This is a genomic window from Sphingobacterium sp. PCS056 (assembly GCF_023273895.1).
Classification (GTDB): domain Bacteria; phylum Bacteroidota; class Bacteroidia; order Sphingobacteriales; family Sphingobacteriaceae; genus Sphingobacterium.
On sequence record NZ_CP096883.1, the window covers coordinates 922,742 to 980,412 of the forward strand.

Sequence of the window (57,671 nt, forward strand, 5' to 3'; positions counted from 1 at the left end):
TATAGACAATGTTCGTCAATGGTTGTTGGTACTTTTCTTCTGCTTGTCTAGCGATTAAAACAACTTGATCATAGATTTCGTCTGCATTGAGATTACGTTTACGATCCATGTATCCCGTGGCACAAAACTTACAAGTCAAGCTACAGCCTACTTGTGAACTCACACATGCTGTCATACGTTCTGGCGCAGGAATCAAAACTCCCTCAATAACGTTGCCATCATACAGTGCAAAACTGCTTTTGATAGTACGATCAGAACTAATCTGCGATTGTTTGACTGTAACAGCACGAATAACAAAATTTTCTTTCAGCTTTTCTCGCAAAGGTTTGCTGAGGTTGCTCATCAAATCAAAATCCACACAAGATTTTGCCCAAATCCATTCGTAAATTTGTTTTGCACGGAAACCCTGCTCACCCATTTCAGTAAGCTTCTCTTTAATCTGATCTATCGACAGACTACGAATATCAATTATTTTACTTTTATCAGTCACACGACAAAGGTAAGGTTATTTCTATAAAAATCTTATTTTTATAATGTCATAAAAAGCCGAACTATCTGAATCATAAATTATTACTCTTGTCGATGTTGCTGCAATTTAGTTTACGCATCGGTCGTTCATTTCTTTTGTCCTTGAGATAGATACCAAAGAAGATACCTTAACTAAATGAAAAACAAGTTTATAATTCTTTAAAATACAAGATTAGTTTAAAATGCATCCAAACTTTTCCTAGTTTTGAAATGTGAATCGAGCAACATGTATTCCATGATAAACAAAAAACGATCATAACGCTCCAGATGGAAATTAAACATTTAGAACAACAGCATTATAATGATGTTGCACGCATCTATCAACAGGCAATCGATGCAGGAAACATTACTTTAGCTACAAAAACAAGCCCTTGGGAATCGTGGGATTATGACCATTTAAAAAACATGCGATTTGTTGCTCTGGAAGACAACACTGTTATTGGTTGGGTTGCTTTATCTCCTGTTTTACAACGAACGGGCTACCATGGAGTCACTGAACTCAGCATCTACATTGATGAAAATCATCATGGAAAAGGAATCGGTAAGATTTTGATGCAACATATCATCGCTAGTTCCGAACAGGCCGGTATATGGACAATCATGTCATTTATTTTTCCAGAAAATGAGAAAAGTATTGCATTGCACAAGAAGTTCGGTTTTAGTGTCTTGGGTACCCAACATAAATCGGCACAACTGAAAGGCGTCTGGATGGACAATTGTATTTTAGAACGTAGATCAACGATCATATTATAGTAAAAGCCCCATTTTCAATAAATTGAAAATGGGGCTTTTACGTTATCGTAATATTTATCCGTGGATCGCTTCCTTGGTACCGTATGATTGTATGAGTTTGCCTTCAAAATCCAGCCATTCTTTCCAACGTTTGTCCACATCTACATCGGTAGAAAATTGACGCGCAAAATTCAGAAAGGTAGTATAGTGATTGGCTTCTGAAACCATTAGATCATGATAAAATTTGGCTAACTCTTCATCTTTTATATGTTGAGACAAGACTCGAAAACGTTCGCAACTTCTAGCCTCAATCATAGCAGCAAATAGTAAGCGATCGATAAAGGCCATATTACGAGAACCATCTTTTTTATTGAATTTCATCAACTGGCCTACATAATCATCTTTACGTTCTTTGCCCAGGGTATAACCTCTTGCTTTAATGATATCAATGACCATTTGGAAATGTTGCATTTCCTCAATAGCAATTGCCGTCAATTCGTGCACCAATTCTTCATGTTCCGAATTGTACATAATTAGAGAAATAGCATTTGAAGCAGCCTTCTGTTCACACCAAGCGTGATCGGTCAGAATTTCTTCTAAATTTCCTTCCGCAATATTAGCCCATCTTGGATCCGTTAACAATTTCAATCCTAACATATTGTCCCCTCTATTTAAAAAAAACAAAGTTAATCATATCTCAGCGATATAAAAATGTTCCTGTAAAGTTTTGCACTCTCCCTATTCTCCTTTTTTAAGTGCTGCTCTTACCTGTGGAGCAATCTTAGTTCCAAATACCTCAATCGCTTTCATCATTTGAAGATGACTTGGTGCCCCTACATCCATATGTGCAGAAAAACGGGTCAGTCCTAGAGACTCCTGAATTTTCAAGATTTTATCTGTGGCATAATCTGCATCACCGATGATCAGATGCCCGTGTGAAGACCGACCAAAGTCATATTGCGTACGTTGATATGGAGGCCATCCGCGATCACCACCGATGCGATTCATCTGTGCAGAGTAAATTGGATAATAAGCATCTGCTACCTGCTGTGAATCGTCTCCAAAAAGAGCGTGCATATGCACACCTACCTGAAAATTATCCATATCATGGCCATTGTCCGCATATGCTTGTTGATACATCTCTACCAAAGGCTTGAAAGCCTCGTATGTACCGCCAATAATAGCAAACATGACAGGCAAACCTAATTTACCAGCACGAATCACAGACGATGTAGTACCTCCTATGGCAATCCAGATCGGTAATTTTGGTTGCACCGGACGCGGATATATCTGTTGATTCACTAAGGTAGGTCGAAATTTACCTGTCCAGTTGATGGTTTCATGACTATTCAATTTAATCAGTAAATCTAGTTTTTCCTCAAACAAAGCACCATAATCATTCAAATTATAGCCAAATAATGGAAAGGACTCAATGAATGATCCTCTGCCTGCCATAAGCTCAGCACGACCATTGGACAACACATCTACTGTAGCAAAATCTTGGTAGAGCTTTACTGGATCTGCCGAACTTAATACAGAAACAGCACTTCCCAATTTTATATTTTTAGTAACAGATGCAGCAGCGGCTAAGATAATTTCAGGAGCAGAAACAGCATAATCCGGACGGTGATGTTCCCCCATTCCAAAAAAATCAAGCCCGACTTCATCCATCAGTTTTATTTGTTCAATAATTTGATGTAATTTTTCTTGTGAAGATTGTATTTGTCCAGTTTTGGGATCAATATGCAAATCGCCAAACATTCCTATTCCTAATTCCATATTTTTCTATTTTTTTAAGATTAAACAAACATATCAATTATACTTCTTTAAAAAATTGACCTACAACAAGAAAATTAGATTTATTTTTTCTTGACTTGACATCTCCCTCCTATATCACACGTTCCATAGCATAGACAAGACCATCACTTCAACAACACACAGGAATGAGACTAAATTGAGCCGAGGGCCATACAACACATCGTAAACCAATGAACTATATTGTGTAGCTGTAGACATGGATGATCTTTTCACAGGGAGTAGCATGAAGCTCAATCAGGTGATTATTAAATCTGCCCCCATAATATCATTATTTCGATGCAAAATATTTCACTGTTGCCTTCACGAGCTCCAGTGCATTTCCATTAAAATGATGATTCCCTTTTAAAAAGATGGCTTGAAGATTTGCCAAACGGATATTTTTAATCGGGAAGTCACTTTCATCTTCACCTAATACGATCGCTGTTTTTATACCAATCATCTTATTGATTTCGGCAACCACATCCATGCTTCGTTTGATATTACTCCGACCGAGTAAATCTGATACGTGAATTTCCAGATCAGTAGAAGTTGATGGTTCAATAAGCGCAACAGCCTGTAATCTTTTTTTCCAATCTGCTGTCAATTTGTTAACAACAAATGGGATCACATCTGCACCAAAAGAATATCCAACAAAATATACATGTTGATTTTTTCTTCCATCCAACAATTGCTCAACACTCTTTGTCAGTTGCTTTGCGATCTGATCGGCAGATTTTTTATCCCAGAAAAAGCTTTTAGAATTTACTGCCCCGACAGTATATCCCTCTTTTCCCAAAAGTTCACAATAGCTCGAAGAAAAACTGTTAAAACCTCCGTCTCCGCTTAGAAAAAGTATCACTGGGTTATTGGGATTATTATTCCAAATTTTGAGCGACGATTCTTTCTGCTGGCCCATTACTGTTATTTTTATCAAAAACAAGAGTATCAATAATCCTAATTTTGTGCGTATCATCTGCATTCTATTCATGATCAGGCCTCATTACTTTAGACAAAGCTTGCGGCAGTTGTAACAAGTCAAAATCATTGCCAAAAATTAAGTACTTGTTTTCCCAGATCGTCGCATACTTCTCTTTAAAATCTCTCAAGCTCTGATAATGTTTAAAAGACCCCACTTTATCCGCAGCAAACTTCATGATCTGCTCTGCTGGATTATCTGGAGATTCAATGCCACTCATGGGTACCATACCCAAATTGATATATTTACTCCTTTTTTTTCGGGCATAGCTGACCAATTCAACAATCATAGCATCCATACATCCGCCTGGTGCTGTTTCCACTTTCCTAATGAGGTCATACGTACATTCCCCTTCGGTAAAATCAGGAATAATATTTAAAAATGAGACGACTTTAGCCTGATCGTCCTGTACGACGATCACATCTTGTTCAGCAATTGCTACAGCATCAAACTGCCCTTGTGAAAAAATCATCTCTTTCTTATCAAATACGGTCAACCACTCATCAGATACTGTTTTTAATTCCGCAATAAACTGATCATCATGAGGCGCTAAAACTAAACGAGTTTTATATCCTTTTTTTTCTAAACTATTTAAGGCATTTCGAAGTGATTTGCGGCTTTTACCTTCCAAGGAAAACAGTGATACATCCATCAATGCCTCCTGTCCGATAACTATTTTTCTTTTCCGAAGCATATTAAAATAGGACAGGCTATTTTCATCTACGCGGTAATAAACAGATTTTAATCCCAAGGAAGCACAATACCGTTCAAATTCGGCAATGACATCATCTTTATCATCATAAGCACAGACGGGTTCATCTAAAACAATTGCAAAAGCTTGACTGATCCGATAGGCAACAAAGCCATCGGTTATTTTAGAAAAATAGAGTTGCTTATCTGCCGCAATTTTAAAATAATCCATAGGTGAACCGCCAAACTGCTTGAGTAATCCCTTTGCTCTATCCAAGTCCTGTTGTTCATTATCCTCTTCTTTAATTATTCGAGGACATAAAAACGTATAAATTAACAGCATCCAAGAAAAGAGTCCTAAAAAATGGGTGATATTCAAAAACTCTCGTCCAAATGTGGTTCGTGGGATCAACTCATCATTAAATAACAAAAAGCTTTGCATCGTATAATAAAGCGATTGCTGCCAAGTAAAATCAACACCAAAATGTTTTTTATCAATCACATAAAAACAAACAAAACCAAATAAACAGACACCGGCTAATGCAATGAAAAACGTTGCAAAACCAATTTGCATCCAATTTTTATTAATCTTGATCCGATATTGCTTTCGATTGGAAATCAATAAAATGATAATAAATAAAGATACCAGTGCTTCTTCATAATCTAGTGCTTTACCAATATGACCCAACAACGATAAAAATGAAAAGATAAGAGCAATCCAGTAAGCGGACCGATATCCCTTAATGAGGTATGCCGCACTCACCATAAGACCTAATCCTAAAACCAAAACCATCAACTTCGATGCATGCATCGCTTCGATGGGTAAATAATACTTTTCCAGTCGCATGCGCTCAACCAAAGGTGGTGTAGCTACTGAAATCAAATTGATAATACCCAAGAAGAAAATAGCGATGGCTGGTAAAATACGGGCTATAATTTGTCGCCCTCTCCAGATAAAGGAGATAACACCAAAAAGCAAAGGCAACCAAAATTCAAAGGAACGATATATGATCGTAATACTCAAGCCTTGCTCTTTGCTATAACCATACGACGTTAGGATGTACAGCATGGTAAACTCTACGGCACCAAGTCCCCTCAAAAAAGGAGATACCATCATCAATACGACTGTGATGGTATAGGCTACGGCGGCCGCTTCAAAAGATACATGAGTTTGTAATGCGTGCATACTGATAAATGCGTGAGCAATACCACATAACTCAATAGCAATGGAGATCCCAATAGTCATCCACAAATATCCCTTATGAATATGAGCAGAAAACAGCTCATGCATGTTAACAATCAGTTTCGGAAATTTTATTTCCAACCAGCGGTATAGGCCATTTTTAACTCTGATCGACCAAAAGAATATAAAAGAAAAGCCGAGCAAAATACCCAGTACAACTAATGAAATCCAAGCATTATCAAAACTTTTATGATCAAAAATAGTATACAGAATAATGGGTACACCTATGATAAAAACGGTCAGTAAACCCACATAGCCATATATTGCTCCTGCTTGATGAATTTTTGTTGCATTGAGCTGTTTCTTTCTTAATTGTGAGGTGGTATACGCCAAAGAGCTCACACCGCCAGCGGGAAGAAAAACGCTCAAAAGATTTCTTTTTAAAAACAACTCAATGGCATCCCATAGATTCAATTTTAAACCAATTGATCGAAAGCTAAAGATGTACATGACACCTTGTAGTAATATGTACATGATGGTTATCACCAACCCGACCAACAACCAATTGAAGTCTGCTGCTGCCAACTGCGGACCGATAGATGCAATTTCTTTACGTTCGCTTCTGAAAAATACAAAAGCCAACAAGACAATAAAAACAGCCAATAACTCTTTCCAATAGGTCTTAGGAGATAGTTTTTGGATTCCGCTTAGCAATAATTTCTTCATATCTGTACTGACAAAGTTAGCTCCACTAAATATAAAAAGTATTTACTCACATTAAATAAACAAATTGTAATCCTTGTTTTAAAACAAGATACATTTATTTATGGACCGCAAATAATGCCTTGATATAAATGGAAATGAATTGATATATGATCGATCTATCACTCTGCAATCCCAATTTGGTCATACTTATTTTTTTAATCATTCTTGATTCTTAGCATGTACGATTTGATCATCAGACCTACGCGATGAATCCCTAGCACAATTATCTTCATTTGAAAAACAAGCATTTGAAAAAATAATGAATATGGTCTAACGCTTTTTGTGTAAATTTCCGTCGATGGAAAAACAAGAAATACTTTTTATCGGTCTAGTATGGCCAGAACCCAGCTCATCTGCTGCAGGATTTCGCATCATACAATTGCTAAAAAGCTTTCAGAATAATGATAATACAATCACCTTTGCTAGTGCTGCGTCTAAATCACCATACAGCGCAGATTTAAGTGCAATGGGTATCCATGAAGTTGAAATAAAGCTCAATGATGCGAGTTTCAATGAATTTGTTCAAGCGCTCAATCCTAATATTGTTGTTTTCGACCGCTTTATGACCGAGGAGCAATATAGTTGGCGAGTCGCTCAAGTGTGTCCCGATGCTGTACGCATATTGGATACAGAAGATTTACACTTCTTAAGGCACGCTCGCCAAACCAATACCAAGAGTGGAGAGCAATTTGACCAAGCCTTACTCTATTCAGATATTGCCAAACGCGAGATCGCAGCAATCCTACGTTCAGATATATCCATCATTATTTCTGAACTTGAGATGCAGTTATTGACCAATCAATTTGCCATCAACCCATCGATTCTTTATTATTTGCCATTTTTAGAGGAAGAGATTGATGAAGCGTGCGTAGCAAGCTGGAAGACATTTGAAAAGCGCGCAGACTTTATGTTTATCGGCAATTTTATTCATGAACCGAATTGGAACACCGTACAGTATTTAAAAACCAAAATTTGGCCGTTACTGAGCAGGCAGCTACCAAAAGTTAACTTAAATATCTATGGTGCTTATCCGAGTCAAAAAGTATTGCAGCTCCATAATCCCAAGGAAAGATTCTTCGTTCATGGAAGAGCTGACCATGCACAGGATACCCTGTCCAATCACCGTGTACTCTTAGCTCCTATTCAATTTGGCGCAGGTGTAAAAGGGAAATTTATAGATGCTATGCAAACGGGTACGCCATCGGTGACTACAAGTATCGGAGCGGAAGCTATGTGTGGTGATTTTCCATGGAATGGTTTTATAGCCAATGAACCTGAGCTATTTGTCGCGAAGGCTATTGAATTATATACCGACAAATCTGCATGGTTAGATGCTCAGCGCCACGGGATAGCAATCATCAACCAGCGCTATGCAAGAGACAAATTTGAAGACGATTTTTTAATGACGATTCGATTTATTAAAGCACAGCTTCAGGCACACCGTCAACAAAATTTTATCGGACAGCTCTTATTACATCATTCAGTATTAAGTACCAAATATCTATCCCTTTGGATTGAAGAAAAAAACAAAAAATAGTCTTATTTTATTTTAGATCTTCCCACCATTTACCATACTGCTTATTCATATTTTTCAGATAGACAATTTCGCCCATTGTAGGCGTTAATACAGGAATCCGTTGCTGCTCTGCATATTGACTGATAAGCTCAAGTGGTTCTTTCCAATCGTGCAACGCTAATGCAAATTTGCCCGAATGCACAGGTAAAAAATGTTTTGCACCTAAATCTTTGACTTCCTTTAAGAGTTCATCGGGCATCGTGTGAATGTAATGCCAAGCTTCATTATATTGACCATTTTCCAATATCGCCAAGTCAAATGGTCCGTATTTATCCCCAATTGTTTTAAAATGCCGACCATAACCACTATCTCCGCCCAAAAACAAATTATAGGCAGCCGTCTGCAATACAAAGGAGGTCCATAGCGTGGTATTGCGTTTGAATTTTCTTCCAGAGAAGTGACGTGCTGGCGTAGAAACAATTTTAAATTCATTACCAAGACGAGTCTCCTCATACCAGTCCAGCTCTGTGATTTTGCTTTCGGAATACCCCCATCGCTCAAAATGCGCTCCAACACCAAGCCCACAAATCACCCGTTCAGTCTGAGGTTCCAGTTCAAGAATGGTTTCATAATCCAAGTGATCGTAATGATCATGACTGATGAGCAGGAGATCTATCGGAGGAAAGTCACCTGCCTGATAAGTGTATGACATATGGAAAGGCTTGTTACTACCTGGTACCGGCGAAGCATTATGCGAAAATACTGGATCTACCAAAATAATCTTACCGTCTATCTGCAACAGATAAGACGAGTGGCCAAACCAGATCATCAGATCATCTGCGGGTAAGTTTTTAAGATCCTGCTTTATGACCGGAAGCGGTACCTGAGGACTTCTGATAGCACGATCTTTAAACAAAAAATCATACATCACTCCCACAAAACTCTGCCCTTCTTTTAATGAAGGAGTATTTTCAAGATTTTGAAATTGTCCATCCCTAAAATTAGACGACTTCTTTACACGCTCCAAACGAGCACCACTGATGTGACCGCCAAACAGAGGCCGCGTTAAATAAACATTACCCATTACAATTAGTATAATTACACTAGTAAGAACTATCTTTAAACCTTTACCGATCTTCATTTCAACCAAACTTAGATAAATTTGTATTATTTACGATTATAATTACTTGATACTTTACAAATTCTTCTTCATTTGGAATTGATGATTATTATCCAATTATTGATCCATTTGCTACTATCCAAAATTATTTCATAACGAATAAAATAACGCAATCTTCGACGGCAGTTTATTCGTTTCTCTCATTCCTATGACAAACCAGCACTGGTGTCTGCTACTGGATGTATTCTGCCTGCAGACAATATTAGACTTACTACAATCAAGAAACCTCACAGCATAGTAGACGGATGACCATACGTTATACTTTAAATTAAATGAGTGGTTTATTTTTTTACAAAAAGCTGACAGTTAAAAAGTGTTAATATGGTGTAAGATATCATTCTTGATACTACTTTTACCGCCAATATGAGAGCGATATATTTACTGGTGCTAATTTTCAATCTTCTCCTTGTACAAGGGGATGGCCAGATATCGACTTCAAGTAACCTACACCGCAATTTAATTACATCAAATTCGTCTGTAAGTGGGTTAAACGCAACAAAAATAAAAGTATCGCATGTTAACAGTATCTTCAGTAAAGCGATCAATGAACGCACTTACGACCTGACAGAAGATGATGTTGAAGATGAAATCGTATTCGAATCCCATTCCATTACAATTTTTAAAAATATTGCCTTACTTAGCTATGCCCTAGCATTAATTTTTATTCTTAAAAATTTAGAAAGTCGCATATCGATTTTTAGAAAGCAACCTTTTACCCCTACAGACAAATACATTGCACAGCGCGTGCTTCGCCTGTGAATCCCTACTCACTTCAGTATCTTAGATCAATCCTAAAATAAACCGCATCAGCGTGTTATATTTTTTGTGCTGTATATCTTATTTTTTGATATTGTGCAACTGAAGTGTCTCCCCCATTCTAGAAATATCAACCAACTTATTTAAATATTATTATTAAAATTTCATTCATGAAAAGAATTAGCACAGGCATGTTCGTGTGTTTGTATGTCTTATTGATCCAAACCAGCTGCTCTCCTAAAAAAGAAGAAAAGATCGAGAACATTGAGTACCAAGTGACGACTCCAATATTATTGGATACCACGATTTCCAAAAACTATGTCTCACAGATCCAGTCGATCCGTAACATCGAAATTCGAGGTTTAGAAAAAGGATATTTGCAACAAATCTATGTAGATGAAGGGCAGACCGTACAGGCAGGTCAGCTTCTGTTCAAGATAATGCCCAAGTTCTATGAAGCCGAATATTTAAAAACACAGGCACAGGTAAAAGCCGAAGAAATAGAGCTAGAAAACACAAAGGCATTGTCCGATAAAAATATTGTATCGAAAAACGAATTGGCGCTAGCACAAGCAAAAGTTGATCAAGCTAAAGCTGAGATGTCACTAGCAAAACTACATGTGACAGCTACGGAGATCCGAGCACCTTTTGCTGGTACAATCAATCGCATTCCTTTAAAATTAGGGAGCCTTGTGGATGAAGGACAACTGCTGACCACCTTATCTGACAATAGTCAAGTATATGCCTATTTCAATGTATCCGAATCGGAGTACTTAGACTATCAAACTCATATTCAAAATAGAGCCAACAACGAAGTAAATTTACTTCTTGCCAATAATGAAGTGCTAAAGTACAAAGGAAAGGTTGAAACAATAGAGAGTGAATTTAACAACGAAACAGGAAGTATTGCCTTTAGAGCACGATTTCCAAATCCAGACAAACTACTTAGAAATGGCGAGACTGGCCGTGTTCAAATGCTTGTCCCATTAAAAAAAGCATTGATCATACCTCAAAAAGCTACTTACGAGATCCAAGATAAAATCTATGTATTTGTCGTAGATAAAAATGGTGTTGTAAAATCTAGAAATATCACCCTCGGGCATGAACTGCCAGATCTATACCTCGTCTCTTCAGGATTGGCAGAGACAGATCGGATCCTCATCGATGGCGTTCAAAAAGTCAAAGACGATGATAAAATCAAAGTCGAATTTGTAGCACCACAGGAGGTGATGTCCCATTTGCAAATACACGCTCAATAGTTCCATCTAAAAAAATCAACGATGTTTAATAAATTTATTCATAGACCAGTCCTGTCCATCGTCATCTCCTTGATCATTGTATTTCTTGGTGTATTATCGATGCTCAAACTGCCCATTACGCAGTTTCCTTCCATTTCACCTCCTAAAGTAAATATTACTGCAGAGTACCCTGGGGCAAATGGTGAGTTGATGGTCAAATCAGTACTTATCCCCCTTGAGCGCGCGATCAATGGCGTACCAGGTATGAAGTACATTACATCAGATGCAGGTAATGATGGCGAAGCTTCTATCCAAGTTATTTTCAACTTAGGAACGGACCCCAATCTCGCTGCGGTCAATGTACAAAATAGAGTTTCTTCTGTGATCAATAAATTACCGCCTTTAGTCGTTCGCGAAGGTGTAAAGATAACGCGTGAAGAGTCCAACATGCTCGTCTACGTCAACTTATTCAGTAAAGACCCGAAAGCCGATCAAAACTTTCTCTTCAACTACGGTGATATCAATATCTTATCCGAGCTGAAACGTATTGACGGTGTTGGTGTTGCCGATATTCTAGGTAACAGAGAATATGCCATGCGTATTTGGTTAAAACCAGATCGTATGCTGGCTTACAAAATATCTGCTGATGAAGTGTTAAAAGCTCTTGATGAACAAAGTTTAGAAGCCTCTCCTGGTAAAACGGGCGAAAGTTCGGGCAAAAGATCACAAGCATTTGAATATGTCCTTAAATATCCAGGTCGATTCAATACCAAAGAGGGTTATGAAAACATCATACTGAAATCAAATCCTAGTGGTGAAGTACTGCGCGTAAAAGATGTAGCAGATGTCGAATTTGGAAGCTCCATGTATGATATCTACTCGACCCTTAACGGCAGACCATCTGCGGCCATCGTGATCAAGCAATCGTACGGCAGTAATGCCAGTGATGTCATTAAAAATATCAAAAGCAAATTGGCGGAGATCAAAGCGACCAGCTTTCCTAAAGGAATGGATTATGAGATCAGTTATGACGTGTCTAAGTTTCTAGATGCGTCGATCGAAAAAGTAATCCATACACTGCTCGAGGCCTTTGTACTGGTGGGTATTGTAGTATTTCTATTTTTAGGCGATTGGCGATCTACCCTGATTCCCGCTATGGCAGTGCCCGTATCATTGATCGGTACGTTTGCTTTTATGTCCGTGTTCGGGATTACACTCAACCTCATCACCCTCTTTGCATTAGTGATGGCCATCGGGGTCGTGGTGGATGACGCCATCGTGGTCATCGAAGCGGTCCATGCCAAGATGGAGGAAAAAAATCTTTCACCTTTAAAAGCGACCGAAGAGGCCATGCATGAGATTAGTGGCGCGATCATCGCCATTACACTGGTCATGGCAGCTGTGTTTATCCCAGTAGCATTTATGTCGGGGCCTGTCGGTATCTTTTACAAGCAGTTTTCCATCACTATGGCAACAGCCATTATTCTATCTGGTGTAGTCGCACTGACCCTTACTCCAGCATTATGCGCCATGATCCTGAAAAATGAGCATGGAAAACCGAAGAAAAAAACATTGCTCAATAAGTTCTTGACAAGCTTTAACAACCTCTTTACTACAGGAGCCAATCGCTATCAAAACTTATTGAGTAAAATCGTCAATAAAAGATTGGTCACCTTTGTGCTTTTAGCAGCCTTCTGTTCCGCCATCTTCTTTTTAAACAACAGCCTGCCATCGGGATTTATTCCCAATGAAGATCAAGGGATGTTTTATGCAATCATCCAAACGCCTCCTGGGTCAACACTAGAGCGGACAAATCAAATTGCAGAGAAACTCCAGTCCATCGCCATGAATATCGATGGTGTAAAGTCTGTATCGTCATTAGCCGGTTATGAAATTCTAACTGAAGGTACCGGAGCTAACACTGGAACCTGCTTGATCAACTTAAAAAGTTGGGAAGATCGCAAAAGCTCCGTTCAGGATGTGATGCACGAGCTAGAAGAAAAGTCAAAAGATATTACTGGTGCCACCATTGAATTTTTTGGGCCTCCGGCAGTTCCCGGATACGGTGCAGCAGGGGGATTTGAATTACGTCTTTTAGATAAAGCAGGATCAGGTGATTTCAAAAAAATGGAGACCGTAAGTAAAGATCTCGTCAAAGAGCTGAGCAAACGCCCAGAGCTAGCATCTGTATTTACCTTTTACAGCGCTAGTTTCCCACAATTTATGTTGCATATCGATAACGAAAAAGCCGAACAAAAAGGAGTTACGATTGACAATGCGATGAGTACTTTATCCACATTGGTAGGAAGTAACTACGAAACCAGTTTTATTAAATATGATCGGCAGTATAAAGTCATGGTACAGGCATTACCGCAATATCGTGCGCAACCAGACGATATACTCAAACTATACGTGAAAAATAATAGGGATGAGATGGTACCATATGCGGCATTTATGACACTGGAAAAAGTATATGGTCTTTCCGAAATCACACGACACAATATGTATAACTCTTCGGAGATAAGTGGCTCTTCGGCTCCAGGATATAGCAGTGGCGAAGCGATTAAAGCGGTTACAGAGGTAGCCAAAGCAACATTGCCGAGAGGGTATGGTATTGAATGGGCAGGTATTTCTAAAGATGAAGTTTCCCGAGGTAATGAAGCCATCTACATCTTTTTGATCTGTTTGACCTTCGTATACATGATATTAGCCGCCCAATATGAAAGCTTTGTATTGCCACTAGCCGTAGTACTTTCGTTGCCTGCAGGTATTTTTGGAGCATTCCTACTGCTCAAAGTATTGGGTCTAGAAAATAATATTTATGCTCAGGTCGCCATGGTTATGCTTATCGGACTGCTCGGGAAGAATGCGGTATTGATTATCGAATTTGCTGTACAAAAACACCATGCCGGCAGTTCTGTACTTGATGCTGCCATTGAAGGTGCAGGTGTACGATTCCGTCCTATCTTGATGACTTCTTTTGCCTTTATTGCGGGTCTAGTACCATTGGCATTTGCAACCGGCCCAGGTGCTATCGGCAACAGGACCATCGGAAGTGCGGCAGCTGGTGGTATGCTAATCGGTACCGTATTTGGATTACTGATTATACCGGGACTGTATTATATTTTTGGAAAGATAGCATCCAGAAGCAAATTGGCAAGTTACGAAAACGAGAATCCTTTATCAGAAGAAATCGATCATCATGAATAATATCAAGATAAAAAAATGGATTGGAATAGGCTTGATCTGCGTTTCAGTAGCAAGCTGCAAGGTGCCTTCCGTTCCCATCATTAAAGAAAACAACATCGTGCCTGTCGCATATAATGACAGCACAACGACAGCTTTAAAAGACAGTACGAATATGGTCGTCACGCCCTGGCGTGATTTCTTCTCCGATCATTATCTCAGCAACTTGATCGATACCGCTTTGAAAAACAATCAAGAGCTCATGATCACCTTGCAGGAGATCGAGATTGCGAAAAGTGAAGTCCGTTTTAAACAAGGTCAGTTATTGCCGACAGTAGGAGCCAAAATTGGCGCCGGAGTTGAAAAAGTAGGACGCTATACCAGTCAAGGTGCTGGCGACGCAAGTACAGATATCGTTCCGGGCAAGAAATTTCCAGATCCACTGATGAATTACGAGGCTGCACTGACAGGTAACTGGGAGATTGATATTTGGGGCAAACTCCATGATCAAAAGAAAGCAGCCATAGCCCGCTATCTCTCCACGATGGAAGGCAAGAATTTTGTCTTGACCAATCTGGTTGCCGAGGTTGCTAACAGTTATTACGAACTATTAGCCTTAGATAACCAACTCGATGTGGTACAAGAAACCATCAAATTGCAACAGAATGCGCTTGAGGTGATCAAAGCACAAAAAGAGGCAGCTCGATCTACGGAATTAGCAGTGCAAAAATTCAAGGCTGAAATGCTCAATTCGCAAAGCTTGGCTTGTGAAATTAAACAGGATATACAAGAAACGGAGAATCGGATCAATCTTTTATTGGGTAGATACGCTCAAACGATTCCACGGGACAAAAGTAGCTTTTTGACCATGGTATCACCTGCAGTTCATAGTGGTATCCCTTCACAGTTATTGGCAAATAGAGCGGATATCAGAAAGGCTGAGCTGGATTTAGCTGCGGCAAAATTAGATGTCAAAGTAGCACGTGCCGAATTTTATCCGTCTTTCAACATATCGGCAACTTTGGGTTTAGAGGCTTTCAAGCCTTCCTATTTTGTGAAGATGCCTGAGTCGATGTTATACTCACTAGCAGGAGAACTTGCTACACCATTAATAAATAAAAATGGTATAAAAGCTGAATTTAGTAAAGCAAGCGCACTCCAGTTGCAAGCGATGTACAACTATCAGCAAACCATATTGAGCGCATATGCCGAGGTGTCAAACAACCTATCGAAGATCAGCAATCTGCAAAAAAGTTATGATCTCAAATCGCAGCAGGTAGAAGCTTTGACCAAGTCAAATGATATCTCCAATGATCTATTCAAGTCTGCTCGAGTTGATTACTTTGAGGTACTCATGACACAGCGGGATGCTTTGGAAGCAAAATTAGAACTGATCAAAACGAAGAGAGATCAGTTGAATACCGTAGCCGTTACCTACCGTGACCTCGGAGGTGGTTGGAAGTAAAGGGGCTTGATTGATTAAAAGGCGCTTACCAGAGGATAAGCGCCTTTTATGGTTATTTGCTACTGTCAACATAATTAAATCTGTAAAAATGTTTGTTGAGTATTCATCGTTTGATGGATGTTGTTATTTATGTTTTCAGAATTCCGGAGGTATGAAGTTATCACTGAATACTTTTACTCATAGATATCTTTTTGATGACACCATCTGAATTTTTTAATGTCAAAATAGCCATGGTTTTTCCTTCAAAAATTTGTGGCTTTATAAGTAGATCACAAGGGTCGATATCCCTATAATTTACATCATTGACCGCAATCAATTCATATCCAGGGCTGACTTCTCTATTTAGATTGCTATCCCAAACAATTGCAACAATAGTTTTATTATTTTTAATAGTAAATGATATTGGAAAATGCATTCTCAACAGATCTATTGTATTATTGAATGGTTCGAAATAGAATTTTTTATTTTTGTAATCCAAGGTTACAGTCCCATACTTTAATAATTCCACTCCTATTCTAGAGTTGGAATTAGACGTGGTCTGAATAGATACATTTCTAAATATAGTACCATTTATATTTAATTCTGGTACACGAAGTAGATACTGGGCTGTGCTGTTTCCACTTCCGAAAAGACCAAATGGCCCTAAGCCACTTGAAACAGCCAATTCATCAAAAATTTTTTCCTTTTCAAGAACGGCATAGTGTTTTAAAGATAAATCAAACATGCCCTCCATCCCGGTATCAAAAAGTAACTCAATACTTCCAGTATCTTTACCCTTAACTTTCAATTTAAAGAAGGGAGAACTTTGTGATGGTGTTAAAAACAAATTAGATGCATATTTTTTATTTAATGACAATTTAATTCCGTCATCCGTTATAATGAGTTTTTGATCTTTTGCTAAAAACTTTATGATCGTATTTCTTAGCATATTGCTACCAATAAAGCCATCAACTTGATGACAATCAAAAATAAATGCATCTTCCGCTATTAAAGCAGGTACATCATTGAAAATAATATCACCTAATACAACTTTATTTAAGTTCACTATACTTAAACTATCCTTTTTATCATTTGCATCATTAATTGATATTTTTTTTAATATAGCAAGATTTAATTCATTGAACACTTTTCTTGTAATCATAGTAGGCGCTCCAGTATCTAAAATAAAGCGATAATTCTTACCATTGATAGATGCCTTAATAATTATTTTATCTCTAACAGAGATATAATGGATTTCAGAAAAATAAGATTTCTGTGTAGTAAAACCCTCACTTAATGTAAATTGATCTTGTGAATGACTATATGAAAAAATTAAGCTAAATAAAAAAAAAGTATATTTTAATCATAATGGCTAGGTTTAATTGAATAATAAAGATATCAAATATATCATTAAGAAATATTAATAAACAATAAAATCAAAGCAAACAAATACTTAAAAAAACTCTTAATCAGAATCATAATAATACTCATTACGCCATCTTGATTAGGAGTACGCAACTTAGGGTAATAAGCAACACCAACTTTGTCCATCAAACATCACAAACAATTTTTCAAACATTAAAAGTAAAAAACAGTTTATATTAAAAACTACCGATAGATTTTAAACAATAGGTGTTATGTGGAAAAAGTACAATATTAATGTGATCTTGTTTGTCTGTATACTAGCCGGTTGCAAAAATGTAAAAAATGATGCAGACACCCTCTATTATGGAGGTCCCATATTAACGATGGAAGACACTATTCCTCAAGTGGAAGCATTAGCAGTAAAAGATGGAAAAATACTTTTTGCGGGAACGAAAAAAGAAGCTATGAAATACGTTGGCTCCAATACGAATGAGGTCAATTTGGAAAATAAAACGCTCATGCCTGGTTTTATTGATGTACATAGTCATATCACTTCGCGTGCCGGTATGTCACAAGCGGTAGATCTTTCTCCCAGCCCATATGGCAAGGTAAATAGTATTGCAGACTTACAAACGACATTGCGAGACTATATCAGTAAGCATCAATTAGATGCAACGACTCCTGTGCTGGGTAATGGTTATGATGATGCCATCATGACCGAGCATCGCCATCCTACGCGTGAAGAACTCGACGCTGTCAGCAGTTCAAATCCAATTATCGTTATCCATGCTTCCGGTCACGCGAGTGTGATCAACACGGCGATGTTCAAACTATTACAGATCCCGGAAGATGTAAAAGATCCTCAAGGAGGCCATTATGGACGCAATCCAAAAACGAATCGATTAAATGGAAAACTGGAAGAAAATGCAAGTTTTACCGCATTGATGAAACTAACGGCATTACTTCCCAAACCTCCTGAAACAGATAGCCTCCCGCAATCAATGAAAGATTTTTTGGCTGCTCAAGATGAATGGTTTAGCTATGGGCAGACTACGGTTTGCGATGGAAGAACCATGGGGGTAGGACTTACTTTGCTCCGTGAAGCGGCTGCGAAAAAACTACTCAAAGCTGATGTTGTCTATTTCCCCGATTTTGAAGCAAATAAAAAGGAATGGCAATCGTTTTTACCGCATTATATGAAGTATGAAAACGGACTCAAATTTGGTGGATTCAAATTCTCGGATGACGGTTCGCCACAAGGAAAGACGGCTTGGTTGACACAACCATATCTCGTTCCTCCAGAGGGACAAAGCAAAGATTATAAAGGCTTTCCAATATTTACAGATGAAGTGCTCTACGCAGATCTAAAAACAATCTTTTCAAAAAATATCACGGCCCAACTCCATGTCAATGGAGATGCTGCGATTGATCAAGCATTGCGTGTCATCGGAAAATTGAAACAGGAAGGAATCTATAAACCTGAACTTCGAGCAACCCTCATTCATGTGCAAAATAGTAGACCAGACCATATTGCTAAAATTAAAGAAATTGGCGTAATACCATCTTATTTTTCGGCACATACCTACCTATGGGGTGATTGGCACTACAATAGTGTTTTTGGTCCAGAGCGAGCAGCATTTATCAGTCCTGCAAAAGCGGCTAAAGATGCTGGAATAACATTTACCATCCATCACGATGCTCCTGTGACGCCGCCAGATTTGATCACCGGTGTATATGCTGCAGTGAATAGAATAACTCGTTCGGGTATGGTACTCGGTGCTGATCAACGCATACCCGTGATCGATGCGCTAAAGGCGATCACCATCAATGCGGCATATCAATACCAAGAGGAAGATACCAAAGGTTCTTTAAAAGTTGGCAAGATCGCTGACTTGGTGATACTCAATAAAGACCCATTAACCATAGATCCAAAAGAGTTGAGGTCGATACAGGTACAAGAAACAATAAAGAATGGTAAAACAGTATTTAAAAGATAGGTATAATTATGAAAAAAATAATTAATGTCATACTCTTACTGTTGATCAGCCTCAGCAGCTTTGCTCAGGGTCATTACAATGGTTCATCCTTTAATCCAAACGATTATTTTGCTCCTCATGCGGGTTTTATTATTCCGGTATGGTATGGTTATGCCAATATGAACTACTATAATAAACAGGGGAATAAATCAGATCAATTGATCAATCCGACACCTCATAATCCAACGACCCTTAATATCGAGCAAAATGTCAAAACCCACTCCTTCATATTAATGGCTATTTATGGTGGCAAAGGTAAAATCTTGAATGCGGACTGGGGTATGATGATTATTCCTACCCTTAACAGTCCTACAGCAAGTATTGCATTAGATTATTATTCGCAACAAACAGGGGCTGGCCGCTATAATTTCACCAACAAAAGTCTCGGTTTTGGTGATATGTACATCCAACCGATTTGGCTATCCTGGAAAGACGGAAATTTTAAATATGCTTTAAATTATGGTGTTTGGGCTCCAACGGGAAAATATGAACACAATAGCCTAGATAATGGAGGGCATGGTTACTGGTCGCATAATATTCGTGGAGCTTTACAATACAAACCGCAACCCAAAATCAATCTGAGTATTGCACCAACATTAGAGATTAATCAGTGGCAAAAAGATACTGACTTCAAAGAGGGGAGCCATTTAACGTTTGATATGGGAGGTTCTTATGTACTCAACAGCCGTGGTGACGAAGTTGGCGTCTTTGGGCACTACACTAAGCAAGTATCGGACGACAAAGGTACAGAGGGGAGTTTTTTATCTGATCAAACAGCAGGTATAGGCGGTTTTGTTTCTTATTGGATTGTACCTAAAAAGATTGGTGCAATGGCACGTATCACACAGAATTTTGCAACAGAAAGTCGCTTTGGCGGAATGGCTGTACAGGCTGGTGTTAATATTTTAATACCTTCAAAAAGTGCTGACCATTAATAATCGCCCTTAAAACTTTATTATCGCGCCGTTCCTTTCATATAGCTTGACCCTCTAACCTTTTATGTCCTATACCCATATGAACCATCATGTTAAATATTTATGTAGAACTATATTTAAATTTCCATCTTAAGACCATCAAAATAAATTTATGGAGAAATAATCGCCAAATAATCATTATATTGAGTTCTTTGTTTTTCTCATAGCGAACAATATATAAACCAATTCATGATGGCGAACTTCAATCTAAACCGCAGAAAATTCATTCAAAGCACGAGCGCAGTTTTAACATTATCTGCATTGCATGCTAACGGACTAGCTTTTGCTCGTCAAAATAAAAACATGCGCGTAGGACTAATTGGCACGGGTTGGTATGGCAAAAGTGATCTTTTTAGACTTATGCAAGTCCATAATATTGATGTAGTTGCTCTGTGTGATGTCGACAGCAGACATCTACAAGAAGCAGGAAGATTGATCAGTGAGCGCCAAATATCACGAAAGGTTCCAAAGCTTTATAATGATTATAAGAAAATGCTTGCAGAAAATCAGTTGGATCTTGTGCTGATCGGCACGCCAGATCACTGGCATGCCCGACAAGCGATTGATGCCATTCAGTCGGGTGCCCACCTCTATCTCCAAAAACCAGTCAGCATCGATGTCCTAGAAGGTGAAGCCATCCTCCGTACAGCAAGAAAATATAATAAAAAGGTGCAGGTAGGTACACAGCGACGAAGCACTGCCCATCTCATTGATGCAAAAAATCGTATTATCGATCAGGGATTACTCGGTAAAATATCACATGTCGAGATGTGCTGCTATTACCATATGAGAAAAAATGGCAATCCACCATTGGAAGCTATTCCAGATTTCCTTGACTATGAGATGTGGACTGGTCCTGCTCCTTTACGTCCATATGACGGTTTGCCGCACGGTGGATGGTGGCGAACATTCATGGAGTATGGAAATGGTATCACCGGTGATATGGGTATGCATATGTTTGATACTGTCCGCTGGCTATTGCAGCTCAAATGGCCTAAAAAGATCAGTGCAACAGGAGGAATTTACGTTCAGAAAGAAGGGAAATCCAATATCGCGGATACACAGACGGCAATTTTTGAATATGATGATCTAAACTGTATATGGCAACATCGAACATGGGGAACACCTGCAGATCCAGAATATCCATGGGCATTTATTATCTATGGAGATAAAGGGACACTAAAAGGAAGTGTCATGAAATATGAATTTATTCCAGTTGGTAAAGGAGAGCGCATTGGTATGGATGTCGTTTTTGAGAAAGAAAAATTTCCAGCAGATCTGAATGAGCCCGGAATCGAATTGCACACCGCTCCTGCGACTCGGCAGCATATGCTCAATCTACTATCGGCGATTAAAAATGACCATCTCCCAGTGGCAGATATTGAAGAAGGACATATCTCAACGGCAAGCTGCATACTAGCAAACCTATCCATGCAATTGAAGCGACCAATAGTCTATGACCCCATTAAAAAAATATGTGTGGACGATCCAGAAGCGACCAAATTATTAAGAAGACCTTATCGGGCACCTTGGCAACATCCGTTTTTGGGATAACTAATTAAATCCTTGATAAGGATAAAATATAAGTTCGGCAATTTATATTAATTTTTGCCGAACTTATATTTAAAATTTATGAAAGAGATTGAAACAACTGAGAATTTGTTCGGCACAATCCCGCTCACAAGACTATTCCATTAAATAATTCCAACTTCTATGAATATCCTGTATCTCCCAAGATTCCACTTTAGTTTTGTAATTATTAAAATGAGTGGTATCCCATTTGGTGATGTGATATCCCCTGCAGAGCTTACAATAATAAGCTCTCTTGCAAGCATATTTTCCCATCCGATGTCTGATACGCTTACCGTCCGTCTTGTTTCTAATCCGTGATTTGAATTTAAATTGGAGCATTGCCCCCTGTGCTTCGATCATTGATGGAAATCCAACTTTTCCAGTTGCACGGCATTTCCATCTTCTCCCCTTTGCTGTCTCCATGATCTGTTCATTTAAAATGTTTATATTTCAGTAAATTATTCCTTTTCAATAGGCACCTGAAGCATAACCCAGCCCTTGATACGTTTAGCAATTTTTGCTGATACCTCAAAATCGACCTTCCCTTCAAAAGGAACTTTCAGTACAATCCGAAGCCTTCCCCCTTTCAAGAGATTGCAAGCGTGTATCATATCGGCAGCTACTGCATGATAGCGGCCTATCTTCTGTACAAATCCATTTGTGTCACGTACCACTTCATTTAAGCTCCGTTGCTCACAGGCTATAGGCTCACCCATGTCCGTCTTTAGGTAAAGCTGTACGATCGGCGTATTATTATTGTTCTCAAATGCAAATAGACCTAGTTCGGAATACATAATTTTTTGAGTGAGAAATCTGTTGTTGAGTAAAAATTCCTCCTGCTCTGGATCGATTGATTTTACACGAATAAGATCTATTTCTTCCGTTAGATCCGTTTCCGTTTCAGCCCCCTCTGCCACAGTAATTTCTTCGGCCTCATTTTCAATCGATGACATGCTTTGTAACTGTTCATTAAGAATTGAAATCTTGAGATCCCGATGCAGGACCATCCGCTCTAATTCAAGAATAGAGCACCTCCTTTTATGATCGAGAGCAACAAAAAAACAGCTTGTATACAAGATATTAAAGAACAGGACACCACCAAAAATGACCAATAGCGGAAGCCAGAGCCACTCATCCTTCGGTATAGCCACAGGTCTAATCACCCCAAATAAAAATAGTGTAGGCAGTAAACAGCAAGTGAAAAGTTGGGTAGCAAAACGTTTTTGTGGATTCAGTAACCAGTTCTGCTTTCTATCAAGTACGATGATCAATGCCCGGATATAAAAGAAAGCTAGGAATACGATCAATACATAAAACAGATAGCTGACAACGATCGAGGTGTTTTCAAGCCAGGCAGCAGCAGCCCCAAGGTAACCCAGATACCAGCATACACCGCCAAAGGCAAAAGAAGCAATACATAACCAAATAAAATCTGGATAATGCACGTCTACTTCCGTACCCTTGGGATACATGATCAATTGGCTACTTTTCATAATTAATAGTTTTAATCGCACACTGCCCCGTAGCTGCTAAATTATTAAACAGCTATGATATCAGTGTATTATGAAATTTCTTGTTAGTAAGAATTTTTCGTTATCTAAATTTAGCCAATATTTCGATAAGCAGTATACTTAATTAGGAAAACGTAGCAAACCTATTCATCAGAAAGTGGCAATAAGTATCTTAAATCAAAAAAACAAATCCCTTCGCTGTTGCAATTCCGGTTCTTATTGGGAAAAGAAGTCTCTTAATGTAAAAAATATGCTCTTATTGAAATATATATAACATTTAGACATAATAGCTGTGTTTATGGGTAATTTTAATTCACAATAAACAAATGATATAAATCACTGCTTATGAGAATAATAAACAAAAATTTCAGCTTGTTCAGTCGCAATTATATACTTATCATACTAGCAGTCTTAGTCACATGGTATGGACTTTTTTTAGCATCAACATTCTATTTACAGGTTTACAGTATTGGCATCCTTGTTTTGCTGATTCCTTGTTTGGAGATTCGTAGTCATCAGGTCGTGATGCAGCTTTTCTTTATTTTTTTTATCTGCATGATGATCAGCAGTATTTCAGTTTTTGATCGTCTGCACTATAAGTTGCTACTGGTTTCACAGCCGTTTTGGATCGCTTTAAAATATGGAATAGCTTTAGCTTTAGGTCTATGCAGCCTTGCATATTTCTTATGTTATAAAAATAAAAACCTGATCAAGCTTTGCTGTATTCAATTTCCGATCATGATTATTACCTGCACCTGGTATATACGTATGATCCTGATCTTGAATAACTGTCAACATATACCAAATGCAAAATCGGTACATATTCCAGCAGTCGTGATCCAAAAATGCCCAGCCTGTTGTGATATCCATGAACTATGGTTTTCATTTCATCTTGAAGGTAAAGATCACCATGTTTCTATGGATGTCAATCCCAGGTTGCATGAGCGTAGCAAAGAAGGTGATACACTTATACTGCAGGTGCACCCAGGTACATACGGCTGGCCCTGGTACCATAAAGATATCAAAAGGAGGTATAAATGATCGTAAGTCTACAGTCCCTTACACTACAGGTAGAAACCCTCGAACGTCTAGACGCAAAGGAAATACCATCTCGGTTATATTCCATTTCAGTAGCTTGTTCCGATAATTTTTCTGAGTCCTTGCACGCCTACAGTCAGGTGGGTAGTATTGATACCGCCCGTCAGGCGGTACGCTTATACCACACGCAATTACTTCGTCTGCACCAGAAACTCAATAGCTTCTGTTTGGATAGAAATATAGAAGATCGCAGTGCTTTATCAGCCCTAGAAGAACTGCTCGAACGGATTGAATTTTTGTTTAAAAATGATATCGATCCCAGTACAGCCCTTCCGAGTCATTATCAGCACAAGATTAGGACATATGTCGAGAACCATATCCACAGCATATTTGACAAATTAGCGAGCAAGCACATCCCTCAGGTATACCTGGACGAAATCCTTTCCGCAATTAACAGTCTTTTTGAAGAGGGTAAGATCCCTTATATCCAATATCGTCATCAAGATTATATCATCCAGTTTGTGGATGCACTGCACCAACTAGCCAAAGACGACCGCAGCAATAAAAACTGGCAATTTCGCTTTTTGGTATTGATGATCAACTTCAATTTTAACCATATGGGCTTTTTCAATCGCTGGAAAGAAATGTATGTGGACGATCCATACTTTATGGATGGCCTGTTGCGCTTTCCCAAACATTTCTCCTGTATCCGGGGCTTTGCTTACAATAACAATAGCACCAGTTTACTCAAACTGATGTGCGAATATGTCCAAACTACAACCAAAGGATCACACCACGCAGCCATTGATCAAGTCGAACAATACCTCCATAGTAACTTAAATGGCAAAGAGCTTACGCTCTGGATGGATCTATGCGTCAAAGCCGGTGTCACGCAATCTTCAGAAAAAAAGAAGTGGCCTATGAATTCTCTAAATTGATCAAAACCAAGGATGGAAAATTACTTTCAACACATAGCCTAACTAAAAGTGATAAAACTGCAGAATATGAAGCTGCCGCAAACATTGATCAAATATTAATGGTCATGCGGAGCGCATTACATAAAAAATTTCCTGATTTACGCAGTTAAATATGAAAAAAGTAGGGGGATACCCCCATTACCCCTACGATTCTTGCGAAATAGTATTGAAAAAAGTAGCCTAATTGATCTTGATACCCGAAATCATCAAGTAGGCAAAATCCCCTAAATTCCTTTCCATTACCCCCCAACCCATTCAAAAGCCCTTTAAAGCGTATATCACCTGGTAAAAACAAGCTTTCACTACCCCTACGGTCAGCATTTTTCCATATTATTTTTGTTTTGAAGCGTACGAATAAGCAGAAGCTGACGCTTAAACAGGTCGCCCCGTCACAACGGGGAGTAAAGGATAGTGGCGCCCTGTTTTTAAAAATAAATAGTAAAACGCCTGCTATAAATAGTAACGGTTAGGAAATAAATAGTAAAACAGCATAAATAAATAATTGACGCTATGGACACTAATAAAAACATCAATATAATATATGGGCTACTACGGATAGTTATGCTCCTTTTTTGGATCTATGTCGGTATAGACAAAGTATGGCAGCTCCATGCTTTTAAGATCGCACTTACCCAGCAGCCCATTATCAGCGATCTTGCACCTGTACTTTTCTGGTTACTGCCGGTATTAGAAGTAAGTTTAGGCTTATTGTTAGCATTTCCATCACAGAAAGTACAATCTTGGGGCTGGAAAGCTTCAATACTACTTATTTCAGTCTTCACTGTCTATATCGCGTTAGGTGTATTAGATGTGTATGAGCAGAAACCATGCATGTGCAGCAGCTTTTTGAGCAACGTCACTTGGAACACCCATCTCGTGATCAACAGCGTTATCCTAGCCTTATCGATACTTGGATGGGTATTAAATAAATCATTTTATAGAAGTGCTGACAAGACACCTTCAAATATTAAAACTAGCATTACCCTGCTTTTGATCAGCTTTCTTGTCATTAGTTCCTATACCTACAATAGTACAGCCCATATCCGGGCAATAAATCATTGGCATACACCGGACAGCCTATATGATCAAGAGCATAATACCGTCATGAGCCCCTTAAAAGGCTTACTGGCTTCCACATATGATCGGTACTTAGAACCGTACCGACAATTTTTTACCAAAGGTTTGCAGGCCGGTACAATTACTAACCAGTTATTGGTCTGCAATACAGAAAGGAGGATAGCAGTATGCTAACCAAATTTTTAAACAATTATGGCTACATGATATTAGGAGGAGCCATGATTTTCGGTTTTTCAGCATTTAAAAGTGCTGAGGTTTATTCAGGGAAAAAATTAAGCCCTGTCACTATTTACTTCCATGGAAATTCCCAAAGTCCAACGGAAGTGCAGGACGAATCTCGTTGGACAACCACCACAAATGGTCAAGACTGTAACACAGAAAACGTTATGGCTTGTGCTCAAGTTGTTGATGAGTCAGATCTAAATGCTTCAAATCAGTTAGATCCCTCCAAAATACAACTTGGAGCGACAAACACAACGGGTAGCAACTATATTCCTTCCCGGACAGGAGGATCTAGTAGCAGTCCTTTTAATCCAATCAATAAGGATTAAAAAAAGGTGAGAAGGGCGTCCCTACTTTTGTAAGTGACAAAGGTAGGGGCTCCTTCTTTATTATCAAATATTTCTATTGTGGATTTTGCTCTATCCCAGCCAAACGTATAATATCGTCTGGCAATGGAAGTGCGTAGGCGTTCGAGTTTGGCAACAACGTTTGTATTTCTCCGTTAACATTCCTCTGTATAACAATTTCTGCACCTTCTGCATTAAGCCTTTTTAGATCCATCCACCGCAAGCCCCTAAAAATCAATTCTCTTCTACGCTCTTTTAATATAATTGTTAGCACTTCCCTTTCATCAATTGAACTGTAAGGTTTAAAAATTCCGGTTTTGTAGCGTTTTTTCATCAGATAGTTCAAAGCATCCAAAGCCTTTTCCCTATTGCCTAATCTCAAATTACACTCTGCACGTATCAAATACATCTCATTAATAGCTATACCGGTAAACATCTTTGCTGAACCGGAATAACTCCCTTTAAATGTTGCTGTACCGTCAGGTGCAACTTTAAAAAACGCCTTCTTTCGAAGATCGTTACTATCAAATGATCGGTATAGTAACGTATCGATCAAAGCACGAGAGCTCGTCAAGTTGCTACTGGACATCAGTTCTCCATACCATACAGTTTCCTTGTTAAATATCGTAAATGGAAAGGAGGCATCTACATTTACCTCAGACAGGTTATTGTAATCCATCAGTTCTGGATATTTCTTTAGTACTTTGTCAGCATAAAGCAAAGCTTGATCGTAGTTGTGCATTGACAAATACGTACGTGCAAGCATCCCCATTGCTGCATATCGATTGGGGCGTAGGGTATGTGCAGACTTCTCTGGCAAAAGATCTATACATGCATTTAAATCTTCGATAATTTTTAAATAACATGCTACGACAGTAGAACGACTGGAGATCTCGTTAAAATCAGAAGAATTACGTAAAACAATACCCAAATCATCCTTAGATTTTCCTTCTATAAATGCTGGCGCATAAGTCCACAACAAGTACAGATACTGACTTGCCCTATAAAAGAGCGCCGAACCTTTAACTTCGTTGTAAAATGATTCATCTACACTATTTACCGAAATAGACTTGAGCCGATCCAGCACAAGATTACAATTATAGACTGCATTGTAACCCGAAGACCAGTCATTAGGATAGTTTCTGTAATAATTTTTCCAGATGTAGGTATTTTGTGCATAGTCGATCAAATTATCGAAAATCGACTGCTTCAAATAATAATCATCGGAAGATGCCTCTCCAAATGAGGAATAGGAAAGATTCATTATACCCGTATCATCCATCAACTTTTGCAGATCTTCAAGTTTAGTTGGTACCACTAGTCCATGGTTGGACTGGATATCCAAATATTTACTACAAGAAACGAGCAATAGGATCAGAAATCCTACCATCACTTTGATTATATTATTTTTTATAAGTATCATATATATTCACTTTTTCATTTATAACTACAACTAATTTGAGTTTGCAAAACGCACAAAATGGCGAAAATGTCATTTTCATCGATTTTAATAAGAGATATTGAGTCCAAGGGAATATGTTTTAGGTTGTGACAATCTATAAGGAAATTCAGGATCAAAGCCAATCTTATTTGATTTCCATATAACTCCAAGGTTTGAAGCATTGAAAGATAATCCTATATCTACTTTTCGTCCGCCAATAATACATGACTTACGCCACGATGCATTTATATACTCCAAACGCAAATGGTCTCCTTTATAAACATTAATATCTGAATTTTGATAAAACTCATCAGAACCTGATACTAATGGATACCTCATACCCGGTACATGAGTGCTGGACTCATCACCGGCTTGTTGCCAACGGTCTTCAAAATCAGGATACGCAGTACCTTGAGCAAAAAGAGAGTAATAAGATGTGACCGGTTTACGAATATAATAATCAGCTTTGTAACTCATATTTAAGGAAAGCGACAAGGATTTCCAACCAAACGTATTGATGATGTTTCCAAATACCTGCGGTTTGCTCGATCCAATGTACAACACACTTTCACTATCCGCATTACCGGCATTCGCGGCATTGCGGATCGCATTATAATCTGTACTCAGCTCACCATTCAAAACTCCTTGCCCCTCTCCCTGATTATTTAATCCCATCCATTTATATGCTGCCAAAGCGTTCAATGGTTTTCCAACAATTGGTGTAATTGTATTTCCTGCACTTAGAAATGAACTGATGCTACCCTTATTTTTATCAAAATAGGAAGTAGTCTTATTTCTGTTTATGCTGACTAACAACCTGCTATCCCAAGAAAATTTTCCAGTTAGATTTTTCGAATTGATCTCGATATCCATCCCCTTTCCTACCATAGAAGCAACATTCTTTACTATAGTTCCCTGTTTTCCCCAAGTCGTATAATCATATTCTGTTTGCCCATAAAGATCTTTACCGTTTTTGATATAATAGTCGATCCGTGCTGAAATCCTTGATTTTAGAACACCGAGATCGACACCTATATTTGTGGTTCCAACTTTTTCCCATCGTAAACTAGGATCGTTTAGATTACTGATCTGAAGCATGGGGTAATTACTATAATTAGCAACCCCAACATAAGCAATGGGATCTGGCGACCTTCTTAGGTCCACATTACCGCTCAATCCATAAGTGGCTCGCATTTTCATAAAGTCTATCACTTTTATCTTAAAAAAACTTTCCTTAGATACATCCCAAGAAGTACCTACAGACCATAATGGAGACCATTTATCATTAGCATTTGCACCAAAGATATTTGCACCATCTCTTCTGATGCTTAGAGACAGTGCGTACTTATCTAAAAATTTATCAGTCAAATTGCTGTACATCGAGACAAAGCGATTCAAGTTTTTATAAAATTGCGGAGCTCCAGGTATACTTCTGCTCGATAGGTCCGGTACCAATGTAAACCTACGGGTAAAATCTACAGGACTGCTGGAAAGAGGCAAATCATGATAGCCATAGGCAGTATATGAACTACCGGTCGCCTTATGCTCCCTGATTTCGGCACCAAGAATACCTATCAAATGATGCGAACCTATTTTTTTATTAAGATCAGCTTGTGCCCGTAGAGTATAGCTTTTAGTATCCCCTAAATTATTTCGTTTGATTCCTCCCACAGGAATATTATATACAGAAGCCATATTTTCAGTCCCGATCGTCGTATATTGATTGATCAGCCTGCGCGCATCATAGCTTTGTACAGTACTCAGATCATCCGTTAATATTTGTTGATTCTGAAATTGACCGCCTACATTTAAGTTTAAAAATGTAAATAACTTATATTTGAGATTGAGACTAGAGAACCAGTCATTTGCCAAAGAATTCTTTTGGGCATACTTGTTTTCGGAGAGCGGATAATAGTTCCAGTCCAAATAACCTTTACTAAACTTGTCAGCTAAATAAATTTTTCTATAATCTTTTTCAAAAGGAATCTCATTTCCTATTTCGTCAAAAAAAAGATCATACGGGACCTTTTTACCATTGTAAGTTAATGCGCCATAGTCCGGTCTCCCGATATTGCTATGTTGATTGGTATAGAGTACATTCAGATCAATCTGTATCTTGTCAGTTGGCCTAAAACTATTGGAAAGCTGGATATTCAGCTTTCTATTAAAATCGTCAAGCTCAGATTTATTTTCTGTGTAGCCTGCTCCAAAAGAATACGTATAACGGTTGCTCCCACCCCTGATGTTCAAGCTATGCTGATTGACAAATGGAACCTGGTAGAATGCGTCCATAAAATTACCTCTGCCATCCTGCATTAACAGCATATCCATAGCCTGTGTCGAATCTAAAGGGGTAATCAAGTTACGCTTTCTTCTATCTAATATATCAATCACAGGTGTGACAGCTAGATGTGGCATATATTGTAAATTAGAAGTATAGTAACCTTTGTCAAATAAAAATTTTTCAACTTCCATAAAATTCCTATTGTCCAATTGATACAACTCATGCAGATTAGGTTTTTGTTTCCAGATCAGATTAGAAGACACTGATATGTCTGTTTTTGACTCTGTGTTATATACTCCCTTTTTAGAGGTAATCACGATAACCCCATTTCCAGCACGTGCCCCCCAGATTGCACTTGCAGCGGCATCTTTTAATATGGAAACACTTGCAATGCCGTTCGGGTCAATATTATCCATATTACCTTCATAGATAAAACCATCCAATACGATTAAAGGATCGAGATTTCCATTAATGGTACTTAGTCCTCTAACTGAAATATTAAGTTTCTGTAAATCTGTATTCTGGATTGCCTGATTATCAAAGCGAATGGCAGTGGTTATATTATTCAGACGTTGGAGGATACTGGTCCCGACCTGTTGATTCAACATCTTCTCATCCAGCACATCAACAGCCCCTGTAACCTCATTGGATTTTAAAGTCTGATAACCGGTATTAACCACAGCTTCATCCAGATAATTTATCTTTGGTTCCATTTCTAATATACTTTCATTTTGAAAATAAAAAGCCGTGATCGTTCTGTCTAGATATCCTATACATGAGATCGTCAAGGAATCATTCCACGAACTGATCTCTGTTGAAAACTTCCCTTCAAGTGTACTGACAGCATAATTATTCAGGGTATGATTTTTAATAGATGCACCCACTAATCCTTTATCTGAACTTTTTGAAAAAATTATACCCTGTACCCAATTTTTTTTCTGCGCCATGCTTTGAAAGCTTACCAGGCTCAGAATCAGTATAAAAATATTTTTATTCATAATCTGGATTTACTATTTGGCTGATAGATAAAAGTAAGGAAACTCCATTTTTCGCTTTTCGTAGTTGAGAATAATGCCCTTTGATTTCAGTAGAGCAATCCTTTCAGAAACAGTTAGATCAATAAAATTGCCAGGCAAAATAAGGTCCACATGCTGACCGTAAGGATCTTCGATTATGATCGGTTGGTCCAGATACGGTCTTAAGAAATTTGCAATACCATTGAGGTTTGTATTCTGTATAACCAGATTCCTATTACCTTCATATACCCAAAATATAGGCATACCTCCTTTCGTTAACAGCGCATTATCATGGCGATCTATTTTAAGATTATACACTCCTATTTCTTCATTTTTTCTTACTACATCAAAATGGAAATTGTCAATAAGTGATTTTCGAAAATGCTCGTGCACAACTTGCTCGTCTACCGAATCCTTTGAAAAATACTGGTACCAGTATTTTTGATTCTGTAAGTCAAATAATTTCTTGATAGACATTTCATCCACACTTGGATCAAACACGTAGTTTTTTGATTCAGAATCTTTTATTTCATCCAAAAAAGCATGCTGGTACATCAATCTCAAGGCATAATTACCAACTTGATAAAGGGTCTGCCCATTAATATAATGTACATTTGGATAGATAGGATTGTAATTTACCCTAAAACCTGAGAGTACCGACATATAGTCAAACCCTGCAGTATCAGCCAATAATGGGATATTTTCGAATTTATTATTTATAATATTACCCATGCTCTGAAATGGTAATGTACCATCTTTGATCATTTTGCTGATATTTCTGTCTGAAAGATTATCACTATAAGATGTTCCTATAAATTCACCCCTTTTATTTATAATAGCTGAACGCGGAATGGAGTTATGCTCAAACAGTGCTGTAAAAATAGTATCATCCAATAGTGTTGGTAATGATGGAGAATAATTATGGTCAGCTTTATATTTTTTGAACCTTGCTTTTATCTTCTCAGGTGTATCTTTATTGCGCTTACTGTTTACAAAAATTACAATTGCATCCTGATCAAAACGGTTTTGTATCAATTCAAACTTTGGCATTCCTGCAATACAGGCCGCGCATCCCGTAGACCAAAAATCCAATATGATCAGCTTTCCTTTCAGATCTGAAAACTTGATGGTCTTCTTTTTGCCATCAAAATAGTTGAGTTCCAATGTTTGGTTCCAAACAGCATCAGGGATCTTGTCACCAGGTTTTAGAGCAATAAGATGAGATAACCCATCAGCCCCGCTGTCCTTGCGGGGCGTCTGAGCTGATAAACTAAACATAGAAAACATCAGAACTAATAGCGAGTAAGTCCTGATACTCTTCAATTCCGTTAAAACACAATCAAGAAGATTGAAAAATAGAAGCACCCTTAAAGAAAAAGCCCTTCCTGTTTTCATTATCGTAGACTGAGTACGTTGAACAACAGCATCACTACTACTGGCAAGCGATCGATTTAAGATTGATTTAAAGAGGTTTGGCGCATTATTAATGAAAAACCATCCATATGCCTGACTAAATACATTAAACCGCTTAAAAGCGCTTATTTGAATTAAAACATTCTTCAGGCATCGATCAAGTATAGATGAAGCATAGATAGAGCGTGGATAGTGCGTGGATAGTGTATCAACAGGTACCGTTTTACGCACTATCCATGCTTGACCATTACTTAGCATATGCACTACGCATGCTTGGGAGATACATGAACAACGGTGTTCCCATGCTGGTCTACGCTCCGACTGTAGATCCACAGCCAAGCTACTGGCTTTAGTAGCTCTTTGGTACCTTCTCAGTAGCTTCTCCGTACCCTCTCGGTACAGGATTGGTACACTCCCCGTGAATACCCCGTACACTAACGGTACACTCTTGGCCAATCTGAAAGTCCTATTTTGCTTCAAATTCAACAAAAAATACAGTAAAGCTATTTGGATCTGATTCGTACTTTGTTTTAACCTTGTTCGTACCTTGTTTTGAACTTCCCCGTCCCTGCACCGCAGTTGCAAAGTCCCTGCACCGTCCATTTCCCGGGTCAGGGACGGGAAAAAGGCGGTGCAGAAGCGGTGTATAGACGGCTTTCGGTAAAACAGCGTCCGAATCTGGTTAAAAGCAGATATGGATCTGGTAGCTGCCAAAAACTGCTCCAAAACATCCATTTGTCCCTTCCTGAAAAAGGTTTACAAAAACCGAATATTAAAACCTTAAATTTAGTATTATGAAACAGCGTATGACAAAACGTAAATCAGGGGGACAACAAGTTTACAGCGACAGCTTCAAGATCTTAGTTTCCAGGGAGTACCTAACAGGCAAGTTTAGTTATTCCCAACTTGCAGAGAAATACAATCTTCCGGGAGAAGCGACTCCTCGTTATTTTATGAAATGGTACCAGCAGTGGGAAAGCAATCTAGATCTGGAAGTTCCACAGATTGTAGATTCGGAAGATCCCGGGATAAAAAATGAACAAGAGCTCAGGGATGAGCTTTTTGAGGCAAACCTCAAGATTACCGCCCTGGAGATACTGATCAAAAAAGCGGAGGAGCTCCATGGGGCTGGGTTGGTAAAAAAGTCTGGGGCCAAATCGTCCAAGAAATGAAGTCGTGTTACCAGAATATTTCGGTGACCAGACTTTGTGGACTATTTGGCAGAACTAGGCAGTCCTATTATAAATATATGGGCAGAGAGCAGGAATATTCCGTTCGCAGCGGACTTGTATTGGCCAGGGTACGAGAAATACGGAAGGACTCCCATCGCATGGGTGCCCTTAAGCTTCGCAGCATACTGACCAAAGAAATGGGCAGCGCGATGATTGGACTGGGAAGAGACGCTTTCTTTAGGCTGTTGCGTGAGAATGACCTTTTGGTCAAGTGCAAACGCAGGTATGCCATCACGACCCAATCAGACCACCGTTTCAAAAAGTGGCCCGATCTTGTGCAACGTAGGCAAGCCCTGCATCCCGAACAGATATGGGTGAGTGACATCACCTACATACGCATCCGGGACAAATGGATCTACCTGTGCCTGATCACAGACGCCTATTCCAGAAAGATCGTGGGCTACAAACTTACTCACAGACCAACAGCCCAGGCCTGTATATCAGCGCTCCGGATGGCCATAGCGCATAGGATGTACCCACAGAACATTCTGACCCACCATTCGGATCGAGGTATCCAATATTGCAGCACAAATTATATCAGTATATTGCAAGAAAACGGTATTGCCATAAGCATGACACAGTCCGGAAGTCCATACGACAATGCTGTGGCAGAAAGGTTAAATGGTATCCTAAAAAACGAATATCGGATGGCCGAGACTTTTCCAGACTACAAAACTGCGCTTAACCAGCTGGTCAAAGCAGTCAACATATACAATCATTTTAGGCCACATATGGCCTGCAACATGATGTCTCCACAGCAGGCACATCAGGAATGGAAGAACCAAAATGTTCCTGGACTCTTTCAGCGACGTAGTCCGGATGCAAAAAAGTTCCGCATCAAAATGAGGGAAACAGTGGCTAGGCAACGGACAACTGATAACAGTAAGAAAAAAGACAATGACAACCATATGCAGTAGAAAGAAATAGAATGTAAAATATATATAGTAATCTGTTCGGTATATGTAAACCTATTTCAGTATAAGACAATTTGACGATTTACTGCATTTCTTCGACCTTTCTTCGCCCTTTCTTCTAGCCTTGTTCTACCTTCACTCGAGGCGGCTTCGAGGTGGCTTCGACTCTCCCTGCACGTACGTCGAAGCGGACTCGAAGCCCACTGGGAGCCCACTCGAAGCGACCTAGAAGATGAGGCGAAGTTGGTTAGAAAAAAGTCTGAATACAGTGATCGATTATCTTTTAGCACTCGACCAGTACACTTGCCGTATAATTGGCAAGCATACTTGGTCAGTGCCCGGTAGATGGAGGGTAAATATATTTTGACTTGTGTCAGTAAATTTATTGCTTTCATAATTTATTTGTTAATGGTTTTTGGAAACTGCTTAAAAACATCGAAGATTTTTAAGCGTTTTAAAACCGCAACCTATAAGCATAGCATCCCCTGCCCGATAGAAATCAGATGTTTCAGGGTCTAATATGACTCAATGGTCACAAAGACTAGTTAATAGTTAATAAAAGATTCAGATCGCGTTTGAAAGAAGAAATCAAAAGGTTATAAATGGGCGTCACGCAATCCGCAGTTGTAAGGGCCAAAGCATATTTGGCAAGACCGGCCGAGCTACTCGGGGGCAGTGATAATGTTTTTTGATCGTTGTTTTTGAGAATTCATAACTCGCTTTTTTTAATTTAAACGAGTCTCTTAAAAAACTATAGCTAGGCCCTATGCTATCGCCGTGCAGGCTTCCGAGGGCCTTAGAACCGATAAACAATAGGGCCCATAACGCTATAGTGTGCATCAAAAATACACAAAATATCATTACGGGCATTGAAGACCTACTGTCTCGTTCTTAGCAAAACTCGGAATTTGCACGAGAGACTCTTGTACTCAACACCTATAATCAGACACTGATCTGATTATCAATAATCAAAAATAATAAAAATTAATTAATAAAAAGAAACTATTTGCGGATTATTAATTGATATTGAGTATTCTTTTGTAGTTATGAAAGCCTACAATGCTAAAATAACGTCTGAAAACATTAAGAATCATTTTGAAAAAAGTGGATTAACTATCGAAGTATTTGCAAATATACTAGAAGTGTCAAAAAGATGGCTTGAATACATTTTAGCTGGAGAAAAGAATTATGAATTTGCTCCAAATACAATTCAAAAAGCATGTGACTTTTTTATTACTGATTTTAGAAAGTTTACTACCGAACTACAAATTGTACCAAAAAATTTTCGCGAGTTCTTAAAAATGAAACATTCTAAAAATAGTGAATACAGCAAAATACTATTTGATGCTCCATCTGTTCCTTTCATTATAAATGAAATTTTGATAAAAGATCATGAATTCATTAGTAGTAAAGGATTAGAGTTGAAATCTGTAAAACAGATAATATGGAAATATTATCCTGAACTAAAACTCACTAATCTATCAAGTGACCTACAAAAATCTGCCTCTATTCATCAAAGTTTACATCCAACTAAAAAAAAGAAAACAAATATTTATCGGACAAAGGAACAAGTGCAAAAACATTCTTGATTCATTTCTCCAAAAAAAACGAAGATTTTTACCTTCCTCATTTACATAACACATGCTTTAGCTAGCAACTTTATATAAATAACTTTTTTAAAAAAACCTTTAATAAAAAAACTCCATGGTCAATTTCGCGGTATGACGGAAGTAATCTCCCGACGAACTTGACCATTTCTCCACGTGGGGAAATCATACAGGCACCATTCCCTTGCATTTTCCCGAGTATCCATATTAATTTGTCATCTCGGTGAATCACTCAGTCCTTCCTCCTCCCCCTTTCATGAACAACAAAAAATCCTAGACATGTTGCGAAGCCACACAGTCAACAGTGTACTGTATTTCCCTGGGTGTTCAAAACATTTCCCCTCCCCTCTAAGTCACATCGGCATAGGTATAAAAGCTTTTCTCCATCGTCGAAACCTCCAGGTCATAGCGCGAAATCATGCTTTTGTTACTTATTAAAGCTAAAATTGACTGTAAATCAAACTTGTATAAGGTATGTTATGTTATCGTCTTCCGGCATCCGACCGCGTAATTTGAATTCAATAACTACCATTACATACTGCTTCTTTGGTCCGGATACGTTTCTTTTTCGTTCTTAATTTGATCTCTCATAAATAGGAAAGGAATTTTCTTTGCATCAACTTCTGGCCCATAGGGTTAAAAGCTAGTTTACATTTTTTAATAAAAACAATTACTTTTCCCATAATTGGGGATTTTTCAAAGGATTTAGGGTTGAGAAAAACTATAAACCAAGTCACCATCAGACCGAAATGACTGGCAAAAATCGAACCGTAATATCCACCTCGTAAGTTTGTTTTGTTGCCTGTCACAATTATTTAGTTACAAGTTTCTCAAAAAGATCGTAGTTTCTTACACCGAATCTGACTAAAAACGCTTATATTTATCATAAAGGTATCTGCTTTTTCCAATTTCAAGTTAATAGTATTGAAAATAGCTAAACACCAAAATTTTTTCATTTTTCCAAAATTGCTTTTTGCCGCAATTGAACAGAAAAAATACTTTTCGGATTAAAGGAAAATTTTTTAACTTTATCAAGTTCTATTAGATTTATAACTATTTATTTAATAATTAGCTAAAAACTGTAAAACTTTTTCAGTATCGACAATTTATAAAGTTTTTTATGGACGTGACAATACACACTATTTATCATAAACTACTGCAAACAAAGGTTACTTCAAAATAAATAAATTTTATTAACTATGAAAATCATATTATCGCAATGGACAGCAAGTTAAATTCATCTGTAAGTATTATATATATAGATGGTGATGACATATACTCTATTTCAAGAACACAATTTCAAGAATTGGTTGACGGAGAATTAGATATTAAAAATAGATCCGTTTTACAAATCTATTCCTGCTCTACAATAAAAATTCAGAAAGGGAAATTAATATTTAATACGAGCTGGATACCAAATGATCCATTTCCTTCCGTATTATCGGTAAGTAAAAATGCATCCCTAATTGTTCATGACACGTTTTTAATCTATTCTGGATCAAAAGTGTATATAAATAATAGTGCCAAACTGGAACTTGGAAGTGGCTACATTAATAGTAATCTAAATCTTAGTTGCTTTGAAAGTATAAAAATTGGAAAAAATGTTGCAATTTCCGAAAACGTCACAATAAGGGATTCGGACAATCATACCATTTTACCAAGCAAAAATCCAAAAACTCAACCTATTGTTATAGGAGATAATGTTTGGATAGGTGTGAATGTTACCATCTTAAAAGGAGTAACGATCGGAAATGGAGCTGTGATTGCGGCTGGGGCTGTTGTTAATAAAGATATTCCGTCTAAATGCTTAGCGGCAGGAGTGCCAGCAAAGGTCATTAGAGAAAATATTGATTGGCAATAATCTGATTTGAATTATTTCAAAGAGTTCAACAAAACAAAATATATTAAATAATGACAGATATATTCTACAAGTACAATCTGAGTTGTCTAGCTTTAGCTTTTCTAAGCTAGTCATTAAAAGCATAAAATTGTATTAAAATATTCTTGTTTATTAAATATTCACATTATTAATAGATTATAAAATAGTCAATATTGCCTAATAAAAACGATTAAAACTAGGTTTATTCCTTATCTGAACCTCACCAGAGTGCTGTTCTTTAATGTTCGTATTATGATCATTATTCGAATGAAGACGGTATTTATATGTTGGCGAACTTATAAACCTAACTCCATCATAACCAACCAATTCCATCATAGGCAATAATAATGCCATATCATATGGCATTTTAAAGATGCTACCCATATCATCTCTTAAAAAAGCCAAATTTTTATCTTGATTTACTAATTCCCTGAACACCCTATATTTAAACGTACGCATGTGACTCATTTTCCAAGTAGCCTTTCGTAAATCATTAAACTCTTCTCTATCATATGGTAAACCTAATTTCATGATACTACCAAGATAAGACATGGACCCATAAGTCATCATTACAGAATTATCAGAATAAGTCTGATTAATAATATCTAATACATATTGATTTGCCAAAATATCATCTGCATCAACTAAACAGATAATATCATCGTCATCGAATTTTTCATTTATTAGAACATCGATTATATTTTGCAATGCAAATTTTCGTTCACTATTAATAATTTTTTTAATAAAACCTCGTTCAGGTATTTTTTCATAACTACCATCATTAGAACAATCATCAATTAATATAACATTATAATTTGTAAATTTTTGCTTCAAGATTGAAATAATATAATCATCAATATAATTTATTACATTTCTATATGGTGATATAATATGTATCATATGTTGTTTTATATTTAACTTATTCTGCTCTAATAAAAGAAATGAATTAGGAATAGCATGCTCTAAAAAAACTAAAAAATCGATATTTGGATTATCATCTAATAAGTCAAGAAGAGAAATTGCAAATTCATAAATTGGTTTTAGTAAAATAAACGAGGAGACTGATTTAATACTGGAAATCGCGATCAAATCATTGTTAATAGTAATAAAGTCATCATAAATGGCATTCACATACAATGAATAAATACCTTCCAATGCTATCTCGTTTATTACTTTATTTAATGAATCAATATTAAATTCACTACGAAAATTATCTCCATAAATACAATAAATTGCATCCTCCTCAGTTGAAATACCCCATTCAATAACTGATCTGAATTTACGAAATATATTATGATCTTCTACAATTTCAATGGGATTTATATCTAAAGTTGAAGATTCTAAAATGCTGTCATCACATTTACTATTTAATAAAAATGCACTTATCATACCATTATTTTTTCATAATATTAGTTAAACCTTAATGATTTCGTGAGATTTAACCAAATCCTTTTCATTATAGACTGGTCCTCAGTGACAATGTCCGCATCTGCAAGAAGACCCGGTTTCAGTTTAATAAGGGAGTCTTTAATATTTCTGTTCAAAGAAACTTTGGAAAAGAAAACACTGTCTCTGATCGGTATATCGGAGATGTAGTCAATCTTTCCTCGTAAATAACCATACTCCTGATAGGGGTAGCTTTGTACTTTGATCAAAACCTTCTGCCCCACTTTAACTTTGGATGATTTGCTCTGTGGAATCAGTATCTCGCCATAATAGTCATCTTTGTTGGCATTGACGTAAAACAGCTCTTCACCCATTTTGATCAGTTGATTTTCCTGTAAAAAATCACCATAGATCAAAGTGCCCTTTGAAGGACTGCTGATCACATGCTGTTTTTTCCAATTTTCAGCATCGCTGATGAACGTGTTCAGCGATTGATAGAATTTCTTTTCTTCTTCAAACATCTGATTGTTGATCTCGGACATCTCCTTGTCTTTAGAAAGCCGGCTGCTCTGGTTACCGATGATCGTATTTTCCGTCTGCGGGATAGACTGCCTCTTGGCGAGCAGAAGGGCTTCTTTCTGCTGCAGTTCGAGCTGGCTGATCACTTTCTTTTCGGCCAGGATCTGGTATTTGGCATATTCTTCTTCTGCGAGTGCCAGTTCTCTTTTCTGTAGATCAAAGCTCTGCTGGATTCTCTGGTTCTGTTCATTGATATACTTAACTTCATTCTGAATAAAGTTCTTTCTTTTCTGATAGATGCCTTCTTTGTTGATTGCAACATAATTCAGATAGGCCAAATAAAAGTTCTGGTAGCTGTTCTGAACTTCCCCTAGTTCCAGTTCTGTCGGTGTTACGATATCTTTGAGATCTGCCAGTTCGATGGTGCTACTCCGCACCTGCTTCATCTTATCCAGCAAATGGAGTACCTGATGGTGGTCTGCTACACTTTCCACATAGGCAATATCTGTATTTTTGTCTACAGCCGTACCGTCTTTCACCAGGATCTTTACCAGATTTCCGGTTACTTTACTGGTCAGCACCTTAGGAGCACTGCTGGTATTGAATTTCATGGATACCGGTACGACTTCGGGATAACGGATGAAAAACGTTAGTCCAAACAGCATAAAGATTGTCAGTAAAACAAAAGTGATCCCTCTTTTGAGCAGCCAGGACGGTGGTTTGGAAATAATCTCCTGCAGGTCTTCGGAATGGATATCTTCATCCATGAATGTGTTCTTTGCCATAATAGTTAATTTCCCAGTTCCAGTTGATTTTTAACGAGTTCATAGTAACTTCCGCGCAGTGCGGTCAGTTCTTGATGCGTTCCCTGTTCTACCACCTCTCCTTTTTCCAGTACGACAATATTGTCTGCATTTTTGACCGTACTTAAACGGTGCGCAACCACAATGACGGTACGTTTGTTGAAAAACTGATCCAGCTTCTCCACGATTTCCTTTTCATTATTGGCATCCAGGGAGTTCGTCGCCTCATCCAAAAAGATATAGGCCGGATTTTTATATACTGCCCGGGCGATCATCAGGCGTTGGCGCTGCCCCTGGCTGATACCTTTGCCGGCTGTACCGATCTTTGTTGCTAGACCAAAGGGTTCATCGGCAATAAATTGTTCCATATTGGCCACGTTGATGGCATTATTTAACAGTTCTTTGTCAGCAACTTCATCATTGACTGCAATATTGCGTTCAATGGTAGCAGCATATACATAATTTTCTTGAAGTACCGATCCGCAGCTATCTCGCCAGAGTCCAAAGTCAATCTGATCCAACTTTTTTCCTCCTATTAATATTTCGCCTTCTTCGGGTTTATAATACCGAAGAAGAAGCTTGATAATGGTTGTTTTCCCGCTCCCACTTGTTCCTACAATAGCTGTTGTTTTTCCTTCTGGAAAGGTTAGGTTTAGTTTGGTAAAGATGGGATCATTTCCGGCTCCAAAATAACGGAAGGTCAGGTTTTTGATCTCAATAGTTTTGTTATCGGGTAATTGTGTGAGGTAATCTTTCTGGATATTCTCTTCCTCTTCCGTTTCATAGATCTCGTTCAGTCGTTCCAGACTGATTTTGGCATCTTGATAGGACTGCATAAAGCCCAACAAGGATTCAACGGGATTGCTGACCATACCCACAATATACTGAATGGCCATCATCCCGCCCAAAGTGATATCTCCGTCGATCACTGATTTGGCACTGATGTAGGTGATCAAAATTGCTTTTGCCTGATTGATCGCCATCGAACCTATGGACTGGTATTGAGATAAGGCGAGACTTTCGACCTTAAATTTGAAAAGCTTGGCCTGCAGGGCTTCCCAACCCCATCTTTTTTGCTTCTGCGCATTATTGAGTTTGATATCCTTGATACTCTGAATCATTTCGACCATATAGGTCTGGTTTTCGGAAGCGATCTTAAATCTTTTCTCGTCAAGCTGCCGGCGGTATTTCATGAAAATCAGTATCCACAACGTATACAGTACTGTCGCCGCAAAGAAAACCAAAAAGATAATTTTGTTATAGATAAGGAGCAATGAGCCAAAGATCACCATATTTACAAGTGAAAATAGTGTATTCAGTGTACTTCCGGTAAGAAAGGACTCAATCCTTTGTTGGTCCGACATACGTTGCATGATATCTCCATGGGTCTTCAGATCAAAAAAACTCATTGGTAATTTCATGATCTTAATCAATAAGTCTGTCAATATGGAGATATTGACCCTTGTGCTAATATGGAGCATGATCCAGGAGCGGATGAAGGATACTGCTGTACTTCCGACAAAAAGCATAAGTTGCGCAATCAGAATCAGATTGATAAAACTGATATTTTTGGTATTGATACCAATATCGACAACTGACTGTGTAAGAAATGGTGTGATCAAAGACAAAATGGTTCCGAGCACCATACCTAAGATCAGTTGAACAAAAAGTTTTTTATATTTGAAGAAATAGGTGAAGATCTTGCTCCACTCTAATTTTAATTTGGGCTCTTCTTCATCGATCTGATAAAAATCTGGCCCAGGACTCAATAATAGCGATAAACCAGCATGCAACTCTTTAGTCGAAAACCAGTTTTTGCTAAATTCCTTCTCGTCATAATTAAGTAGCCCGGATGCCGGGTCTGATATATAGTATTTACCACGACGAATTTTATAGAGTACAACAAAATGGTTCTGGTTCCAGTGCAGTACACAGGGTAATTCAACCTCTTTTAACTGTTCGATCGATAGACGTACTCCATAGGTACGAAATCCCAATTTTTCCGCAGCTTGACTGATTCCTAACAAGTTGACACCAACTTTACTTGTCTGGCATAATTTACGTATTTTATGGATAGATAACATCTTACCAAAATATTTAAATATGATACGAAGACAAGTGGCTCCACAGTCCATCTCGTCCATCTGCTTATAATGTGGAAATCGTTTTAACAAAATTGCATTTATGATTTAGTTGTAATCACTTTACATTAAACTTTAACAATTACAGTAAAATTAATTGATATATAATTGTTTTGATAATTTATATGCTATATAAATAAAAAAAAAGACAATTTGTTTATCTATAGAAGAATCATTAAAAATATCATTAGCACAGGCTGATCTAGATATTTAAAAGAATCAATTATCTGCATTCTTTCGATTAAACTTTTCTCATATTTTGATAAACATATACTGAGGATTTCAGAAAGTAAGGAATCGGTGCTATCGTTTATATTCAAGTCTTTTTTCAAATTTTCATGTTGATAGATTACAACACTATAGTCGAAAAGTAATCTAAATAAATCTGATGTACTACGCTTATTCAGCAATATTGTAAAAAGCCGCTCTATTGATTTTTCAATTACTGTATTATTTAATTGTTCCTTCTTAAAAGTTACCAGAAAGAGAAGAGTATAGAAGTAATCATCTAAATCCTTACGCAATAGTACATTTTCATTCTGTATTATCTGATAAATATCATCTGTAAGAAATATGAGTAACTCATCAATATACAAATTTGAGAGGATTTCCAGATCAGTATCTTCTAAACAATTTCTTTTCATATAATAATATAAAAGAATACTGATGATCCCGTTTTCTTTACTTATATTCTTACTAGCACCAAAAGAAACTTTATTATATATATGGCTTTCGAGATCAGAAAAAATTGATTTTGGAGGATCAGACACAATTTTTAATTTATATAAATATTCATATAAAATTGAAAATCCAATTAAGCCTGAAGTTGTAACCTCTTTTGATCGCACAGCTTCTTCATAGAGGTTTTCTATATCAGATATACAGTTAACAGAAAGATTTTCATCACTTTTCCGTAAAAAATCGCAAATCGTGAGAAACATTTTTAATTTAAAATTATTTAAAAACTCCATTTGTTCCATCATTAATTAAGATTAAAAGCGGCGTCATATCCAATATAATTTAAAAGTTCTTGTTTACTCATACTTGATATTTTTAAATACTCTTTTCTGTAAGAAATTTCTAAGTCCCTATTTATATAATTTGAGTTTAACCTTTCATGTGGCAAATGATATAAACAGCCTTTTACACGTCCTATTTTTAGATCTAAAATTTGTAATCTTTTAACTCGTTCTTTATCATCCGGTCCCCACGTAGATATTCTGAGATTATCTGACCCTGCTTTAATATATTCTAATCTCTTAAGGAATATTGCCCCACCAACTGATCTCTCACCTGCCAATTTAAAAAAATGTTCATTGTAAAAAAATAACGCAGGGTCCAATACTTTTGAAAAAATGCGCTTATGTAATGGGTCTATATCTAGAAATCTACCATCAAATGGAAATGAACAGTCGTAATCTTCTTCTGTAATCATATTTATAGCCTCAACAATCTGATGTACTGGAAAAATAACATCAGCATCATAAAGTGCAATTATCTCTCGTAAAGATTTCTTTATAAGTTTATTATTAATTTTAGCCCTATTAAATATTCCGGAATTATTTTCAAACTCATAACATATATTATGCTTTTCTATTAATTCTTTAGGTATTTTCTGAATAGAATCATTTTCTATAATAATAATTTCAGTATTAAAGAATTTTGATAGGTAGGTGACGGTTGCAATCAAATTATCAAGTCTACTTTGTGAATCAATTCTAATTGGAATTAAGAAGGAAGTATTTGTAAGATCAATCCTGTTCCTTTCTAATAAATCAATTCTCACCTTATCGATATAATCAACTATAATCTTACTACAAAATGACAGATTAGACTTGTCGATAAACAAATTATAAAATGGTTCATATTTTAAAAATTTGGATTTTTTAAATATGTATTCATCATTTTGACTTCCTGTATAATGTAATATTCTTGTTTGATTATATCTTGACTCATTATCATTGGCCCAGCAAAAATCCATTTCTTTAGATATGGACACCTTATAATCTAATTTTAATAAATTCCAAAAGACAGACCACATATCTGCACACCAAGACTGAATTCCAGAGTATTCAGATGGCATACAACCTCTCTTATATGCTTCTAAATTATTATAATTATTAAGTTCCGAAAAAATTATCTGCGAGTCTTTCTCAATACTGAGCCAAAAATCAGCTTTGATATTTTTTAAAATATATTGTGCACCTCCACAATTTTTATCATTATTGATTATATTTTGACTATCTATATCAAGAATGGAGCTTATATAGGAAAAAAATTCAACGCTAGTTTTATTTATAAAATATTTAGAATCAAGATAATTAGAAGTATTACTAACATATATCTTGTCATCAGTAGCAAGTACTTTAGGAATTACTTTTCTTAAAATCACATCTGAATCACAATAGAATATTGCTGCATTTTCAAGATATGTATGCTCTTTAAAGTGTTGAAACAAGATCTGAGGACGAATATTAGATGTATAAGTAATACGAGGATCGACGCTGTAATGGTAAAAATAAAAATTTGCAAAATTTTTGTATAGTTCACAAAATTCTGAGGTCGATTTTTTCAGTTTACTGCCGTTTTTTACACCAATTAATACCTGTATATATTTCTTTCCAATACCTAATTCATTAAAGTTGTAAAGTTGGATTTTTAACTGCCAAATAAAATATTTTTCATCTGGTTGTGCTGTAAGATATATTAATGATCTTCCCATATCCCTTCATAAGGATTATAATTACAATATAGAGGTTTACTATGGGTTTCTCCATTCACTGTATTTCCCCTGCAATCTGAACATATATATCTATATTCGCAATCTTTACAGATCGAAATATTATCTTTTGTGATATCCCACTTTTGTTTAAATATTTCATTTTCTGCAATGTTTAATAACGATGTAGATTTAATATTACCAAAACTGTTTAACATCGCAGGACAATTTTTTATCTCACCAAATTGATCAATAGAAAGCTTTCTATTTAAACAAGAATTATGATTTTGACTTTCAATAAAAAGCTGTAAACTTTTCTCTAAAAGGATGGAACTCTCGGAAATAAAACCACAGTCCCTCTCACTAGTTAGATTTTGCTTCATAAATATAATTCTGTCGTTAACACTTCTATCTTCCAATGAATTATATACATATATAACTCTAATGATAGGATAGGCTTTTATTAAATTTAATAGTCCTGTTTCACTTATATTATTGCTGCTTGGAATCATTAATTGAATTCCTAAAATACTTATATTATCACTTAAATAAGGAATAGAGGCAATACTTTCTAACATGGATAATTCTGTAAATTTGTCACTGTAAAATCTGATTAAAAGAAATTTACAAAGCATCTTATCTAACTGATTAAAAATAGATTCAAAATCATGAAAAATTTCATTTACATCAATTATAGAATTTTCAATTTGTGAATAAGAGTCCCAATTGTAATCAATAAGAGGAAAACTATCAATATTTTCCAACATTATTCCAAGATTTGAATTGATTAAAAAAGTTACAAATTCCGTAAATTCCTCTTTTGATTCACTATCTATATAAATATCATATATATATGTAAGAGGATATTTTCTAAATAGTTCAAAGAAGATATAATAACTACTCGAAAGGAAATATGCCTCTCCTGAAGAAGTATTATACACAAGAGTTCTTTTTGCTCCTTTTGTTATTAAACAATCAGCGTATATATAAAGAAATTTTTTGCTTTGATCTCTATCATTCCCTGTCATATCAATACTTTAAATTTTTAGAAATACTTTTCTCACTCCACATGTAAGGTATATTCGTTTGAATTACTTTATTATAACGAAAAAACTCACTCTCAGGAATTTCATTCATCTTGTTTGTTAGAATATGATGCATGAATAATGGGATCTCACATTTACTCTTTTCAATTATCTTTATTTTTTCAGTTTTAATCATTTTTTATATACTTAATGTTTCTGCGATCAATTTGTCTAAATTATAATTACAAGGTTGAGAAGTCATAGCATATTGTCCTACTGGATTTACTTCTAAAAAAATCAGGTCATTACTTTTATTAACAATAAAATCAACAGAACCTGAGTTTAAATTAAGATCTTTGAAAAGTGCTATAAGTTTAGATTCAATATCTGATGACAATAAATAGGGAACATATCTATTCTTAAACTTATTAGATTTCCTAAAATCTACTGCAGTTTCTTCATTCTGTTGTGAAAAAATTGCCATTGAATAAAATTTACCATTCAAATAGAAAGCTCTAATTTCGTATAGTTTTTGGATACATTTTTGCAAAAGAGAAGGAAAGAAATTATCAGGAACATCTTCTTTGACTACCTTTTCCGTATAAGTGTAATAACCATTTTCTTTTGTAAACAGATAAACTCCTTCAGCAAAAGCTTTACTAATATATTCTTCTCCGGAATGCTTAATAACCTCCTCTAACTCTTCACTAGATGAAATGATAAAACTTTCAGGAACGAGTAATCCATGCGCTTTTGCTAACTTCAATGTTATTAATTTATTAAGTCCACTAACTTTTGGATTACCAATTTTATTAGGGATGCAAGTATACAGAGTATCAATTATATATTCATGCATTATGGCAAGTTCACTCTTTAATATACTGGATATATACTTCGAATTGCCAGGTATTATAGTCTCTTCGATTTGAGTAGAAAAATTCGATATGTTATTATTAACCAATCCTGTCCTCCTAAACCAAACGCTCGTAATATCTTTTAAACTTATTTTATTATTCAGGTCATAGCTCAACTCAATTTCACCAATGTTAAGATCAATATTTGACACTTTTGTTTTCAAGTCCTCAGTATTTAGCCTAAAAAAATCATTTTTCATTTGAAGCAGCCAGTATAATACATTTGTAGTGCTACTATCATAAAGCGAGCTGAGAATTAAAATCATATAACTATTTTCATTTTAAATAAATACTCCCCATTACCAGCATGGGGAGTATATAAAACACTATTTTTTCTACAATTCGTCTATTGAGCGGCTAGCATCACTATCCGAATCAAAAGAGTCAGAATCACCTCCTCCAGATTTTGTTGATGTCGTAAAACTGTTTGAGAAACTGGTAGTCGCTACGCTCACTCCACCTAATACGTCTCTCATTTCTCTTTCATCAAGTTTTTCAAACTGAAACGATTCTAATTTGATTTTTTTCATTTTTATTAAAATTTATATTACTCCTACTCTATTTTAAGCCTTTTCGGAATCCTGCATTTCTTAAGATTTTATTTAATTGGTCTTTTAGACCACCAATTTTTATCTGGTCAAGCTTTAACTGATGATCCAATAGTAGAAATTTATACTCGGAGTCCTCTGTAATCAGAATCAAGTCTCCATTTGATAAATCAAATATTTTATTGTTTATGATAGCTACTGATGATGTTGGTCGCTTAAATGCGACAAAATCAATAGAATACTCTTCTCTCTTTAGCACCCCTTGCCCTATATAATCTGGATGATTACGTGATGTCACATTTGAATAAATGCAATTATTTATCGCTAATTTCATAAAATCCTCATTATATCGCATTTGCACTAACAGAGAGAAAAAACTGGTATAATCTGACTCGCCCTTTTCTTGGATTCCAAATGAAAAAATTAAATATGATTTATTATCAACAGATAGGGTATCAATATAAGCTTTCGTTCCATGTGGGTAATAATCTTCTTTAAAAAAATTATAACTATTCATTGGGAGTATTTTCTCCCTCTCCATCATTTGAATATTATCTTCTTCAGTATACTTGTTGGCTTTAATTTGTGCTGTTAATTCCATTGCTGATAATGTGATAAAAATTAATATTATTAAACGAAAAATATTACCCATAAATGTCAAAATTAATACTTAATGATACTTAACCAAAACTACTTAATTATGCTTACAAAAGATTATAAAATAATATGTAACAAAATAAATACACTAAAATGAAAAACATATAATATAAAACTTAAAAATATGATTTATTCCGTGTTGAAATTAAATTGAAGTAAATATTAATGATTACACCTAAGGCAAAATTAATTTTGCCAAAACATAAATTTAATAAAATACAACAATATAAATTCCGTTAAATATGTATTTAATGATTATTGAAAGTTTATTTAACAATAATAATACTTTTATTGCAAAAAATGAAAGAATAGTTATAGATTTAGTGTGATTTTCCTCGAATAATCTAATTACCAGATAATTAATTTTCAGCAAATAATAAATCTCTTAAATAAAATTAAGAAGCTAAATAATCTCATAATTCACCTTCCATAAGTCTGATTGTTGGGTTGCAACAATATTAAAAACGATAACATTTTGAAAAAATACCAAATTATCCAATTTGATTTGCTATTTTTTCCTTTGTAAAAGGATTATTAGTCTATTTCCAACCAGGTTCCGGTTTAGCATCTGGTTTAGGTAATACTGGAAGTAGAACAGGAGTTTTTTTGCACACGATTGAAATACTGTTATCCTAACAAAGATGTAGAATAATGCAGCAGATATGGGTTGAGCGTAGTTTCATTGTATCAGAATTCAATAACTAACAAGCGCCTTTATTTGTGTATATCTGAAAATATAATCAATCCCTAAGTTAACAATCGTCAATCAAACAACACAATTCAAGCTCTCCTACAAACCAATTTAAACTTTCAGGAAACAGTCTATAGCTTACACTTTAAACTGCATTCCTTTTTACAAAATATCAGAATTACATCACAAAAGGACTAAATCAGTTTCTTTAATAAATAGCATACTTGTAAAATGAACAATCAAATATTATGAACAAGCTTTGTTCATAATATTTGATTGTTCACGAAACCTGAACACGGTAAAAAAGTGAACAAGTAGAGCAGTTAATACAAGCACTAAAATCCATACATCAATCGAATAGCTAAATTAAAATACTCGTGAGTTTAATTGACGGAAAAAATGGAATTAAATAGGGTTTTAATTTATAGAAATCACACAAAATACTTTGGCATAAAATAGGACATATGCCAAATAAAGTGCATAAAAAAAAGCGACTCTTTTGAAGTCGCTTTTTTGTAGCCCGTCGGTAAATAGAAGCCCTATTTCTAGAATGAAAATATAGCGTCCAAACACCTAGACTAACGTGCCTTTTTTTGTTTCAGTGTGCGCATCTAAAAAGGTTATTCTCAAGATTAAAGCTTATTATTCAATTATTCTGGCATGACCGATTGCCTTTCTCGCCAATTCTGGATTAAACTTATAAGGAGTATTAACCATATCCCCATCAATTAATTTAGCTCCTGAAAACCATAATGGTCTGATGAAATCTTCTTATGTAATAGGGGTATTCATATAGTCAAAAACGAGAGCCTTTACTTTAGCAAGATCAGTTATAGAAAGTAAATTATGGATAAGATTGGTGAATATTGCAACATATAGAGGTTTGGTCTTTTTTAATTTGGGTTGACCTCCAGCATGACTTCCGCATTAATCTTTCTCCGATTCCTTTCCCTAATCTTTCTCCGGTTTCGTTTCCTTATCTTTCTACTAGTTCTTCTACTTATCTTTCTACTAGTTCTTTCCCTATTCCTTTCCCTAATCTTCTCCGGTTTCTTTTCTTAATCTTCCTACTAGCTCTTCTACTTATCTTTCTACTAGTTCTTCTACTTATCTTTCTACTATCATCAACTCACGAATTCCCACATAGAATATTTGAAAGATCCTTTATTAACAATTTTATTATGGTTTTTAAGTTCCGTTATTAAATTGTTGACTTTCCTTTTCCGCTGCTCATCCGTCATCCATTCTGGCAATTTATTCCATAACAACTCATCAATATCTTTTCGGGACATAGTATTATGCTGTGATAACGCTTTTAAAATAAGGTCAAGATAATACTGATTATCAAAGTGTAAGTGTCCCAAAAAATCAAACAGCTTAAAACTGGACATAAATGTTTAGATTTAAGTAATAAGATGAAAAAGACACGTTTTACAGAAACCCAGATTGTAAGAGCTCTCAAAGAAGGAGAAGAAGGTAGAAAGACGGATGATATCTGCCGGGAGCTTGAGATTAGCAAAGCCACCTTTTATAACTGGAAAAGTCGTTACGGTGGCATGGAAGCATCTGATGTCAAGCGCCTGAAGGAACTTGAAGAAGAAAATGCACGCCTGAAAAAGATGTTTGCCGAGCTGAGTATGAACCATGATATCCTAAAAGAAGTCATCACAAAAAAAGGTTGGGGCTCCGGCAACAAAAACAGTTAACTCAGGAAATTGTCCTAGATCACGGTTTGAGTGTCGCCGGAGCCTGTAAATTGACAGGTATGTGCCGTTCACAATATTACTATGTTAGCAAGAAAGACGACAGTGCCGTGATGGCAGCATTAGATGATCTGTCCTCCAAACATCCTGTATATGGATTTCGAAAACTATATGCCTACTTGCGCAGAGAAGGTAAGCCCTGGAATCATAAGAAAGTATACAGGGTATATAAGCTGCTCAATATGAATAAGAAGAGACGTGTCAAACGTCGGCTTCCTGTTCGGCAGAAACAACCTTTGGAACAACAGGTCAGCATAAATCAAAAATGGAGCATGGACTTTATGAGCGATAGCTTGGCAAGCGGAAACAGATTTAGAACCTTTAATGTAATGGATGACTGTTCCCGTGAAATATTGTGTATCGAAGTAGCTACCTCTATTTCTTCTGTACGGGTCACCCGGGCACTGGAACAAATCATAGACTGGCGAGGTAAGCCGTTCTGTCTGCGTGTAGATAATGGCCCCGAATTCACCAGTCATCATTTTGATCTCTGGTGTAAAAGTCAAGGCATCGCGATTCAATTTATTCAGCCCGGAAAACCTATGCAAAACGGTTATATCGAACGTTTTAATCGAAGTTATCGAAAAGAAATTTTGGATGCTTATTTATTTTTCAACCTGGCAGAAGTCCGAGAACATACCCAAATATGGATGGATGAATATAATAACAACAGGCCTCACGAAGGACTTGGCAATCTTACACCAGCGGAATTATCAGAAAATATTAGACAAAAACAACAAATAAATAAATTAGTAACGTAAATTAGAAAAGTCCAATTCCAGCTGTAGGAAAAATGGGGTACTTACAAAAGGCCTTATTTTTTGTATAGCCTGCTTTGTCTCCCGCTTTCTGAGCGACATGCAATGAAATAAAATAATTAGGTTTTCGGCCTTCAATTAGCTTCTTGCGCTTTAATTCCTTCTCATATTGATTACTTAAGGGCTTTCTCTTCTGCACTTTATCCAACGCCATAATATCTTCTAGGGAGAGAGCTTTATTCTGTGCTAATAAGCGAGCATAGTCCAAATTCAATACTTTACCGGAGATAGTAACCTTAACTTTATTATCTGATAGATCATAGTCTGACATCGGAAAAAATCGGGCTTGCTGATAATTAAAGATCTTCTTAATCCCTCCTCCCGCAGTTTCAACCATTTTCAAGTTGAACGTGAGCTTTTGCTTTGACAATGGTTTTTACAAAGCAAATGATATACAAGATTGGTGAATGTTACAACATATAGAGGTTTGAACTTTTAGAATTCGGGTTGACCTCCAGCATGACTTTCGCATTAATCTTTCTCCGGTTTCGTTTCCCTAATCCTTTCCCTAATCTTCTCCAGTTTCTTTCCCTAATCCTTTCCCTAATCTTTCTCCGATTTCTTTCTACTAGCTCTTCTACTTATCTTTCTACTAGCCCTTCTACTTATCTTTCTACTAGTTCTTCTACTTATCTTTCTACTAGTTCTTCTACTTATCTTTCTACTATCATCAACTGTGACCTTTTTGATATAATATTCCCGTTCGCTGAGTTCATCGATATGCATAATCGAACGGATATTTGTCCAGCTAAGATTCGCTACGCGCTGAGTAGAGAATTGGTCAAATTCAGGGAACTGACCATTATTAACTGGGTTATGATATTCCGAGCATTGACTTATTTATTAATCCGCAGTTTCGGTTCTACGGGTTCTGAAGATTTTTTGTAATATTTTTTGATAAGCTTTTATTTCAGTAAATTCACATGTAAATATCAACGGATTATGAGAAAATTAATTTTAATGCTATTCTTGGTTCCATCATTACTATTCGCTCAGAGCGAGGGTGTAAAGTTTGAGCATGGTCTCAATTGGAATCAAATTAAAGAAAAGGCAGCCAAGGAAAACAAATTTATTTTTGTCGATTGTTTCACCACTTGGTGTGGCCCCTGCAAGTACATGACAAGTACAATCTTCCCACAGGCGAAGGTAGGTGATTTCTTCAATGCCAAATTTATCAATGCCAAAATCCAAATGGATAAGACCGAAGGGGATAATGAAGAAGTAAAATCCTGGTACACGGAAGCAGATCGTTTTGCCAAAGATTATAAAGTAGTAGCCTATCCTACTTTCTTGATCTTTGATTCAAAAGGCAAGCTTGTACACCGCATTGTAGGGGGCGGTGATGCGGATGGATTTATTGCTAAAGCTCAAAAGGCATTGGATCCGAACACCCAGTATGAAACCCTATTGGCAAAATTCAATGCTGATCCACAAAATACAACGATTGCAAAAGCTATGGCCCAAGTGGCAAAAGAAGCTTATGATAAAGAGACACAGGCAAAGGCTGAGAGCATTGTATTATCTTCGCTATCAACAGATCAGCTCTTTACAAAAGACAATGTAGAGTTATTGATTTCTTCGGCGAGCATTAAGGATTCGAAAGCATTTAACTTAATAAAAGATAACCCAACCAGATTTGATGCCATCAGTGAGAAGGTTAAAGCAAATGATTTCTTAGCTAAACTATTGATCAGTGAAGCTGTCAATACCAAAATACAGGCTAAGGAAGCTGTAGATTTTGCTGCTATAGAAAAAGAACTGGCTCAGAAATACCCTACGGTCAATACCGAAAAAACGAGTTTGGAAATGCAAACGCGTTATTTCTCTTATACTAAAAACTATCCTGGATTGAGAGACAGTTTTAATAAGTATATTGCCAAATACGGTTCGATGGTCACAGCAATGGAATTAAACCAGATGGCTTGGTCTATCTTTGAAAACTGTGATGACCCAGCTTGTTTAAAAGCGGCTTCAGAATGGAGCAAATTATCACTGGAGAAGGAAAAAGATACACCGATGTATCTAGATACCTTTGCCAACCTTCTTTATCGTCTAGGTGACAAAGATCAAGCAATCAAAACACAAGAGAAAGCGATCTCACTTTTGACTGCAAACGATAAAAAAGAGGATTATATAGCAACGCTTCAAAAAATGAAAAATGGCGAAAAAACTTGGGAATAAGCAATATCCCAAAACAAAAAATCCAGATCGACGAAGTTGATCTGGACTTTTTTTATTTCAACAGAAATATTTAGCCACAATTATTTTATTTATCAAATAATTGTAGGTTTATTATATTCGTGTTTCACTCTGAATAATCCAGTTGGAACCCAAAATCGGAGTAAGGATCATCAAAAAAAGATCTGCAATCTAAATTTTATTTATCAATATTTGAGATGAAGTATGCTTCCGAATAACCATTTATATGAATAAATTTTAGAAAATAAACTTTTAATACAAAGGTCCATAGTCAATTTCGCAGTATGGCATAAGGAATCTCCGGACGAACTTGACAATTTCGCCATGTAGCGAAATCATACAGCCACCATTCCGATGCATTTTCCCGAGGATCCATGTTAATTCGTCATCTCGGTGAATCACTTAGTCCTTCCCCCTCCCCCTTTTATGAACCTCAAAAACTCTTAAACATATTGCGAAGCCACACAGTCACCAGTGTTTCTCATTTCCCCAGATGATCAAAACATTTCCCCTCCCATTGAAATCACATCGACGTACGTATAAACGCTTTTCTCCATCGTAGAAACAGCTACGCCATAGTGCGAAGACATGCTCCGTTGCACACTAACCATAAAACTGATGACTTCCCAGCTTCCCTGGAGTGCGCCAATTCTGATGAACAACTTCTTTTTTATATCCCTAAACTATAATGCACAACGGGTTAAGTATATAAATCTAATTGTTATCATCTACTATAATTTATCATAACTTATGATACACTTTCCCAACTATATCTTTAGATGAAATTGGCCCATAAGCCCTCGAATCGATACTGTTTTCCCGATTATCACCCATAAAAAAATAATAATCTTGATTAAAAGACTCACTATTACCAGAATTGCTATCACCTAGATATAAATTTCTATAATAGCTCTCTTTGTTGTATTCCATGCCCTTTTTTGGAACCACAAAAGGACCAAAATCTAAAGAGCTCCAATTATTGAAGTAATAATCGTTAAATCCTTTCTTTTCAGTGGATTTTTTAATTGTTATTTTCTTTTCAGATTGCCAATGAAGGAGAATACCATTAACAAAAAGCTTGCCGTTCCTGATTAAAACCGTATCACCAGGAAGGGCTACGCATCTTTTGATATGCTTCTGTTTACCCTTTCTAAAAACAATAATATCGCCCCTGTCAATTGATTTATAATACCTATTTGCAAAAACAATATCTTTCGGGTGATACATATTCTGCATTGAATTATGCTTGACCATCAAAGGATTTAGAATGTATAAAAGTAAAACCATTATACAAATTACTGCTATAGAGACTTTAACGATTTTCATTCAAAAAATTTATTAGAAGGTCGTAAGCTTTTGGATTGTCAAAAAAATGACCGTATAAAATCAGTTCATTGTTCTTGTTGAGCAACATTGTCTCGTACTTAGATTCTTCTATTGGAATTCCATTGACAATCTGAAATCCCCAAAATTCTTTATCCCAATAAATAGGGCATTCTATATTCACACTTTTGAGCGCCTGATTCAAAAAATAATCAGTTGGTGCAGTAAAAATAAACTTATAATCCACTGATAAATCTTTATTTTTATCCATAAACTCTTTTATTTCACGGAGTCTATTAATACATTTATCACAATCCGCAGAAAAATAATGAATAATGTAATAGTTTTCATTGACATCTCGTTCGTTTTTTACAGGTGTCATCTTTTCGTGAAATTTGATCTGCTTTTTAAAATCTGATTGCATGACTTTCATAACTTGATCAGTGGCAGATTTCTTTGAACAAGAAACATGTAGAAATAAGATTAAAAACAAAAATATCCCTTTCATCTATTTAGAATAAACTTATACAGTAAACCATTAACATCCGCGAGGAAAATTTCAACTTGCTTTTCTTTTTCCCAAGCTACTACAGATGCAAAATTCCTATTCAATAATATTTTCCATTTAGGACTACCTTGCCAATCGAATATATGAAGCTCTTTTCCAATCGATTTTTTTGTTCCCGAATAAATACAGTATATATAATTTTTTGTTGAGTAGCTGTTCACATAGTAATATGTAGTATTTTTATTGCTCTCCAAAGTATATCCTGCTCTAGTCTTCTGCACATCAAAATCAGGCTCTCTATATTTCTCACCAACTAAAATTTTATAGAGAGAAGTATCCCTATAAATATCGATTCTTTCAGAATTTTTATAGGGGAGAAAAGCTATTTTTTTATCTTTGTTATATTCCAAATTACTTGCATTAAACAGTGCCTTAACACTTAGTTTACCTACTCCATTTTTATTTTTTATTTGGAATGGTAAATAGCCTATTTTAGATGTAATTTCACTCTTATTGTTCACCGTAAACAGTCGTGAATCGTCTATAAAATAACTCGTACCGATTAAAGTACTATCATTAAATAATCCAAATTCTCTAGTACCTTTGGTGGCTGGTGAGAGAAGGATTTCCTCAAAAGGTAAAAATCTGCTTTTCGAAATTGCACTATTGAGATCAAACTTGATAGCTTTTTGTAAGATTGCATCAAAACCGAATAAAGTATTATCATCAACTAATGTTAGCGAAGTCAGTGAAAGCAATTG

The 57,671-nt window shown here is 36.4% G+C and carries 46 protein-coding genes (2 of these 46 running past the window's edge); 19 read left to right on the plus strand and 27 right to left on the minus strand.

Going from position 1 to position 57,671, the window contains the following annotated elements; all coding sequences use genetic code 11:
* Positions 1 to 490: the beginning of a 23S rRNA (adenine(2503)-C(2))-methyltransferase RlmN gene (rlmN, locus tag MUB18_RS03900; RefSeq protein ID WP_045754599.1), read on the minus strand. It extends 575 nt beyond the left edge of the window; the window shows 490 of its 1,065 coding nt (coding positions 1–490); it begins with the start codon at positions 488 to 490; its stop codon lies beyond the left edge, outside the window.
* 305 nt (positions 491 to 795) lie between these two features.
* Here rlmN and MUB18_RS03905 point away from each other — a divergent pair, with 305 nt between their 5' ends.
* The gene (locus MUB18_RS03905; protein WP_248755017.1) at positions 796 to 1,281 is read left to right on the plus strand and encodes a GNAT family N-acetyltransferase; all 486 of its coding nucleotides are present in this window, start codon (positions 796 to 798) and stop codon (positions 1,279 to 1,281) included.
* Between the two features lie 54 nt (positions 1,282 to 1,335).
* Here MUB18_RS03905 and MUB18_RS03910 read toward each other — a convergent pair whose 3' ends face one another.
* The 4 genes from MUB18_RS03910 to MUB18_RS03925 all read right to left on the minus strand — a co-directional run bounded on the left by MUB18_RS03910 (position 1,336) and on the right by MUB18_RS03925 (position 6,632).
* Positions 1,336 to 1,917, minus strand: a complete 582-nt coding sequence (locus MUB18_RS03910; RefSeq protein ID WP_045754601.1) for a tRNA-(ms[2]io[6]A)-hydroxylase — start codon at positions 1,915 to 1,917, stop codon at positions 1,336 to 1,338.
* A gap of 81 nt (positions 1,918 to 1,998) precedes the next feature.
* Positions 1,999 to 3,039, minus strand: coding sequence for an LLM class flavin-dependent oxidoreductase (locus MUB18_RS03915; protein ID WP_248755018.1), 1,041 nt, complete (start codon positions 3,037 to 3,039; stop codon positions 1,999 to 2,001).
* A 307-nt stretch (positions 3,040 to 3,346) separates the two neighbouring features.
* Positions 3,347 to 4,030: a virulence factor gene (locus tag MUB18_RS03920; RefSeq protein ID WP_248755019.1), complete on the minus strand. Its 684-nt coding sequence runs from the start codon at positions 4,028 to 4,030 to the stop codon at positions 3,347 to 3,349.
* Between the two features lie 7 nt (positions 4,031 to 4,037).
* Complete coding sequence (locus MUB18_RS03925; RefSeq protein ID WP_248755020.1) at positions 4,038 to 6,632, minus strand: phosphatidylglycerol lysyltransferase domain-containing protein; 2,595 nt, start codon at positions 6,630 to 6,632, stop codon at positions 4,038 to 4,040.
* Between the two features lie 337 nt (positions 6,633 to 6,969).
* Here MUB18_RS03925 and MUB18_RS03930 point away from each other — a divergent pair, with 337 nt between their 5' ends.
* A complete protein-coding gene (locus MUB18_RS03930; RefSeq protein WP_248755021.1) occupies positions 6,970 to 8,208 on the plus strand; it encodes a glycosyltransferase in 1,239 nt (412 codons plus the stop codon).
* 7 nt (positions 8,209 to 8,215) lie between these two features.
* On the opposite strand, the gene MUB18_RS03935 is transcribed toward MUB18_RS03930, so the two are convergent.
* Positions 8,216 to 9,271: an MBL fold metallo-hydrolase gene (locus MUB18_RS03935; protein ID WP_248755022.1), complete on the minus strand. Its 1,056-nt coding sequence runs from the start codon at positions 9,269 to 9,271 to the stop codon at positions 8,216 to 8,218.
* Positions 9,272 to 9,730: 459 nt separating this feature from the next.
* On the opposite strand from MUB18_RS03935, the gene MUB18_RS03940 reads away from it, so the two are divergent.
* From MUB18_RS03940 to MUB18_RS03955, 4 genes are all read left to right on the plus strand, one after another.
* On the plus strand, positions 9,731 to 10,126 hold the full coding sequence (locus tag MUB18_RS03940; RefSeq protein ID WP_248755023.1) for a hypothetical protein: 396 nt from the start codon (positions 9,731 to 9,733) through the stop codon (positions 10,124 to 10,126).
* 167 nt (positions 10,127 to 10,293) lie between these two features.
* On the plus strand, positions 10,294 to 11,382 hold the full coding sequence (locus tag MUB18_RS03945) for an efflux RND transporter periplasmic adaptor subunit (protein ID WP_248755024.1): 1,089 nt from the start codon (positions 10,294 to 10,296) through the stop codon (positions 11,380 to 11,382).
* Between the two features lie 21 nt (positions 11,383 to 11,403).
* The gene (locus tag MUB18_RS03950; protein ID WP_248755025.1) at positions 11,404 to 14,571 is read left to right on the plus strand and encodes an efflux RND transporter permease subunit; all 3,168 of its coding nucleotides are present in this window, start codon (positions 11,404 to 11,406) and stop codon (positions 14,569 to 14,571) included.
* Positions 14,564 to 16,012 (plus strand): TolC family protein, encoded by a 1,449-nt coding sequence (locus tag MUB18_RS03955; RefSeq protein ID WP_248755026.1) that lies wholly within the window; start codon positions 14,564 to 14,566, stop codon positions 16,010 to 16,012. The genes MUB18_RS03950 and MUB18_RS03955 overlap by 8 nt, the downstream gene beginning before the upstream one ends.
* Positions 16,013 to 16,172: 160 nt before the next feature.
* On the opposite strand, the gene MUB18_RS03960 is transcribed toward MUB18_RS03955, so the two are convergent.
* Positions 16,173 to 17,324, minus strand: a complete 1,152-nt coding sequence (locus tag MUB18_RS03960) for a retropepsin-like aspartic protease (protein WP_317233185.1) — start codon at positions 17,322 to 17,324, stop codon at positions 16,173 to 16,175.
* 304 nt (positions 17,325 to 17,628) lie between these two features.
* Here MUB18_RS03960 and MUB18_RS03965 point away from each other — a divergent pair, with 304 nt between their 5' ends.
* From MUB18_RS03965 to MUB18_RS03975, 3 genes are all read left to right on the plus strand, one after another.
* Positions 17,629 to 19,353 (plus strand): amidohydrolase, encoded by a 1,725-nt coding sequence (locus tag MUB18_RS03965; protein ID WP_248755028.1) that lies wholly within the window; start codon positions 17,629 to 17,631, stop codon positions 19,351 to 19,353.
* A gap of 8 nt (positions 19,354 to 19,361) precedes the next feature.
* Positions 19,362 to 20,327, plus strand: coding sequence for a transporter (locus tag MUB18_RS03970; protein WP_248755029.1), 966 nt, complete (start codon positions 19,362 to 19,364; stop codon positions 20,325 to 20,327).
* Positions 20,328 to 20,555: 228 nt separating this feature from the next.
* Positions 20,556 to 21,920 carry a Gfo/Idh/MocA family protein gene (locus tag MUB18_RS03975; protein ID WP_248755030.1) on the plus strand — a complete coding sequence of 455 codons (1,365 nt, stop codon included), beginning with the start codon at positions 20,556 to 20,558 and terminating at the stop codon, positions 21,918 to 21,920.
* Between the two features lie 132 nt (positions 21,921 to 22,052).
* Here MUB18_RS03975 and MUB18_RS03980 read toward each other — a convergent pair whose 3' ends face one another.
* Both MUB18_RS03980 and MUB18_RS03985 read right to left on the minus strand, forming a co-directional pair.
* Positions 22,053 to 22,361 carry a hypothetical protein gene (locus MUB18_RS03980; RefSeq protein WP_248755031.1) on the minus strand — a complete coding sequence of 103 codons (309 nt, stop codon included), beginning with the start codon at positions 22,359 to 22,361 and terminating at the stop codon, positions 22,053 to 22,055.
* 35 nt (positions 22,362 to 22,396) lie between these two features.
* Entirely contained in the window at positions 22,397 to 23,431 is a 1,035-nt protein-coding gene (locus MUB18_RS03985; RefSeq protein WP_248755032.1) for a hypothetical protein, read from the minus strand.
* Between the two features lie 363 nt (positions 23,432 to 23,794).
* On the opposite strand from MUB18_RS03985, the gene MUB18_RS03990 reads away from it, so the two are divergent.
* The 4 genes from MUB18_RS03990 (at position 23,795) to MUB18_RS04005 (ending at position 27,092) form a co-directional block, all read left to right on the plus strand.
* Positions 23,795 to 24,490 (plus strand): hypothetical protein, encoded by a 696-nt coding sequence (locus MUB18_RS03990; RefSeq protein ID WP_248755033.1) that lies wholly within the window; start codon positions 23,795 to 23,797, stop codon positions 24,488 to 24,490.
* Positions 24,487 to 25,425, plus strand: a complete 939-nt coding sequence (locus MUB18_RS03995) for a hypothetical protein (RefSeq protein ID WP_248755034.1) — start codon at positions 24,487 to 24,489, stop codon at positions 25,423 to 25,425. Before MUB18_RS03990 ends, MUB18_RS03995 begins: the two co-directional genes overlap by 4 nt.
* Positions 25,426 to 25,974: 549 nt before the next feature.
* Positions 25,975 to 26,715, plus strand: a complete 741-nt coding sequence (locus MUB18_RS04000) for a MauE/DoxX family redox-associated membrane protein (RefSeq protein WP_248755035.1) — start codon at positions 25,975 to 25,977, stop codon at positions 26,713 to 26,715.
* 26 nt (positions 26,716 to 26,741) lie between these two features.
* Positions 26,742 to 27,092: a hypothetical protein gene (locus MUB18_RS04005; RefSeq protein ID WP_248755036.1), complete on the plus strand. Its 351-nt coding sequence runs from the start codon at positions 26,742 to 26,744 to the stop codon at positions 27,090 to 27,092.
* Between the two features lie 73 nt (positions 27,093 to 27,165).
* Here MUB18_RS04005 and MUB18_RS04010 read toward each other — a convergent pair whose 3' ends face one another.
* From MUB18_RS04010 to MUB18_RS04020, 3 genes are all read right to left on the minus strand, one after another.
* Complete coding sequence (locus MUB18_RS04010; RefSeq protein ID WP_248755037.1) at positions 27,166 to 28,533, minus strand: RagB/SusD family nutrient uptake outer membrane protein; 1,368 nt, start codon at positions 28,531 to 28,533, stop codon at positions 27,166 to 27,168.
* Positions 28,534 to 28,617: 84 nt separating this feature from the next.
* A complete protein-coding gene (locus MUB18_RS04015; protein ID WP_248755038.1) occupies positions 28,618 to 31,782 on the minus strand; it encodes a SusC/RagA family TonB-linked outer membrane protein in 3,165 nt (1,054 codons plus the stop codon).
* Positions 31,783 to 31,845: 63 nt separating this feature from the next.
* Entirely contained in the window at positions 31,846 to 33,999 is a 2,154-nt protein-coding gene (locus MUB18_RS04020) for a TlpA family protein disulfide reductase (protein ID WP_248755039.1), read from the minus strand.
* A gap of 59 nt (positions 34,000 to 34,058) precedes the next feature.
* Here MUB18_RS04020 and MUB18_RS04025 point away from each other — a divergent pair, with 59 nt between their 5' ends.
* The 4 genes from MUB18_RS04025 to MUB18_RS21900 all read left to right on the plus strand — a co-directional run bounded on the left by MUB18_RS04025 (position 34,059) and on the right by MUB18_RS21900 (position 38,878).
* Positions 34,059 to 34,436 (plus strand): transposase, encoded by a 378-nt coding sequence (locus tag MUB18_RS04025; RefSeq protein ID WP_248754091.1) that lies wholly within the window; start codon positions 34,059 to 34,061, stop codon positions 34,434 to 34,436.
* Positions 34,433 to 35,413 carry an IS3 family transposase gene (locus MUB18_RS04030; protein ID WP_248754092.1) on the plus strand — a complete coding sequence of 327 codons (981 nt, stop codon included), beginning with the start codon at positions 34,433 to 34,435 and terminating at the stop codon, positions 35,411 to 35,413. The genes MUB18_RS04025 and MUB18_RS04030 overlap by 4 nt, the downstream gene beginning before the upstream one ends.
* Before the next feature lie 1,043 nt (positions 35,414 to 36,456).
* Positions 36,457 to 36,999, plus strand: a complete 543-nt coding sequence (locus tag MUB18_RS04035; RefSeq protein WP_248755040.1) for a hypothetical protein — start codon at positions 36,457 to 36,459, stop codon at positions 36,997 to 36,999.
* A 1,237-nt stretch (positions 37,000 to 38,236) separates the two neighbouring features.
* On the plus strand, positions 38,237 to 38,878 hold the full coding sequence (locus tag MUB18_RS21900; RefSeq protein WP_317233177.1) for an acyltransferase: 642 nt from the start codon (positions 38,237 to 38,239) through the stop codon (positions 38,876 to 38,878).
* A 195-nt stretch (positions 38,879 to 39,073) separates the two neighbouring features.
* Here MUB18_RS21900 and MUB18_RS04045 read toward each other — a convergent pair whose 3' ends face one another.
* The 10 genes from MUB18_RS04045 to MUB18_RS04090 all read right to left on the minus strand — a co-directional run bounded on the left by MUB18_RS04045 (position 39,074) and on the right by MUB18_RS04090 (position 51,690).
* Positions 39,074 to 40,285: a glycosyltransferase family A protein gene (locus MUB18_RS04045; protein ID WP_248755041.1), complete on the minus strand. Its 1,212-nt coding sequence runs from the start codon at positions 40,283 to 40,285 to the stop codon at positions 39,074 to 39,076.
* 20 nt (positions 40,286 to 40,305) lie between these two features.
* On the minus strand, positions 40,306 to 41,586 hold the full coding sequence (locus tag MUB18_RS04050; RefSeq protein ID WP_248755042.1) for an HlyD family secretion protein: 1,281 nt from the start codon (positions 41,584 to 41,586) through the stop codon (positions 40,306 to 40,308).
* A gap of 5 nt (positions 41,587 to 41,591) precedes the next feature.
* A complete protein-coding gene (locus tag MUB18_RS04055) occupies positions 41,592 to 43,778 on the minus strand; it encodes a peptidase domain-containing ABC transporter (protein ID WP_248755043.1) in 2,187 nt (728 codons plus the stop codon).
* A gap of 128 nt (positions 43,779 to 43,906) precedes the next feature.
* Positions 43,907 to 44,728, minus strand: a complete 822-nt coding sequence (locus MUB18_RS04060) for a hypothetical protein (protein ID WP_248755044.1) — start codon at positions 44,726 to 44,728, stop codon at positions 43,907 to 43,909.
* On the minus strand, positions 44,728 to 46,467 hold the full coding sequence (locus MUB18_RS04065; protein ID WP_248755045.1) for a galactosyltransferase-related protein: 1,740 nt from the start codon (positions 46,465 to 46,467) through the stop codon (positions 44,728 to 44,730). The genes MUB18_RS04060 and MUB18_RS04065 overlap by 1 nt, the downstream gene beginning before the upstream one ends.
* Complete coding sequence (gwsS, locus tag MUB18_RS04070; protein ID WP_248755046.1) at positions 46,452 to 47,492, minus strand: grasp-with-spasm system SPASM domain peptide maturase; 1,041 nt, start codon at positions 47,490 to 47,492, stop codon at positions 46,452 to 46,454. Before gwsS ends, MUB18_RS04065 begins: the two co-directional genes overlap by 16 nt.
* 196 nt (positions 47,493 to 47,688) lie before the next feature.
* Complete coding sequence (gwsG, locus tag MUB18_RS04075) at positions 47,689 to 48,669, minus strand: grasp-with-spasm system ATP-grasp peptide maturase (RefSeq protein WP_248755047.1); 981 nt, start codon at positions 48,667 to 48,669, stop codon at positions 47,689 to 47,691.
* 69 nt (positions 48,670 to 48,738) lie between these two features.
* Complete coding sequence (locus tag MUB18_RS04080; RefSeq protein ID WP_248755048.1) at positions 48,739 to 48,933, minus strand: TIGR04149 family rSAM-modified RiPP; 195 nt, start codon at positions 48,931 to 48,933, stop codon at positions 48,739 to 48,741.
* Positions 48,934 to 48,961: 28 nt separating this feature from the next.
* Complete coding sequence (locus tag MUB18_RS04085) at positions 48,962 to 49,603, minus strand: hypothetical protein (protein ID WP_248755049.1); 642 nt, start codon at positions 49,601 to 49,603, stop codon at positions 48,962 to 48,964.
* A 1,820-nt stretch (positions 49,604 to 51,423) separates the two neighbouring features.
* Positions 51,424 to 51,690: a hypothetical protein gene (locus MUB18_RS04090; RefSeq protein WP_248755050.1), complete on the minus strand. Its 267-nt coding sequence runs from the start codon at positions 51,688 to 51,690 to the stop codon at positions 51,424 to 51,426.
* A gap of 24 nt (positions 51,691 to 51,714) precedes the next feature.
* Between MUB18_RS04090 and MUB18_RS04095 the strand changes: the two genes are divergently transcribed.
* Positions 51,715 to 52,823 (plus strand): IS3 family transposase gene (locus MUB18_RS04095; protein ID WP_411028101.1). Its coding sequence is split into 2 segments (ribosomal slippage): positions 51,715 to 51,967 and positions 51,967 to 52,823, totalling 1,110 coding nucleotides; the frame shifts between segments, so codons are not numbered across the junction.
* Between the two features lies 1 nt (position 52,824).
* Here the strand turns inward: MUB18_RS04095 and MUB18_RS04100 are convergent.
* Positions 52,825 to 53,250 carry a hypothetical protein gene (locus MUB18_RS04100; protein WP_248755051.1) on the minus strand — a complete coding sequence of 142 codons (426 nt, stop codon included), beginning with the start codon at positions 53,248 to 53,250 and terminating at the stop codon, positions 52,825 to 52,827.
* Positions 53,251 to 53,822: 572 nt separating this feature from the next.
* Between MUB18_RS04100 and MUB18_RS04105 the strand changes: the two genes are divergently transcribed.
* On the plus strand, positions 53,823 to 55,061 hold the full coding sequence (locus tag MUB18_RS04105) for a thioredoxin family protein (RefSeq protein ID WP_248755052.1): 1,239 nt from the start codon (positions 53,823 to 53,825) through the stop codon (positions 55,059 to 55,061).
* 515 nt (positions 55,062 to 55,576) lie between these two features.
* Here the strand turns inward: MUB18_RS04105 and MUB18_RS04110 are convergent.
* From MUB18_RS04110 to MUB18_RS04125, 4 genes are all read right to left on the minus strand, one after another.
* Entirely contained in the window at positions 55,577 to 55,741 is a 165-nt protein-coding gene (locus MUB18_RS04110; RefSeq protein WP_248755053.1) for a hypothetical protein, read from the minus strand.
* A gap of 79 nt (positions 55,742 to 55,820) precedes the next feature.
* Positions 55,821 to 56,405, minus strand: a complete 585-nt coding sequence (gene lepB, locus MUB18_RS04115; RefSeq protein ID WP_248755054.1) for a signal peptidase I — start codon at positions 56,403 to 56,405, stop codon at positions 55,821 to 55,823.
* Positions 56,392 to 56,910, minus strand: coding sequence for a hypothetical protein (locus MUB18_RS04120; RefSeq protein WP_248755055.1), 519 nt, complete (start codon positions 56,908 to 56,910; stop codon positions 56,392 to 56,394). The genes lepB and MUB18_RS04120 overlap by 14 nt, the downstream gene beginning before the upstream one ends.
* Positions 56,907 to 57,671 carry the 3' portion of a BF3164 family lipoprotein gene (locus tag MUB18_RS04125; RefSeq protein ID WP_248755056.1) on the minus strand. Its footprint extends 288 nt past the window's final position, so only the last 765 of its 1,053 coding nucleotides appear in the window; its start codon lies off the right edge, out of view; it ends in the stop codon at positions 56,907 to 56,909. The genes MUB18_RS04120 and MUB18_RS04125 overlap by 4 nt, the downstream gene beginning before the upstream one ends.

What these genes read in the sequence shown, in the direction of transcription:
- MUB18_RS04050 (WP_248755042.1), bottom strand. Translation starts at nt 41,586, where the DNA reads ATGGCAAAGAACACATTCATGGATGAAGATATCCATTCCGAAGACCTG.
- MUB18_RS04035 (WP_248755040.1), top strand. Translation starts at nt 36,457, where the DNA reads ATGAAAGCCTACAATGCTAAAATAACGTCTGAAAACATTAAGAATCAT.
- MUB18_RS04015 (WP_248755038.1), bottom strand. Translation starts at nt 31,782, where the DNA reads ATGGCGCAGAAAAAAAATTGGGTACAGGGTATAATTTTTTCAAAAAGT.
- MUB18_RS03990 (WP_248755033.1), top strand. Translation starts at nt 23,795, where the DNA reads ATGAGAATAATAAACAAAAATTTCAGCTTGTTCAGTCGCAATTATATA.
- MUB18_RS03955 (WP_248755026.1), top strand. Translation starts at nt 14,564, where the DNA reads ATGAATAATATCAAGATAAAAAAATGGATTGGAATAGGCTTGATCTGC.
- MUB18_RS03995 (WP_248755034.1), top strand. Translation starts at nt 24,487, where the DNA reads ATGATCGTAAGTCTACAGTCCCTTACACTACAGGTAGAAACCCTCGAA.
- MUB18_RS03915 (WP_248755018.1), bottom strand. Translation starts at nt 3,039, where the DNA reads ATGGAATTAGGAATAGGAATGTTTGGCGATTTGCATATTGATCCCAAA.
- MUB18_RS03950 (WP_248755025.1), top strand. Translation starts at nt 11,404, where the DNA reads ATGTTTAATAAATTTATTCATAGACCAGTCCTGTCCATCGTCATCTCC.
- MUB18_RS04005 (WP_248755036.1), top strand. Translation starts at nt 26,742, where the DNA reads ATGATATTAGGAGGAGCCATGATTTTCGGTTTTTCAGCATTTAAAAGT.
- MUB18_RS04020 (WP_248755039.1), bottom strand. Translation starts at nt 33,999, where the DNA reads ATGGATGTTTTGGAGCAGTTTTTGGCAGCTACCAGATCCATATCTGCT.
- MUB18_RS03925 (WP_248755020.1), bottom strand. Translation starts at nt 6,632, where the DNA reads ATGAAGAAATTATTGCTAAGCGGAATCCAAAAACTATCTCCTAAGACC.
- MUB18_RS04090 (WP_248755050.1), bottom strand. Translation starts at nt 51,690, where the DNA reads ATGTCCAGTTTTAAGCTGTTTGATTTTTTGGGACACTTACACTTTGAT.
- MUB18_RS03905 (WP_248755017.1), top strand. Translation starts at nt 796, where the DNA reads ATGGAAATTAAACATTTAGAACAACAGCATTATAATGATGTTGCACGC.
- MUB18_RS03975 (WP_248755030.1), top strand. Translation starts at nt 20,556, where the DNA reads ATGATGGCGAACTTCAATCTAAACCGCAGAAAATTCATTCAAAGCACG.
- MUB18_RS04085 (WP_248755049.1), bottom strand. Translation starts at nt 49,603, where the DNA reads ATGGGTAATATTTTTCGTTTAATAATATTAATTTTTATCACATTATCA.
- MUB18_RS04030 (WP_248754092.1), top strand. Translation starts at nt 34,433, where the DNA reads ATGAAGTCGTGTTACCAGAATATTTCGGTGACCAGACTTTGTGGACTA.
- MUB18_RS03985 (WP_248755032.1), bottom strand. Translation starts at nt 23,431, where the DNA reads ATGAAAAGTAGCCAATTGATCATGTATCCCAAGGGTACGGAAGTAGAC.
- MUB18_RS04045 (WP_248755041.1), bottom strand. Translation starts at nt 40,285, where the DNA reads ATGATAAGTGCATTTTTATTAAATAGTAAATGTGATGACAGCATTTTA.
- MUB18_RS03935 (WP_248755022.1), bottom strand. Translation starts at nt 9,271, where the DNA reads ATGGGTAATGTTTATTTAACGCGGCCTCTGTTTGGCGGTCACATCAGT.
- MUB18_RS04010 (WP_248755037.1), bottom strand. Translation starts at nt 28,533, where the DNA reads ATGATACTTATAAAAAATAATATAATCAAAGTGATGGTAGGATTTCTG.
- gwsS (WP_248755046.1), bottom strand. Translation starts at nt 47,492, where the DNA reads ATGACAGGGAATGATAGAGATCAAAGCAAAAAATTTCTTTATATATAC.
- MUB18_RS03940 (WP_248755023.1), top strand. Translation starts at nt 9,731, where the DNA reads ATGAGAGCGATATATTTACTGGTGCTAATTTTCAATCTTCTCCTTGTA.
- gwsG (WP_248755047.1), bottom strand. Translation starts at nt 48,669, where the DNA reads ATGATTTTAATTCTCAGCTCGCTTTATGATAGTAGCACTACAAATGTA.
- MUB18_RS04080 (WP_248755048.1), bottom strand. Translation starts at nt 48,933, where the DNA reads ATGAAAAAAATCAAATTAGAATCGTTTCAGTTTGAAAAACTTGATGAA.
- MUB18_RS03970 (WP_248755029.1), top strand. Translation starts at nt 19,362, where the DNA reads ATGAAAAAAATAATTAATGTCATACTCTTACTGTTGATCAGCCTCAGC.
- MUB18_RS03980 (WP_248755031.1), bottom strand. Translation starts at nt 22,361, where the DNA reads ATGGAGACAGCAAAGGGGAGAAGATGGAAATGCCGTGCAACTGGAAAA.
- MUB18_RS03910 (WP_045754601.1), bottom strand. Translation starts at nt 1,917, where the DNA reads ATGTTAGGATTGAAATTGTTAACGGATCCAAGATGGGCTAATATTGCG.
- lepB (WP_248755054.1), bottom strand. Translation starts at nt 56,405, where the DNA reads ATGAAAATCGTTAAAGTCTCTATAGCAGTAATTTGTATAATGGTTTTA.
- MUB18_RS04000 (WP_248755035.1), top strand. Translation starts at nt 25,975, where the DNA reads ATGGACACTAATAAAAACATCAATATAATATATGGGCTACTACGGATA.
- MUB18_RS04060 (WP_248755044.1), bottom strand. Translation starts at nt 44,728, where the DNA reads ATGATGGAACAAATGGAGTTTTTAAATAATTTTAAATTAAAAATGTTT.
- MUB18_RS03945 (WP_248755024.1), top strand. Translation starts at nt 10,294, where the DNA reads ATGAAAAGAATTAGCACAGGCATGTTCGTGTGTTTGTATGTCTTATTG.
- MUB18_RS03930 (WP_248755021.1), top strand. Translation starts at nt 6,970, where the DNA reads ATGGAAAAACAAGAAATACTTTTTATCGGTCTAGTATGGCCAGAACCC.
- MUB18_RS04120 (WP_248755055.1), bottom strand. Translation starts at nt 56,910, where the DNA reads ATGAAAGGGATATTTTTGTTTTTAATCTTATTTCTACATGTTTCTTGT.
- MUB18_RS04065 (WP_248755045.1), bottom strand. Translation starts at nt 46,467, where the DNA reads ATGGGAAGATCATTAATATATCTTACAGCACAACCAGATGAAAAATAT.
- MUB18_RS21900 (WP_317233177.1), top strand. Translation starts at nt 38,237, where the DNA reads ATGGACAGCAAGTTAAATTCATCTGTAAGTATTATATATATAGATGGT.
- MUB18_RS03920 (WP_248755019.1), bottom strand. Translation starts at nt 4,030, where the DNA reads ATGATACGCACAAAATTAGGATTATTGATACTCTTGTTTTTGATAAAA.
- MUB18_RS03965 (WP_248755028.1), top strand. Translation starts at nt 17,629, where the DNA reads ATGTGGAAAAAGTACAATATTAATGTGATCTTGTTTGTCTGTATACTA.
- MUB18_RS04105 (WP_248755052.1), top strand. Translation starts at nt 53,823, where the DNA reads ATGAGAAAATTAATTTTAATGCTATTCTTGGTTCCATCATTACTATTC.
- MUB18_RS04025 (WP_248754091.1), top strand. Translation starts at nt 34,059, where the DNA reads ATGAAACAGCGTATGACAAAACGTAAATCAGGGGGACAACAAGTTTAC.